We start from the raw sequence: 55,562 nt of genomic DNA, 5'->3' as shown, positions 1-55,562 counted from the left end.
TGGAACGAGCCGAACCGGGCGGCGATAGCGGTAATTCTGGTGGTGGTTCGGATGCCGGACGCAATGTCGAGGTTGAAACGCCGTTCTTGTACTTCTTGTCGTACTTGTGATGATTCCGGTTCGCCGATCCGGACGCGGCGCTGCCCGTACGGGCCGGCGCCGTTTGCGACGACGGCGCTTACTTGACCAGCTGGTCCAGCTTTTCCTTGACGTCCTTCCACTCATCCGCGTCCGGCAGCGGATCCTTGGTCTTGGTGATGGACGGCCACTGGCGGGCAAGTTCGACGTTGAGCTTGATGAACTGCTGCTGGTCCGCGGGCACGTCTTCTTCCGCGTAGATCGCGTTGACCGGGCATTCGGCGACGCACACCGCGCAGTCGATGCACTCGTCCGGATCGATGGCGAGGAAATTCGGGCCTTCGCGGAAGCAATCTACCGGGCATACATCGACGCAGTCCGTGTAGCGGCAGCGGATGCAGGATTCGGTGACAACGTGGGTCATGACAGTCCTATCTGTAAATTTTTTCAGTGAAATCTGTTTTGGGGACGGGCGTTCAGCGGGGGTGCCGGGGCGCCGCCACAGCTGCGGGCTGGAAGGGCAACGCGCTGAAAAGCCTAGTATTTTAAGACAATCAAGTACTTATAACAAACCCGGGTTAGACAGAATTCGCATAAGCAAATGCGGCGGTCGACGACGCGGCTCTGACGCCGGCGCTCGCCCAGGGGCGGGCCGGACGGATGAAAATAATTGCGGGCCCGCTCTGAAATCAAATCATGCGGCAGGCCCCTTCCACGACACCGGCTTCGGGTAGACTGCGCTGATTGTCATCCCGGGAACATCATGGACACATCGACCGCCCGCAAAGCCATCTTCGACCGCATACGCGCAGCCCACCGGCGCCCGACCGAGCCGCAGCAGGCCGAACGCGATGCCGCGCTTGCCTACCTCGTTCAGCATCCGGAAGGCCCCCGGCCGGATATCGGCGACGACGTGCAGGCGCGTTTCCGGCAGCAGGCGCTGCGGATGGCCGACACGGTGGACGACGCGCCCGACATGGCCTCAGTGCCGGCCGCGGTCGCGCGCTACCTCGACAGCAACGGCATTGCGCGCAAGGCGATCGCCTGGAATACGCTCGCCGGGCTGGACTGGAACGCGGCCGGCGTCGAGGTGGAATTCCGCCGGCCGCGCGATCCCGACCTGGTGGGCATCACGGGCGCCTTCTGTGCGGTCGCCGAAACCGGCACCCTGATGCTGCTTTCGGGCGCCGATACCTGGCCATCTGCAGCGCTGCTCCCCGAAACCCATATCGCCGTGGTGCCGTCATCCCGCATCGTCGCCGGCATGGAAGACGCCTTTGCGCTGGCGCGCGCCGAGCACGGGCAGCTGCCGCGCGCGGTCAACTTCATCTCCGGCCCGTCCCGCACCGGCGACATCGAGCAGACCATCGTGCTCGGGGCGCATGGTCCCTACCGGGTCCACGTCATCGTGGTGCAGGGAGCCTGAGCGCTGCGATCTACGTAGCAGTACGTAGGGCGCAAGCCCGAGGGCGACGCGATGCCCGGGATAAAATGGCGGCCAATTACAAAATGGAGACCGCCGTGCGCGCAAAATGCCTGATCGCCTTCCTCGCTCTCTTCGCCCTCGCGCCGGCCCTGGGTCACGCCGCGGAAATCGACGGCGCCGGCCTCGCCGCCACATGGGGCATTCCGTTTGCCGGCCTGCTGCTTTCGATCGCGCTGTGCCCGCTGCTGACGCCGGTGTTCTGGCACCATCACTACGGCAAGGTGACGCTGGCGTGGGCTCTCGCGTTCCTTGTGCCCTGCGCCCTGTTCCTCGGCGCCGGTACGGCCGCCGGCGGCCTGCTGCATGCGCTGGTCGGCGAATACATCCCGTTCATCATCCTGATCACATCGCTGTTCGTCGTCGCCGGCGGCATCTGCGTACGCGGCAACCTGCACGGCACCCCCGCGCTGAACACCGGCCTGCTGGCGCTGGGCACCGTGCTGGCCAGCTTCATGGGCACCACCGGCGCGTCGATGCTGCTGATCCGTCCGCTGATCCGCGCCAACGATCATCGCCGTCACGCGGCCCATATCGTCGTCTTCTTCATCTTCCTCGTGGCGAACGCCGGCGGTTCGCTGACGCCGCTCGGCGACCCGCCGCTGTTCCTCGGCTTCCTGAAGGGAGTCGACTTCTTCTGGACCGTGCAGAACATCTTCCCGGAGACCTTGTTCCTGTGCGTCGCGCTGCTGCTGATCTTCTTCGTGCTCGACAGCTACTACTGCCGCAGGAAGGAGGCGGGCCTGCCGCTTCCGGATCCGACGCCGGACAAGGCGATCAGCTTCGAAGGGAAGATCAACTTTGCGCTGCTGGGGGGGATCATCGGCCTGGTGCTGCTGAGTGGATTCTGGCGCTCGGGCGTGTCGTTCACGGTCGCCGGGGCCGAGGTGGAATTGCAGAACGTCGTGCGCGACGTGCTGCTGGTTGCGATCATCTTCATCTCGCTCGCGGTGACACCGAAATCTGCCCGCGACGGCAATGAATTCACCTGGGGGCCGATCCAGGAAGTCGCCAAGCTTTTTGCCGGCATCTTCATCACCATCATTCCGGTCATCGCCATGCTGCGGGCCGGCGAGGCCGGTGCCTTCGGCGCAGTGGTGCGCGCGGTTACCGACCCCTCGGGCCAGCCGATCAATGCCATGTACTTCTGGGCGACCGGCGTGCTCTCGTCCTTCCTCGATAACGCGCCGACGTATCTGGTATTCTTCAATACGGCCGGCGGCGATCCGTCCGTGCTGATGACCAGCCTGGCGGGCACGCTTGCAGCGATTTCCTGCGGCGCGGTGTTCATGGGCGCCAACAGCTACATCGGCAATGCGCCCAACCTGATGGTCAAGGCGATTGCGGAGGAGCGGGGCGTCAGGATGCCGTCCTTCTTCGGCTACATGGCCTGGTCCTGCGCGGTGCTGGTGCCACTGTTCGTGATCATGACCTTCATCTTCTTCTGAGGCAGCGATGAGCAAACCCAGGGTACTAGTGACGCGCGCGGTCTTTCCCGACGTGATCGAGCGGCTGTCGCAGCATTTCGCGGTCGAATCCAACCAGGAAGACCTGATCTTCACTCCCGACGAACTGGCCTCCCGCCTGCAGGGCAAGCAGGGCATCTTCCTGACGCCCAGCGAAAGGATCAGTGCCGACCTGATCGACAGATGCCCCGGACTGAAGGCGATCTGCAACATGGCGGTCGGCTACAACAACATCGATGTCGATGCCGCGACCCGTGCGGGCATCGTCGTCACGAACACGCCGGACGTGCTGAACGAGACCACGGCCGATTTCGCCTGGGCGCTGCTGATGGCGACCGCCCGCCGCGTCACCGAGTCCGAGCACTGGCTGCGTGCCGGCGAATGGAAGAAGTGGCGCTACGACAGCTTCCTCGGGGCGGATGTGCACGGTGCGACACTCGGCATCATCGGCATGGGGCGGATAGGGCAGGCTGTCGCGCGCCGCTCGACCGGCTTCGACATGCAGGTGATCTACCACAACCGCAGGCCGATCGCTCCCGAGCTGGAGGCGCGCGCGAACAATGCGCGCTACGTGGACAAGGAGGAATTGCTGCGGACCGCGGATCACGTGATGCTGGTGCTGCCGTATTCGGCGGAGACGCACCACACTGTCGGCGCTGCCGAACTCGCGCTGATGAAACCCGGCGCGACGCTCGTCAACGTGGCGCGCGGCGGCATCGTCGACGACAAGGCACTGATTGCGGCCTTGCGCGAGGGACGCATCGCCGCGGCCGGCCTCGACGTTTTCGAGAATGAGCCGGCATTCGATCCGGGTTTTCTCGCCTTGAAGAACGTCGTCCTGACGCCGCATATCGCGAGCGCGTCGGAACCGACCCGCCGCGCGATGGCGGAGTGCGCGGAGGCCAACCTGGTTGCCGCGCTGTCGGGCAAGACGCCGCCGAACATGCTCAATCCGGCGGCCTGGCCAGGCCGCAGCAACTGAGGGCAAGGCGGCACGATGGCGGATATCAGGATATCCCACGCGCACGCACTGCCGCAGGATGCGGCGCGGCGCGCGGCGGAGCAGGTCGCGGAGCAGATCGCCCGTGACTACGACATGGCACTGGAATGGAACGGCGATGTGCTGGTGTTCGCGCGCAGCGGGGTTTCCGGTGCGCTGGTGCTGGAACCCAACCTGGCTTACGTCGAGGTCCGCCTGGGCATCCTCTTCAAGGCGTTCGCGCCCGTCATCGAGCAGAAGTTGACGGAGAAGTTGCGCAGGGTCTTCGGCTAGCCGCGACCCTGTGCGGTGGATCAGCCCTTCAGTTCGCTGATCAGGTTGATGTACTGCTGCATTGCGGCTTCCTGCGGCGTACCCTTCAACGCGTCCCACGCATCGTACTTGGCGCGGCCGACCATGTCGGTGAAACCCGGCCGCTCACCATTGGCATCGCCGCTGCTGGCCTGCTTGAACAGCGCGTACATCCGCAACAGCGTCATGTTGTCCGGGCGCTCGGGCAGGTTCTTGGAATCGGCTACCGCCTGTTCGAACTGGGCCTGCAGGCTCATGTCTTTCTCCTTTTTGTCATCTGCGGATGCCGCCATGCAGTGGCGGCGGGAGCACAACATAGCATCAAAGAGGCAGCCAAAAAAGCAAAAGGTCTAGAGGTTCTGCTCGACGCGGGAGCGTGGGGCAGGCCTCATTCGTCGTCGTCGTCGGGAATCAGTGCGCCGCCGACCGTGGTTGCGGCGCCCACCGCCATCGAGCCGGCGGCGACGCCGACGCTGACCGCAGTCGAGGCGACAGTCACGGCTGCGCCGGCGACAGAGACGACGGCGCAGCCCGAAAGCTGAACCAGGAGGGCCGCACAGGCGGCGGCCCGCAGGAGATGATGCAGATGCATGAAGCCGGATCCGGTGTTCGCCGCACAGGGCGGCGGGTTGGAAAAAGACGCATACCGTCAGCTAGGCCGACAACATTTGCGTCATCACCACCGGCTTCGAGCTTGCTCTTAGGAAAGAGTGCTCAGACGCCCAAAAGTTCCACTTCGAAAATCAGGGTGGCGTTCGGCGGGATCACGCCGCCTGCACCGCGCGCACCATAACCGAGCGAGGAGGGAATGACCAGGCGTCGCACGCCGCCCACCTTCATGCCTTGCACGCCCTCGTCCCATCCCTTGATCACGTGGCCTGCGCCGAGCGGGAAATCGAAGGGATCGTTGCGGTCCTTGCTGGAATCGAACTTGCTGCCGGCACTGCCGTCCGGGTTTTGCAGCCAGCCGGTGTAGTGCACGGTCACGTGCTGGCCGGCCTGCGCTTCCGCGCCGGAGCCGACGGTGAGGTCTTCGTATTGCAGTCCGGAGGCGGTCATCGTGGAGGGCATGTCGGTTCCTTTGTCAGTTGGTTATCGAACGCGGGATTGTAGCAGTTGCGTGCCTTGCGCAGCGCCCGCTACAGCTGCACGATTTCATGTGCGCGGACGACGAGTTCGGCCTGCGCGTACCTTCGTTCCAGCGTTTGCCGGTATTCGCGCCACCAGGAGGCGTCGAGCGCGTCCGCCATCACCTCATAGATGACCAGTTCGTCATGCACGGTATGCCCGGCATCCTCCTGCCACAGGCCGCTTGCCGGCGCGCGCGTGTAGGCGGTGAGGCCGCCGAAGCGGCCGACGAGCTCGTCGCGCGTCATGCCGTGTACCGCGGCAGGCAGGCGCCGGCCCTGGTTGTCGTACAACGGAAGCAGGATCTGTATCAGGAACATGAATCGCGGATGCAGGTGATGTCCGGGTTCAGACGCGGCGCTGGCGCCGCCGGTTCAATCCTTGCATTGAAGGTTTTCAAGACCGGTGCTATTTTCATGGCCGGCATGAATGGGAAAGGCAGAACGGGAACATGCACGAAACAGGACGATTGACGGGAAGGATGCCGGATAGAAGAAGGGCGGACCGGTGCGCGCGCTGATGATTGCCTTCGGCCGCGCGGTGCTCAGCCAGTTGCACCTGCGCATGCTGTTGCTCACCGTGCTTCCCTTCGTGGTCTCTGTCCTGCTCTGGGGCGTGGTGCTGTGGCTCTGCCTGCAGCCGATGATCGACTGGCTGCACGGCTGGTTCATCGCCAACGACGGCTTCAGCACGGCCGGCGATGTGCTCGGCTGGTTCGGGCTCGGGATGGTCAAGACGGTGCTGGTGCCGTTGCTGGCGATGTGGGTGCTGCTGCCGCTGATGATCCTGACCGCCCTGGTGTTCGTCGGCGTGATGGCCATGCCCGCCATCGTGCGCCACGTCGGCGGACGATGGTATCCCGCGCTGGAAAAGCGGCGCGGCGGCAGCCTGCTCGGCGGGCTCTGGGTCGCATTCCATTCCTTCATCCTGTTCGCCGTGCTGTGGATCGTCACCTTGCCGCTGTCGCTGTTTCCGCCGCTGACTTTCGTGGTCCAGCCGCTGCTATGGGGATGGCTGACCTACCGGGTCATGGCGTACGACGCGCTGTCCGAGCATGCGAGCGCCGACGAGGCGCGCGATCTCCTGCGCCGCCACCGCTGGCCCCTGCTGCTGATGGGGACGATCACCGGTGCGATGGGCGCCGCCCCCACGCTGCTGTGGCTCGGCGGGGCGCTGTCGGTGATCCTGTTTCCGCTGCTCGCGGCAGGCGCGATCTGGCTCTACGTGCTGGTCTTCGTGTTCACCGGCCTCTGGTTCGAACACTACTGCCTGGCCGTGCTGGCAGACCAACGCGGACGGCCGCCAGTGCCCGGCGTGCTGAAAGACCTGAACTGAGGCCGCCGGCCGGGATTCGACGCATCCGGCATAATGCCCGTTTCGCAATTGAGAGCGCACGGATAACCGCATGGCCATTGGACTGATCATCATCGGCGACGAAATTCTTTCCGGCAAAAGGGCAGACAAGCATTTCCCCAAGGTCGTTGAACTGCTGGGCGCGCGCGGCCTGCAGCTATCGTGGGCGGAATACGTCGGCGACGACCGCGCCCGCATCACCGGGGTGCTGAAGCGCAGCATGGCGGGCGACGACATCGTCTTTTCCTGCGGCGGCATCGGCGCCACCCCGGACGACCACACGCGGCAATGCGCGGCGGCAGCGCTCGGGGTGCCGCTGGCCCTGCATCCCGAGGCCCGGCGCCTGATCGAGGAAAGGATTGCCGACGTGGCCCGCGAAGAGGGCAGGGAGCCGGATTTCAACGCGCCGGACAATGCGCACCGCCTGAGGATGGGGGAGTTCCCGCAAGGCTGCAGCATCATCCCCAATCCCTACAACAAGATCCCCGGGTTCAGCGTGCTGCACGGCAGCGGCGGCCATCATTTCGTGCCGGGCTTTCCGGTCATGGCCTGGCCGATGATCGAATGGGTGCTCGACACCCACTATTCGCACCTGTTCCGGCAGGTCGCGCGGATGGAGAAGGCGGTCCTGGTGTACGGGCAGGCCGAATCGACGCTGACCCCGCTGATGGAGCAGATCGAGGCTGCGTATCCGCTGGTGAAGGTGTTTAGCCTGCCGAGCGTGGGCGATGCCGCGACGCGGCGCCATATCGAACTCGGCGTCAAGGGCGACCCGGCGCAGGTCGAACAGGCATTTGCGCGATTGCTTGCGGGCCTGGACGGTTTTGCTGCCGAATACGTCCCGGCCTAGCGTGCCTTGAGGTCGTCCAGCAGGCCTTGCCTCCGAATGAAGTCGACCACCTTCTCCACGCCGTCGCCGCTGCGCAGGTTGGTGAAGATGAACGGCCGCTCGCCGCGCATCCGCTTTGCGTCGCTGGCCATGATGTCGAGGTTGGCGCCGACATGCGGCGCCAGATCGGTCTTGTTGATGATCAGCAGGTCCGAACGGGTGATGCCTGGCCCGCCCTTGCGCGGAATCTTCTCGCCGCCCGCCACGTCGATCACGTAGATGGTCAGATCGGACAGCTCCGGGCTGAAGGTCGCCGCCAGGTTGTCGCCGCCGGACTCCACCAGGATGAGATCCAGGTCGGGGAAGTCGGCACTCATGCGTGCGATCGCTTCCAGGTTGATCGAGGCGTCCTCGCGGATCGCGGTATGCGGGCAGCCGCCGGTCTCCACGCCCATCAGGCGTTCCGCCGGCAGCGCGTCGGCGCGCAGCAGGATCTCCATGTCTTCCTTGGTGTAGATGTCATTGGTGATCACGGCCATGTCATAGCGGTCGCGCATCGCCTTGCACAGCATTTCGCACAATGCGGTCTTGCCGGAGCCGACCGGGCCGCCGATACCGACGCGCAGGGGATTGGAAGTTGTCGTCATCTTTGTCTGAGAGTTTATGAACGATAGAGCCGGCTGTACTGCACTTCATGCTGCATCGACAGCAGCGACAGGCCGGGTGCCCAGTTGGACAGGGCGTCGTCGCCAAGCAGCATGGCGGCCGACGCGGCGGATTCGAGTTCGGGTTGCAGCGACAACAGCATGCGCTGGCCGGCGACCTGGCCGAGCGGTACCGACTTCACGCACGCCAGCACCTGGTTCTCGGCCCAGGAGAACAAGGCGCCCAGCATGGCGGCTTCGTGCGGCACCGCCAGCGCGACCGACGCGAATGCGAGCGCGGTCGGCAATCCGACCTCGGGCTGCTGCTGGAGCAGCACGCGCGTTTCCGCGTCACCGAGTTCGAGGTCGAGCGCAAGACGCGCCAGGGAATAGCCCATCTGTATCGTCTCCGCCCGGAACTCGGCGGTATCGCGCGAGGCGATGAAGCGCTCGTTCCAGGTAGCGATCGACGCGGCGTCGCGCGCCTCCCACGCCCGCAGCAGGCGCCACAGCACCGGCGCCTCAAAGCGCGCGACCACCTGGTGCAGCACATCGACGATCCAGGCACGTGCGCTCGCCGTTTCCCGCACCAGGCCACGCTCCAGCGCGGCTTCCAGCCCTTGCGAATAGCTGTAGGCGCCGATCGGCAGCGAAGGACTGGCCAGTTGCAGCAGGTGCAGCAGTGCGGAGGCGTGCATTTCAGGCTTTGTCGGACGGCCGGTGTATCTTCTGGCGCAAGGGGATCGGCGCGAGCGGATGATGATGGTCGTCGCCGTGATGATGATGGCCGCCCCCGTAGGCGCCGGACTCGGGCTCGAACGACGCCAGCTCTTCAGTCACGCTGGCGCCGAGGCCCTCCAGCATCTCCTTGAGGACGGTGTCCTTGCGGATGCGAAGGAAGCCTTCGCCGACCTGGGCCTGCGTATGGCGATTGCCGAGATGGAAGGCGCAGCGCAGCAGGCCGCGTTCGCCGGCGCAGGACACCCGGTAGGTCGCCTCCTGCGCGGCCACGATCCTGACGATTCGCCCGTCGTCTCCCTTCAGCAGGTCGCCGTCGCGCAAGATGGTGCCGCGCACGGTGAATACCGCGACTTCCTCGCCGGAAGCCAGTGCCGCGCGCAGGCGGCTTTTCTCGCGCAGTTCGTAGGGCAGCACCAGTTCGCCGTCGATCTGTTGGGCGTGCTCGATCTTGGTATGAAGTGTCAGCATGGTCGTGGTTCAGAACAGGAAATAGCGCTGGGCCATCGGCAGTACCGTCGCCGGTTCGCACACCAGCAATGCGCCGTCCGCGCGTACCTCGTAGGTCTCGGGGTCGACTTCCATCCTGGGCGTCGCGCCGTTATGGATCATGTCGGTCTTGCGGACATGGCGCGTGTTTCGTACGGCGATCAGCGGCTTGTTCAGCTTCAGCAGATCGCCGATGCCCGCGTCGAAGGCCGCCTGCGAGACGAAGGTGAAGGATGTCCTGAGGCCGCCGCCGTACGCGCCGAACATCATCCGGGAATACACCGGCTGCGGCGTCGGGATCGAGGCGTTGGGATCGCCCATCTGCGCCGCGGCGATCATGCCGCTCTTGAGAATCATCGACGGTTTCACCCCGAAGAATGCCGGCTTCCACAGCACGATGTCCGCAATCTTGCCGGTCTCGAGCGAGCCGACCACATGGGAGATGCCGTGCGTGATCGCCGGATTGATCGTGTACTTCGCGATGTAGCGCTTCGCCCGGAAGTTGTCGTTGCGAGCGCTGTCCTCGGGCAGCGCGCCGCGCTGCACCTTCATCTTGTGGGCGGTCTGCCAGGTGCGCATGATGACCTCGCCCACGCGCCCCATCGCCTGCGAGTCGGACGACATCATCGACACCGCGCCAATGTCGTGCAGGATGTCTTCCGCGGCGATGGTCTCGCGGCGGATGCGCGACTCGGCGAAAGCGACGTCTTCCGCGATGGCGGGGTCGAGATGGTGGCAGACCATCAGCATGTCGAGGTGCTCATCCAGTGTATTGACGGTATACGGGCGGGTCGGATTGGTCGACGACGGCAGGACGTTGGACTCGCCGACGGCGGCGATGATGTCCGGCGCATGGCCGCCGCCCGCGCCTTCGGTATGGAAGGTATGGATGGTGCGGTCCTTGAACGCGGCCAGCGTGTTCTCGAGGAAGCCGCCTTCGTTGAGCGTGTCGGTATGAATCGCGACCTGGATATCCATGCGGTCGGCCACCGACAGGCAATTGTCGATCGCCGCCGGTGTGCTGCCCCAGTCCTCGTGCAGCTTGAGGCCGATGGCGCCGGCCTGGATCTGCTCCTCCAGCGGCAACGGCAGGCTGACGTTGCCCTTGCCGAGGAAGCCGAGGTTCATCGGGAAGGCGTCCGCGGCCGACAGCATCGAATGAATGTGCCAGGGACCGGGCGTGCAGGTGGTGGCGGCAGTGCCGACCGCCGGACCGGTGCCGCCCCCAAGCATCGTCGTCACCCCGGACATCAGCGCTTCCTCGATCTGCTGCGGGCAGATGAAGTGGATGTGCGAGTCGATGCCGCCGGCGGTGACGATCATGCCTTCACCGGCGATGATCTCGGTGGCGCCGCCGATCGCGAGCGTGACGCCCGGCTGGATGTCGGGGTTGCCGGCCTTGCCGATGCCGGCGATGCGGCCTCCCTTGATGCCGATATCGGCCTTGACGATGCCCCAGTGGTCGAGGATCAGCGCATTGGTGATCACGGTGTCCATCACGTCCGCGTGCGGGCGCTGCGACTGGCCCATGCCGTCGCGGATCACCTTGCCGCCGCCGAACTTGACCTCCTCGCCGTAGATGGTGAAATCCTTCTCCACCTCGATGAAGAGTTCGGTGTCGGCGAGGCGGACACGGTCGCCGACGGTCGGTCCGAACATTTCGGCATACGCCTGCCGCGAGATTCGTGTCATTTGAGCGCTCCCATCACCCTGCCGTTGAAGCCGTAGACCTTGCGGTCACCGGCGAGATCCACCAGTTCGACCGTCCGCTCCTGTCCCGGCTCGAAGCGCACCGCGGTGCCGGCGGCGATGTTGAGGCGCATGCCGTACGCGCTGTCGCGGTCGAAGCGCAGCGCGTCGTTCACTTCATGGAAGTGGAAGTGGGAGCCGACCTGGATTGGACGGTCTCCGCTGTTGGCGACGGTGACGGTGACGGTGCGACGGCCGGCGTTGAGCGCAATCTCGCCGTCCTCGACCAGCATTTCTCCTGGAATCATGAACTCTCCTACGGAATGGGGTGATGCACGGTGACCAGCTTGGTCCCGTCGGGGAATGTCGCTTCGACCTGGATTTCGGGGATCATCTCGGGGACGCCGTCCATGACGTCGGCGCGGCCGAGGATCTGCGTCCCTTCGGACATCAGTTCCGCGACGGTGCGGCCATCCCGCGCGCCTTCCATGATCGCGGCCGTCAGCAGCGCCACCGCCTCCGGATAGTTCAGCTTCAGGCCGCGCGCCTTGCGGCGTTCGGCGAGCAGCGCCGCGGTGAAGATCAGCAGCTTGTCCTTCTCTCTGGGCGTCAGCTCCATCGGGTTTCTCCGTTCATTATTTTCATTGCGGGTCTCATGTGTTCCAGATGCGCGGGATCACCGCCTCGCGCCCCGTCAGCGCCGGGCGCAGCACCTGCCATGCGCGTGCCATCCATTGCCTTGCCTCCTCGCTGGAATCCCCCAGCAGGCGGGCGACCACCAGCGACTTGATTTGCGTGGCCCCGGTCCTGGTGCCGGGACGCATGCCGTCGCCGCAACCGCGCAGCGCCGCCATCGCTGCGGCCGGCAAGGGATTGCCGACGGCAAGCAGCATCGCGCACACGGTGCTGCCCTGCAGCCCCAGCGGTCCCGTCGTCGCCGCCTCCCCGGCCGCCAGCGTCCCCTGCTCGAACCACAGCAGGCGGCCGTCGCGCCGAACGCTGGTGCGTTGCTCGACGCAGCCGCTGCGGAACGACTCGCCGGACGCGGTGCGGCCGAAGCACAGGATTTCGCCACCGAGGTAGCTGGCGCCGGCGTCCAGCGTGATGTGATTGTCCAGGCAGACGCGGGCATCATCGAAAAAGATGGTTTCCTGCGGCAGCCACTCCAGCGATGCGCCCGGCCCCGCGTGCAGATCCACGTCCTGGCGCGACACCCGGCCGTTCGACTTGTACCACTTGGCGGCGCCGGGGGTGGTCAGGAAGGCGGATGCACCGGCATCGACCCGGGCGGCGATATGCAGTTCATCCCCGCCCACCACGCCGCCGGGCGGATGCACGACGATGGCATGGCATACCTTGCCGCCTTCCGGGTACAGGGGTTTCTGCACCCGCAGCGGGCCCTCGTGGCGCCGCTCGACCAGGCGGGTCGTGCCCCGGTCGTCAGCGAACGCAAGGGAAAGGCGCGCCCGCCAGCGGGCATCCGCCTGCATCGGTTGCGGCAGTTCTGTGGCCGTCACTCTCATCCGGCGACTATACCGCCAAGTGCCGTTTCACGTTCTCGCCGCCCATCTCCGCCTGCGTGCCGGAGGCGACCACTTCGCCGCGGGACAGCACCACGAAGCGGTCGGCCAGCGCATGCGCGAAATCGAAGTACTGTTCGCACAGCAGGATCGCGATGTCGCCGCGCTGGCGCAGCAGGCGGATCACGTTGCCGATGTCCTTGATGATCGAGGGCTGGATGCCCTCGGTCGGCTCGTCGAGGATGATCAGCTTCGGATCGGCCAGCAGGGCGCGCGCGATCGCGAGCTGCTGCTGCTGTCCGCCGGACAGATCGCCGCCACGGCGGTGCAGCATGTCCTTCAGTACCGGGAACAGTTCATACACTTCTCCACGGATGCGCGCTGCCTGGCGCCCCGGCTTCACCGCCATGCCCATCATCAGGTTTTCCTCCACCGTCAGCCGGGCAAAGATCTCCCGGCCCTGCGGCACATAGGCGATGCCGAGTGCCGCACGCTCGTGCGGCTTGAGCCGGGTGATGTTCCGGCCCTGGAGGTCGACCTTGCCCCGGGCCACCGGGAGCACGCCCATCAGGCATTTGAGCAGGGTCGTCTTGCCGACGCCGTTGCGGCCCAGCAGGGCCAGGCATTCGCCCTTTTCCACCGAGAGCGATACGCCGCGCAGCGTGTGCGCCGCACCGTAGTACTGGTTCAGATGTTCGACGTTCAGCATGGTCAGCGCCCCAGATACACTTCAATGACACGGTCGTCGCTTTGCACCTGCTGCATCGTGCCCTCGGCGAGCACCGATCCTTCATGCAGCACCGTCACCTTGCCCTGCTGCGCAATCTCGGTGACGAAGGCCATGTCGTGCTCCACCACCATGATCGAATGCTTGCCGCGCAGTTCGTTGAGCAGCTCGGCGGTGCGTGCGGTTTCGGCATCGGACATGCCGGCGACCGGCTCGTCGAGGAGCAGCAGCTGCGGTTCCTGCATCAGCAGCATGCCGATCTCCAGCCACTGTTTCTGGCCATGCGACAGCAGGCCGGCCAGGCGCTTCTCCTGGCCGTCGAGGCGGATCAGCTTCAGGATCTCGGCGATCTTGTCGCGCTGCGCCGATGTGAGACGGGAGAACAGCGTCGGCCGGACGCGCTTGTCCATCTTCATGGCCAGTTCCAGGTTCTCGAACACCGTGTGCTGCTCGAACACCGTCGGTCGCTGGAACTTGCGCCCGATGCCGGCGTGGGCGATCTGGTGTTCGGTCATCCGCGTCAGGTCAATGGTCTGGCCGAACCAGGCGGTGCCCGAGGTCGGCCTGGTCTTGCCCGTGATGACGTCCATCATCGTGGTCTTGCCGGCGCCATTCGGCCCGATGATGCAGCGCAGCTCGCCCACCGAGATGTCCAGGGTCAGCTTGTTGATCGCCTTGAACCCGTCGAAGGACACGGTGATGTCCTCCAGGTAGAGGATCGCGCCGTGGGTGGTGTCGACGCCCTCCGGCTTGACCCGGCCATAGGACGTGCCGTAGTCGGCATGCTCCGGGTTCTCGTGGAGATGCCGGTGCTTGACGGTATCGTTCATGCCGCCTCCTTGCTGCGCAGTTTCGCCACCAGGCCGAGCACGCCCTGCGGCATGAACAGCGTGACCAGGATGAACAGCAGGCCCAGCGCGTACAGCCACAGATCGGGGAATGCCGCGGTGAACCAGCTCTTCAGGCCGTTGACGGAGAAGGCGCCGATGATCGGCCCGATCAGCGAGCCGCGACCGCCGACGGCTGCCCAGATCACCATCTCGATCGAATTCCCCGGCGACATCTCCGAAGGATTGATGATGCCGACCTGCGGGACGTACAGTGCGCCGGCGATGCCGCACAGGACCGCCGACAGCGTCCACACGAACAGCTTGAACCACAGCGGGTTGTAGCCGATGAACATCAGCCGCGACTCGGCATCGCGCACTGCCTGCAGCACCCTGCCGAGCTTGGAGGTGACGATCCATCGGCATAGCAGCAGGGCGCCCAGCAGCGCCGCCAGCGTGACCAGATAGAGCGCCGCCTTGGTGCCGGGCGCGGTGATGGTGAAGCCGGCGATGCGCTTGAAGTCGGTAAAGCCGTTGTTGCCGCCGAAGCCGGTGTTGTTGCGGAAGAACAGCAGCATGAAGGCAAAGGTCATGGCCTGGGTGATGATCGAGAAGTACACGCCCTTGATGCGCGAGCGGAAGGCGAAATAGCCGAACACGAAGGCCAGTGCGCCCGGCACCAGCACCACCAGGGCCAGCGCGTACCAGTAGTGGTCGGTGAACGACCAGTACCACGGGTATTCCTTCCAGTCGAGGAAGACCATGAAGTCCGGCAATGCGCTCTGGTAGACGCCGTCCTTGCCGATCGCCCGCATCAGGTACATGCCGTGCGCGTAGCCGCCGAGCGCGAAGAAGACGCCGTGGCCGAGGGACAGGATGCCGGTATAGCCCCATACCAGGTCGAGTGCGAGGGCCGCCATCGCATAGCACATGAACTTTCCCACCAGTGCCACGGTATAGCTGGAGACATGCAGCACATGGTCGGGCGCGAAGGCCAGGTTCAGGATCGGCAGCGTCGCCAGCACGGCCGCGCAGCCGAGGATGCCGGCCCACGCCGGACGGGAAAAGAGTGAGGACGTCATTCTGCGCTCCTCCCTTTCATTGCAAACAGGCCCTGCGGGCGTTTCTGGATGAAGACGATGATGAACACCAGGATCGCGATTTTCGCGAGCACCGCGCCCGCCACCGGCTCCAGGAACTTGTTGACCTCACCCAGTCCGATCGCGGCAATCACCGTGCCGGCAAGCTGGCCGACGCCGCCCAGGACCACCACCATGAAGGAATCGACGATGTAGCCCTGGCCGAGGTCGGGGCCGACATTGCCGAGCTGGGAAAGCGCGACGCCGCCGAGCCCAGCGATGCCGGAACCGAGGCCGAAGGTCATCATGTCGATGCGGCCGGTGGAGACGCCGACGCAGTCCGCCATGCGGCGGTTCTGCGTGACGGCGCGTACGAACAGGCCGAGCCGGGTCTTGTTCAGGATCAGCCATACCGCAGCCACCACCGCCAGCGCGAAGAAGATGATCACGATGCGGTTGTAGGACAGCACCAGCGAACCCATCACGGTGACGCCGCCGGACATCCAGGAGGGATTGGCGACTTCCACGTTCTGCGCGCCGAACAGGCTGCGCACCAGCTGCATCAGGATCAGGCTGATGCCCCAGGTGCAGAGCAGGGTTTCCAGCGGGCGGCCGTACAGCCAGCGGATCACCGTGCGTTCCAGCGCGATGCCGACGGCCCCGGCCACCAGGAAGGCGGCGGGCAGGGCTGCCAGCAGGTAGTAGTCGGTGGCGCCGGGCAGGTACTGGCGGAACATCAGCTGGCACACGTAGGTGGTGTAGGCGCCGATCATCAGCAGTTCGCCGTGGGCCATGTTGATGATGCCCATCAGGCCGAAGGTGATGGCCAGCCCGAGCGCCGCCAGCAGCAGCACGCTGCCGAGCGAGACGCCGTAGAACAGGTTGCCGGCGAATTCGGTGCGGGCGAGCCGGGAATTGATTGCGCTGAGGGTGCCGACCGCGGCGATGCGCACCGCCTCGTCGGGCTCGTTGTAGCTGCCGTCGGGATTCTTCTCGACCATCTGCATCAGCAGCGGCCTGACGGCGGCGTTGGCGCTGTCCGCAAGAGCGGCGACCGCGGCCTTGCGCACGGCCGGATCCGGCGACTGCAGGTTCGCGGTTGCGGCCGCCAGGGTCAGCACCGACCGGATTTCCGCATCCTGTTCCTTCGCCAGCGCCTTCTCGATCATCGGCAGCTGCCCGGGGTCGGCATGCTTCTGCATCGCAAGCGCCGCGCCGAGGCGCGCGTTGCGGTCGTCCGACAGCAGCGCAAAGCCGGACAGGGCGGCATCGAGTGCGCCGCGCAGCCGGTTGTTGACCACGATGCCGTCGACGCCGTCCGGCACCGGGCCGGTCTTGCCCGTCGCCGGATCCGTCGCCTGGTCGTCGGCGACGATCAGCACCTGCCCGTCGGGTAGGGTATGCACGTTGTCATTCCGGAGGGCGTCCAGCAGCCTGAATGCGTCTTCGTTCGCGAGCGTCGCGATCTTGTTCACCGCTTCGATGCGGGCGTCGGGATCGTCGCCGGCGAGCGGCGCGAGCAGCCCGGGATCGATCGCCGCCTGGGCCGTGAGCGCCGTTGCGCACAGCCATGCGGTGACAAGCAGTCTGTTGATCAGTTTCATTGGCAAAATCCTGGGGGAGCAACGTCTGGTGCGGGCGCAAAAAAGCCGGAGTGTGGAACGAGGAGCCACGCTCCGGCCCGGTTGCTGCCGCTCCGCTCCGGCAAGGGAGCGGGCACGGTCATTACATCTTCTGCTTGGCTTCGTTGCCGCCGATGAACGGGCTCCACGGCTGTGCCCGGATCGGACCCTTGCTCTTCCAGACCACGCTGAACTGGCCGTCCGGCTTGATCTCGCCGATCATCACCGGCTTGTGCAGGTGGTGGTTGGTCTTGTCCATGGTCAGTTCATAGCCGGACGGCGACTTGAAGGTCTGGCCGCCCATCGCCGCGATGACCTTGTCGGTGTCGGTCGATTTCGCCTTCTCCACCGCCTGCTTCCACATGTGGATGCCCACGTAGGTCGCTTCCATCGGGTCGTTGGTGACCACGGTGTTCGCATTCGGCAGCTTCTTTTCTGTGGCGTAGGCCTTCCACTTCTTGATGAAGGCATCGTTTACCGGATTCTTCACGGACTGGAAGTAGTTCCAGGCAGCCAGGTGGCCGACCAGCGGCTTGGTGTCGACACCGCGCAGCTCTTCCTCGCCGACAGAGAACGCCACCACCGGGACGTCGGTCGCCTTCAGGCCCGCGTTGCCGAGTTCCTTGTAGAACGGGACGTTGGAGTCGCCGTTGATCGTGGAAATCACGGCAGTCTTGCCGCCCGCCGAGAACTTCTTGATGTTGGCGACGATGGTCTGGTAGTCAGCGTGGCCGAACGGGGTGTAGACCTCGTCGATGTCGGATTCCTTTACGCCCTTGGACTTGAGGAAGGCGCGCAGGATCTTGTTGGTGGTGCGCGGGTAGACGTAGTCGGTGCCGAGCAGGACGAAGCGCTTGGCACCGCCACCGTCCTTCGACATCAGGTATTCGACCGCCGGAATCGCCTGCTGGTTGGGCGCCGCGCCCGTGTAGAACACGTTTTTCTCGAGCTCTTCGCCTTCATACTGCACCGGGTAGAACAGCAGGCTGTTCAGTTCCTTGAATACCGGCAGGACCGACTTGCGCGAGACCGAGGTCCAGCAGCCGAAGACGACGTCGACCTTGTCCTGGGTGATCAGCTGGCGGGCCTTCTCGGCGAACAGCGGCCAATTGGATGCGGGATCGACCACGACCGCCTCGAGCTTCTTGCCCATGACGCCGCCCTTGGCATTGATCTCGTCGATCGTCATCAGGGCGACATCCTTGAGCGAGGTTTCGGAGATCGCCATCGTGCCGGACAGCGAGTGAAGGATGCCGACCTTGATGGTGTCGGCGGCGAGGGCTTGGGGCATCCAGGCGGAAGCCGTAAGCATCAAAGCGCCGGCGGCGGTCGCTTTCAAAAGGGTGCGACGAGACATTTTTGCTCCTGAGTGGTTGTTGGGTCGACGGACTCGCGATAGCTCGCAGGCAAGCTTTAGCAGTTTGCGTGCCACCGGAATGCGCGGCGGCGGGCCGTTCTTTCGTCGTCCGGCCGACCTGTTTCGGTGCGCCGGCTGCCTCGAAATGGTGCTGGCGCTACGATTTCAGGAGTGTCGTGCGGGGAATTGGTGCGGATGGCGCGCTTGTCTGCGCAGGAGGAGGGCAGGGCTTGCGCAGGCACAAGCGCGTCGGCCCGTCGGCGGTGCGTCCCGGACTGCCGAAGGGCCGGGCGGTACCGCTTCAGGCGCGATGGTCAGGCAGGGGGGAAGGTGACCACATGGTCGGCGCCGAGGCGAATGCCGATCTTCTCGCCGATCGCGTGATCGTGATGAGACGGTACGAGGGCCAGCAGCTTCTGCCCGCTCGGCAGCTTCAGCGTGTACAAGAACTCCGCACCGCGGAACGCCTTGCGCACTACCTCGGCCTGCAGGTGGCTGGCGTCGTCATGGATCACATCGTCGGCACGCAGCAGCACGTCGACGCGCCCGCCGGCGCGCTCGTCCGTGGAACAGACGTCGATGCCTTGCCACAGAGGCAGGCTGCCAAGCTCGATGCGGACGCTCTGCGCAGGCAAGTCGATCGCTCCCGGCATGAACACGCCCTGCCCGATGAAGTCCGCGACGAAGCGATTGGCCGGCCGGTGATAGAGATTGTAGGCGTTGTCCCACTGGACGATCGCACCGTCCTGCATCACCCCGATCCGGTCGGCAATGGCGAAGGCTTCATGCTGGTCGTGCGTCACCAGCACGGCAGTGGTCCCGAGTTCGTTCAGTATGTCGCGCACCTCCTGCGCCAGGCGCTCGCGCAGGTCGACATCGAGGTTGGAAAATGGCTCGTCCAGCAGCAGCAGGTCGGGCTGGGGCGCGAGGGCGCGGGCGAGCGCCACCCGCTGCTGCTGGCCACCGGAGAGTTCATGCGGATACTGGTGCGCATGGCCGGCCAGGCCGACCAGCTTGAGCAGCCGCTCCACCCGTGCATTGCGCTCCTTCGCCGGCAGCTTGCGCAGCCCGAAGGCGATGTTGTCCCGTACCTGCAGGTGGGGGAACAGCGCGTAGTCCTGGAACACGACGCCGACATGGCGGGTTTCGGGCGCCGCCGTGTAGCCGGTGCGGCTCAGTTCCCGGCCGCCCAGGGCGATTGCACCGGCGAGCACCGGTTCGAACCCCGCGATCGCCCGCAGCACCGTGGTCTTTCCGCATCCCGACGGCCCCAACAGGCAGCCGATCTCGCCGCGAGCGAGGCTGAACGTCAGGCCGTGGACAATCTCCACCGTCTGGCGCCCCTGGGAATAGCCCACGCGGATGGAGTCGACGTTCAGGTGGTGCGGAGCGGAGGACGAGGCGTGCATGGAGATGAATAATTGCGGGAGCGAAATTCGATATTGATTATAATTCTCATTTAGCCCACCGTACACCTTCTCCCGGAATTCATGCGTAATCCCGTCCCCCGCCTGCCTGCCGCAAACCGGGGCGGCGTCCATCCCTTGCTGGTTGTATCGCTGGCCGTGGCCGTCCTGGTCGGCGCCCCGATCCTCGGCGTCCTTTCCAACCTGCTGACAGTGACCCCGGAAAGCGGCGCGACCTTCGCCCATCTCTGGTCGACCGTGCTTCCCGAATATATCGGCAACAGTCTGGCGATCGCCCTGATCGTGGCGGTGCTTGCCGGCGCCGGCGGTATCGGCTGCGCATGGCTGGTCGCCGTCTTCGACTTTCCCGGCAAGCGCTTCTTCGAATGGGCGCTGGTGCTGCCCTTGGCAATGCCGGCCTATGTCGTCGCATATGCCTACACCGACTTCCTTCAATTCTCGGGGCCGGTGCAAAGCAGCCTGCGCGACCTGTTCGGCTGGCAGGCCGGCGGGTACTGGTTTCCGCAGGTGCGGTCGGTCGGCGGGGCCGGCGTGCTGTTCGCGCTGGTCCTCTATCCCTATGTGTACCTGCTGGCCCGCACTGCCTTCCTTGAGCGCAGCCCGCGCATGTGGGACGCCGCCCGCACCCTCGGGGTCGGACCGTGGCGCGCCTTCTTCGCCATCAGCCTGCCGCTGGCGCGTCCGGCGGCGGCGGCGGGTATCGCGCTTGCGCTGATGGAGACGCTCGCCGACTACGGCGCCGTCGCCTACTTCGGCGTACCGACACTGACGACCGGCATCTACAAATCCTGGTACACGTTCTCCGACCGCATCGGCGCGGCGCAGATCGCCGCCGTGCTCCTGATCGCAGTGACCCTGCTGATGGTGCTGGAGCAGAAGAGCCGGGGCCGCGCCCGCTACTATGCCGTGGGCGCGCGCGCGAGAAGCGAGGCGTCCGCCAGGCTCGGCCGGCTCCACGGCATCGGGGCCGCCCTGTTCTGCGCAATGCCCATCCTGCTTGGCTTCCTGGTCCCGGTGGGCATCCTGGTCCGCCTGATGCGGCGGGAAGAAGCGGTAGGCTTCAGTGCGCGCTACCTCGGATGGCTCTCCAACAGCGTGATCCTGGCAGGGGTGACGGCGGTGGCGGCGGTCCTCATCTGCGTGCTGCTCGCTTACGCTGCGCGGCTGGGCAGGAATCCCTGGCAGGCAATCAGCAACCGGGTGGTCAGCATGGGATATGCGGTGCCGGGCGCCGTCATCGCGGTAGGCGTCCTGATCCCGCTTGCCCGCATCGATGCCTGGGGCGCCGAGCGCGGCATGCAGTTCGTCCTGACCGGCAGCGTCGTTGCGCTGGTCTATGCCTACCTGGTACGGTTTCTCGCCGTCTCGCTGCAGACGGTGCAGGCCGGACTGGTGAAGATCACGCCGAGCATGGATGCCAGCGCGCGCATCCTCGGGCAAGGTCCGGTCGGCGTGCTGTGCCGGGTCCATGCGCCCCTGCTCTGGCGCAGCCTGCTGACCGCGGGACTCCTGGTGTTCGTCGACGTCGTGAAGGAACTGCCGGCCACGCTGACGGTACGCCCCTTCAATTTCGACACGCTGGCGGTGATCACCCACCAGCTTGCCGCCGATGAACGGCTGGGCGAAGCCGCACTGCCGGCGTTCACGATCGTCATGATCGCCTTCGTGCCGGTGATCGTGCTCGCGCGCGCGATTGCCAAGGGCAGCCGCTAGGGCGGAAGGAGCGCTGCAAGCGCAGAAAGGCAAAACAAAACCCCGCGTCCGGCGGGGTTTTTTTTTGCAGGGTGCTGCTTGACGGCTGCTTACTTCTTCGCGGCGCGGGCGGGCTTTGCCGCCGGCTGGGAGAACTGGCTCACTGCGTTCGTCAGGTTGGTTTCCATGACTTCGACGGCCTGCTTGGTGCTCTTGTTGAACTGCTCGTAACCGGCGCTCGCGTTGCCGATCGCCGACTTCAGCATGGCGACGGCATTCTCCGAACCGGCAGGCGCGTTCTTGCTGATTTCGTCGACCAGGTCCAGCACCTTGCGGCTGGTTTCTGCAACCTGTGCTTCTGCCGCCTTGCTGAACTCTGCCTGCACGCCGGAAGCAATGGTGGCCAGGTGGCGGCCGTAGGCAATCGCCTTTTCCATGTTCGGCTGCGCCTGGGCGGCGGCCAGGGTCAGGAACTCCTGAGGATCCTTGGCGCCGAGCAGCTGCCTGGCGGCGCTGCTGCCGTCTTCCAGCGAGGACTTGGCGGCGGTCAGGTTGAGGTCGACGACCTTCTCGAATCCTTCGAATGCCTTGTTGTACAGCGAGGTGAAAATCGCCAGGTTGGCTTCGACGGCGGCTTTGGACGCGGCGGAAAACTGTTCGGTATTGGTAAACATGCGGGCTCCTGAAGATGGTCTGCGGTTTGTCGGAAAACGGCGAGCACAGGGCTACCAGGAATTTTGTGCGTCGCAACAACGCGTATTCTAAGTGAAAACTTTCCCCTGTCAACTGCTATTTGCTGCAAAGCACAAATGCAGGGGAGCGGTATAAGCGCCTGTTTTCATACGACTTTTTCAACTCCCCCGGGCCTGGGCGGGTCACCTCCCCGTGCTAGACTCGGGAACCCTTACGCTATCGTCAACCATTGCGCGCCTACTACAGCGACCATTTCGTCCTTCCGCTGCCCCCCGGCCACCGCTTCCAGATGCAGAAGTACCGGATGCTGCGCGATCGCGCGCGCGACACGGTGCCGGGGCTGGTTTTCGACGAGGCTCCGGCAGCCACCGACGGCGTGCTCGCGCTCGCCCATCATCCTTCCTATATCGACCGCGTCAGTCGCGGGGTGTTGAGCCCGGCGGAACAAAAGGCCATCGGCTTCCCATGGTCGCCGCAGATGGTGGAACGTTCCCGGCGCTCCACCGGCGCGACCATCGCCGCATGCCGCGCCGCCTTCGAAGAGGGTGTCGCCGTCAACCTGGCTGGCGGCACGCATCACGCATGCGCGGACCGTGGCGAAGGCTTCTGCGTGTTCAATGATGCGGCTGTCGCGGCCCGCCTGATGCAGGCGGAACGGCGGGCGCAGCGCGTCGCCGTCGTCGACCTCGATGTGCATCAGGGGAACGGCACGGCCGCCATCCTTGCCGGCGACGATTCCGTATTCACGCTCTCGCTGCACGGCGAACGCAACTACCCGTTCACGAAGGAGCGCAGCGATCTCGATGTCGCGCTTCCCGACGGGACGGGCGACGACGACTACCTGGCGGCGCTGGAGGCCGCATTGCACCCGCTGCTCGACGGCTTCCGGCCACAGCTGATCATCTATCTTGCGGGCGCCGACCCGCACGCGGGCGACCGCCTCGGCAGGCTCGGCCTCAGCATGGAGGGTCTGGCCGCGCGCGACCGGATGGTATTCGGGCGCGCCGGCGCGCTTGGCATCCCGGTCGCCGTGGCGATGGCGGGCGGCTACGGCAAGAACATCCAAGACACGGTCGACGTGCACCTGCAAACTGTCATGATCGCCTCCGGCTACGTTCGTCCACCGTCTTCGCACTGACCATGAATTTCGCATCCCGGCCACAAACACACTCCGCCAACACAAGTCCCTGGGTCGCCGCAATGCCCTGGGTATTCGTCCTCATCTGGAGCACCGGTTTTGTCGTAGCCCGCTACGGCCTGCCCTATGCCGAACCGCTCACCTTCCTGCTGCTGCGTTTCGCCGGCGTGCTGCTGGTGCTGGGGCCGCTCGTGCTCCTGATGCGCGCCCCCTGGCCAAAAGGGAAGACGCGGCATATCGCGCTGGCCGGCATCCTGGTGCAGGCCGGTTACCTTGGGGGCGTCTGGTGTGCAATCAAGCTTGGCATGCCGGCGGGCCTGTCGGCCCTGATCGTCGGCTTGCAGCCGGTGCTGACCGCGTTCGCTGCACCCCTGATCGGCGAGTCGGTCAAGCCGCGCCAGTGGCTCGGCCTGCTGCTGGGCCTGGCGGGCGTCGGCCTGGTGGTGGCCGACAAGATCTCCCTGGCTGGCTTATCATGGCAAAGCATTGCGCTCTGCGTCTTTGCGCTGCTCAGCATCACCAGCGGCACGCTGTACCAGAAGCGCTATTGCCCGAGTTTCGACCTCCGTACCGGGACGCTCATCCAGTTCGTCGCTTCGATCGCCGTGGTGCTGCCGCTGGCGCTGCTGTTCGAAGACCTCGACCTGTCGCTGTCTTCCGTGCGCTGGACGCCGCAGTTCATCGCGGCCCTGCTGTGGTCGGTGCTGGCCCTGTCGATCGGCGCGATCTTCCTGCTGTTTGCGCTGATCCGCAAGAGCGCGGCGACGCAGGTGACGAGCTTGTTGTACCTGACCCCGCCGACGACGGCGGTAATGGCCTGGCAGATGTTCAGGGAGGCGTTCAGCACCACCGGCATGCTCGGCATGGCGGTTGCCGTCGCCGGTGTCGCCCTTGTCGTAAGAAAGTGAGAGATGCGAGCAGAACCAAAAACACGAAGCGACTTCAGGCACTTCCATCCGATCACCACCCGCTGGATGGACAACGATGCCTATGGCCACGTCAACAACGTGGTGTACTACAGCTGGTTCGACACGGCGGTGAACCAGTTCCTCATCACCCACGGCGTGCTTGAGATCGAGCGCAGCCCGGTCATCGGCCTGGTGATCGAGACCCAGTGCAATTACTTCGCCTCGGTCGCGTTCCCGGAACGGGTGACGGCCGGGATCCGGGTGAGCAAGCTGGGCAATTCCAGCGTGCGCTACGAAGTCGGCATCTTCCGCGAGGACGAGGATGCGGCTGCGGCGCAAGGCCATTTCGTCCACGTCTACGTGGACCGCGAAAGCCGGCGGCCGGCGTCGATCCCGGCGCCCATGCGGGCGCTGCTGCAAACCATCGAGGTAAATCAGGCATGATCACATCCCCGGAACAGAAAATCGTCGATGCCGCCATCACGTCCCGCCGTTCGATCCGCGCCTTCTTGCCCGACCCGGTGTCGCGCGAGGATATCGAGGCGATCCTGGGCGTCGCCGCGCGCGCGCCGTCCGGCACCAATACCCAGCCCTGGCGCGTGCACGTACTGACCGGCGCGACGCGGGAAAGACTGTCTTCCGAGATCCTGAAGGCACACAACGACCCGGACCTCGCGCGCCGGCATGCGGAGGAATACGCGTACTATCCGCGCGAGTGGAAGTCGCCCTTCATCGAGCGCAGGCGCAAGGTGGGATGGGACCTCTATGGGCTGCTCGGGCTGTCCCGCGACAACAAGGCCGGCATGCATGCCCAGCACGGACGCAACTATGTGTTCTTCGACGCGCCGGTCGGAATGATCTTCACGATCGACCGCATCATGGAGCAGGGCTCCTGGCTCGACTATGGCATGTTCCTGCAAAACATCATGGTGGCCGCCAGGGGCAGGGGACTGGATACCTGTCCACAGGCCGCGTTCACGCCATTCCACGGAATCATCAGGGAGGTGCTGCAACTGCCGGAAAACGAGATGGTGGTCTGCGGAATGGCGCTCGGCTACGCCGATCCGGCCAGGATCGAGAACACGCTTGTCACAGAGCGCGAGCCGGTCACCTCCTTTGCCCGCTTCCTTGACTAGCGCATAAGATGTTTTAATTTGTTGCAATTTTTCTCATTACACCGGGAAACATCAGTTGCGCACTCTCAATGACCACTAAGAAGATTGTTTAAATTTCGACGCTAACTACTTGTTGAACCACACTATTTTGCTAGACTGCAAGTTATAATTACGACTTGCAAGTTAAGGGGAGGGTGTGATGTTCAAGTCTGCGCTGGGCATAGTTGTAACTTTGTTAGCGTTTGCCATCACTTCACCTGCCCTTCATGCCGCGCCTGCAAAGGCCAAGAAGGCATCGTCCCGGACCGCCGCGAAGGCGGTTGCCAAAAAGCCGGTGGCCCGCAAGCGGGCCGTGGCCAAGGCGCCCGCCGGCAAGGTGAAAGCCGCTGCCAAGCGCACTGTAACGAAGCAGGCGGCAGCGAAACCGGCGAGCCGCGACGCTTCCCGCCGCAGTTCGGCCCGCGCGCAAGAGGGCGCGGGCGTGCGCCGTGTCACGTTCGCCCCGTCCCCCTCTCCCGTGCCTGCCGCCGCACCGGTGCTGACGGCGGGAGACATGGCCGGGTTGCATCACACCCGCGATCCACTCGCCCTCAAGTCCAATGCCGCATTCGTTATCGACCAGACCACGTCACAGGTGCTGTTCGAGAAGAACTCAGGCGTGGCGCTTCCGATCGCATCGCTCACCAAGCTCATGACCGCGCTGGTCGTGGTCGAGGCACACCAGAGCATGGATGAAATGCTGGAGGTGACTTCCGACGACATCGACCGCGAGAAGCACACCGGTTCGCGGCTGCGGGTTGGCGCGCACCTGTCGCGCGCGGACATGCTGCACATTGCCTTGATGAGTTCGGAAAACCGGGCGGCCTCAGCGCTCGGGCGCAACTATCCGGGCGGACTGACTGCATTCATTCACGCAATGAACGCCAAGGCCAAGGCGCTGGGCATGACGCAAACCCACTATGCCGACCCGACTGGCCTGTCGAGCAGCAACGTTGCGTCGGCGCGCGATCTGGCCAAGCTGGTAATGGCCGCCTACCGGCATCCGGTGATCCGGCATTACTCCACCTACCCGCGGCACGCGGTCGACACCGGCCTCAACCAGCTGCAGTACATCAATTCGAACCGCCTGGTGCTCAATCCCGATTGGGAGATCGGTCTGCAGAAGACCGGCTACATCTCCGAGGCCGGACGCTGCCTGGTGATGCAGGCGCGTGTCGAAGGGCGCCCGGTGGTGATGGTGTTCCTCGATTCCAAGGGCAAGGACTCGCGACTCGCCGACGCGGTGCGTGTCCGCAAGTTCCTGGAAACTGCCAAGCCGACGCCGATCCTGACCCAGGCCTCTGCCGCCCAGAGCTGAGACCGGGGTGCGCTGCCGCTTCGGCGCATGTGTGCTAAATTGCTGTTTCTATGCCCGCCGGTATCTTTCGCGAGTGCATTGGAGGCAAGCAAATGCAAGGCCGGCGCAGCTCGCATTACGCCGGGTCAGTGTCCGGCCATTTCTACCGATCGCGGTTGATCGACATTCATACGCAGCGTATCCGTGTTTACACCTAAAGTCCTCCTCGTCAACGACGATGCCGCCAGCCTGATGGCGTTGGCCACTCTGCTCGGGGAGCGGGACGGCTACGAAGTCATCACTGCGCGGTCCGGCGAAGAAGCGCTCCGCCATGTGCTCAAGCACGATTTCGCCGTGATTCTGCTGGATGTCAGCATGCCCAACATGGACGGTTTCGAGGCGGCGGAAGCGATCCACTCGCATCCCCGCTCCGCATCGATTCCCATCATTTTCGTGACCGCGCATTACGCGGACGAGATGCACCGTCTCAAGGGCTATCAGCGCGGCGCGGTCGATTATCTGTTCACGCCCATCATTCCGCAGATCCTGCGCACCAAGGTTGCCGTCTTCGTCGAGCTGGCGAAGAAGAACCTGCAGTTGCAGCACCAGAAGCAGGATCTCGAACTCCTGAACCGCGAGCTGCAGGAACAGCGCAAGCAGGATCTCGAACACATCAATGAGCGCCGCCTGGCGGAAGAGGCCTTGCGCCAGTCGCAGGAAGAATTGCGCCAGCTCGCGAGCTACCAGGAACGCATCAAGGAAGACGAGCGCAAGCGCATTGCCCGCGAAATCCACGACGAGCTCGGCCAGAACCTGCTGGCGTTGCGCATCGATATCGCGATGCTGCATGCGCGGACCGGCGCGACCCATCCCAAGCTCAACAAGAAGGTGCACGCGGTACTCGACCACATCGACAGCACGATGAAGGCGATGCGCGCGATCATCAACAACCTTCGTCCGACGGTGCTCGACCTCGGCCTGAATGCGGCCATCGAATGGCAGGTGAAGGAATTCCAGCGACGGACCGGCATCGCCTGCGAACTGCAGATGCCGGAGCAGGAACTGGAGATGGACGACGGGCGCGCCACGGCGCTGTTCCGCGTCCTGCAGGAATCGCTCAATAACGTATTCCGGCATGCGCGGGCGACCCGCGCCCGCATCGAGGTGTACAGCAAGGATGGACGCCTGGTCATGAAGGTGGCCGACAACGGCGTGGGCATCTTCCCCGGCTGTCGCCGCAAGGCCAATTCCTTCGGCCTGGTCGGTATCAAGGAGCGCATCAGCACGCTCGGCGGCGACCTCTTCATCGAGACCGCGCAGGACGCCGGCACCACGCTCACCGTATCCATCCCCGAAGAATCCGCTGTCTCCGGACCGGGTGCAGGCAATGCCGCAACGCCGCTTATCGAACGGCGCGCGTCCGATATTCCCCGGCCACTGCCGGTGGCGAAGCGCGCGGGCACTGGCCGCCGCCGCAAGGGCGAGGCCTTGCCCGACAACCTCAATGAACTGACCTGACAATCCGTCCACGACGGATCTCGCGCTGCCGGTTTTCTCCGCTTGATAATTGTCAAAAGTCCGTGCACTAGTCATGGTGCGGCGGGCGTCGCTGCTTGCCCGTATTACGGATAAGGCACACAATACGACAAGCTTTCTCAAAAGAAAGAAAACGAAGCCGGGAGCCATGCCTCCCGGCTTCGTCATGCCTGTAAGATTCGGAAGGGCGCCGAGCGCCGCCGAGCGACGAACACTGACTACTGAACACTGAAGAAAATCGGAGACTTTCGATGCATGCCCGGACCGACGTAAGAGACGAACTGGACGAGAAGCTGCTGCTGGCGGTAGTGACGGCGTTGAAGAAAGGGGACTTCTCGACGCGCATGCCATCCGACCTGACCGGCATGGCGGGAAAGATCGCCGACACGCTGAACGAGATCATGGAGGCCAACGAGCAGCTGACCCGCGAGATCACGGACGTCAGCCGGGTCGTCGGCCGCGAGGGACGCCTCACCCAGCGCGCGGCCGTGCCGACGGTTGCCGGAGGCTGGAGCACGATCGTCAAGTCGGTCAATACCCTGATCGACGACCTCGTACGTCCGACCACGGAGATGGCACGGGTCATCGGCGCGGTGGCCAAGGGCGACCTGTCGCAGACGATGTCGCTCGACGTCGACGGGCGGCCGCTGAAGGGCCAGTTCCTGCGCGCCGCGGCGACCGCGAACACAATGGTCGACCAGCTCTCGTCATTTGCGTCGGAAGTGACGCGGGTGGCGCGCGAGGTGGGCACCGAGGGCAAGCTCGGCGGCCAGGCCAACGTGCCGGGCGTGGCCGGCACCTGGAAGGACCTGACCGACTCGGTGAACTCGATGGCGGGCAACCTGACTTCGCAGGTGCGCAATATCGCGGACGTGACGACGGCGGTGGCCAACGGCGACTTGTCCAAGAAGATCACGGTGGACGTGCGCGGCGAGATCCTGCAGCTCAAGGACACCATCAACACCATGGTCGACCAGTTGCGCTCCTTCGCCTCCGAGGTGACGCGGGTGGCGCGCGAGGTGGGCACCGAGGGCAAGCTCGGCGGCCAGGCCTATGTGCCCGGCGTGGGCGGCACCTGGAAGGATTTGACCGACAACGTCAACTTCATGGCGTCCAACCTGACCGGCCAGGTCCGCAACATCGCGGAAGTGACGACGGCGGTGGCGAACGGCGACCTGTCGAAGAAAATCACCGCCGACGCAAAGGGCGAGATCCTGCAGTTGAAGGACACCATCAACGTGATGGTGGACCAGCTTTCTTCGTTCGCCTCGGAAGTGACGCGGGTGGCGCGCGAGGTGGGCACCGAGGGCAAGCTCGGCGGCCAGGCGCAGGTGAAGAACGTGGCCGGCACCTGGAAGGATTTGACCGACTCGGTGAACTCGATGGCGGGCAATCTGACCTCCCAGGTCCGCAACATTGCCGAGGTGACCACCGCGGTGGCGAACGGCGACCTGTCGAAGAAGATCACCGTGGATGTGAAGGGCGAGATCCTGGAGCTGAAGAACACCATCAACACCATGGTGGACCAGCTTTCTTCGTTCGCATCGGAAGTGACGCGGGTGGCGCGCGAGGTGGGCACCGAAGGCAAGCTCGGCGGCCAGGCGCAGGTGAAGGGCGTGGGCGGCACCTGGAAGGACTTGACCGACAACGTGAACTTCATGGCGTCCAACCTGACCGGCCAGGTCCGCAACATTGCGGAGGTGACGACGGCGGTGGCGCGCGGCGACCTGTCCAAGAAGATCACGGTCGACGTGAAGGGCGAGATTCTGGAGCTGAAGGACACCATCAACGTGATGGTGGACCAGTTGTCGTCTTTCGCTTCGGAAGTGACGCGGGTGGCGCGCGAGGTGGGTACCGAAGGCAAGCTCGGCGGCCAGGCGCACGTACCGGGCGTCGCCGGCACCTGGAAGGATTTGACCGACTCGGTGAACTCGATGGCAGGCAACCTGACCTCGCAGGTGCGTAACATTGCGGACGTGACGACGGCGGTGGCCAACGGCGACTTGTCGAAGAAGATCACCGCGGATGCGAAGGGCGAGATCCTGGAACTGAAGAACACCATCAACGTGATGGTGGACCAGCTGAACTCGTTTGCGTCGGAAGTGACGCGGGTGGCGCGCGAGGTGGGTACCGAAGGCAAGCTTGGCGGCCAGGCCAATGTGCCCGGCGTGGCCGGCACCTGGAAGGATTTGACCGACTCGGTGAACTCGATGGCGGGCAACCTGACTTCGCAGGTCCGCAACATCGCAGAAGTAACTACGGCGGTGGCCAACGGCGACCTGTCGAAGAAGATCACGGTGGACGTGCGCGGCGAAATCTTCGAACTGAAGAACACCATCAACGTGATGGTGGACCAGCTGAACTCGTTTGCGTCGGAAGTGACGCGGGTGGCGCGCGAGGTGGGCACCGAAGGCAAGCTCGGCGGCCAGGCGCATGTGAAGGGTGTCGGCGGTACCTGGAAGGATTTGACCGACAACGTGAACTTCATGGCATCGAACCTCACCGGCCAGGTCCGCAACATTGCGGAAGTGACGACGGCGGTGGCGCGCGGCGATCTCTCCAAGAAGATCACCGTGGACGTAAAGGGCGAGATCCTGGAGCTGAAGAACACGATCAACACCATGGTGGACCAGCTGTCGTCGTTCGCATCGGAAGTGACGCGGGTGGCGCGTGAAGTGGGCACCGAGGGCAAGCTCGGCGGCCAGGCGCACGTCCCCGGCGTGGCCGGCACCTGGAAGGATTTGACCGACTCGGTGAACTCGATGGCGGGCAACCTGACCTCGCAGGTGCGCAACATCGCCGAGGTGACCACCGCGGTGGCGAATGGCGACTTGTCGAAGAAGATCACCGTGGACGTGCGCGGGGAGATCCTGCAGCTCAAGGACACCATTAATACCATGGTGGACCAGCTGCGTTCGTTCGCGTCGGAGGTGACGCGGGTGGCACGGGAGGTCGGTACCGAAGGCCGCCTTGGCGGCCAGGCGAACGTGCCCGGGGCTTCCGGCACCTGGAAGGACCTGACCGACAACGTGAACTTCATGGCGTCCAACCTGACCGCGCAGGTCCGCAACATCGCGGAAGTGACGACGGCGGTGGCGCGCGGCGACCTCTCCAAGAAGATCACCGTGGACGTGAAGGGCGAGATTCTTGAACTGAAAAACACCATCAACGTGATGGTGGACCAGTTGTCGTCTTTCGCTTCGGAAGTGACACGGGTGGCGCGGGAAGTGGGTACGGAAGGCAAGCTCGGCGGCCAGGCCCAGGTCGAAGGCGCGGCAGGCACCTGGAAGGACCTGACCGATAACGTGAACTTCATGGCGGCGAACCTGACTGCACAGGTGCGCGGCATCGCGGGCGTGGTGACCGCGGTGGCGAACGGCGACCTGAAGAAGAAGCTGACGGTGGCGGCGCGCGGCGAAATTGCGGCGCTCGCCAACACCATCAACGAGATGACCGACACCCTGGCGGTGTTTGCCGACCAGGCGACCACCGTGGCGCGCGAGGTGGGTGTGGAAGGCAAGCTCGGCGGCCAGGCCTCGGTGCCGGGCGCGGCCGGCACCTGGAAGGACCTGACCGAAAACGTCAACCAGCTCGCGGCAAACCTGACCACACAGGTGCGGGCGATTGCGGAGGTGGCGACGGCGGTGACGCGCGGCGACTTGTCGCGCTCGATCCAGGTGGAGGCGCGCGGCGAGGTGGCGGACCTCAAGGACAACATCAACGAGATGATCCGCAACTTGAAGGAGACCACGCAGAAAAACGCGCAGCAGGACTGGCTGAAAACCAACCTCGCGCGCTTCACCCGGCTGCTGCAGGGCCAGCGCGACCTGACCGCGGTGACCACCCTGATCCTGTCGGAGCTGGCGCCGTTGGTCTCGGCACACCACGGCGTGTTCTACATGATGGATTCGCAGGAACCGGATGCGCGCTTGCGCATGATCGCCAGCTACGGCTACCGGTCCAGCCGCAAGCTGGCAACCTCCTTCCTGCCGGGTGAAGGCCTGGTCGGGCAATGCGCGCTCGAGAAGCAGCGCATCTGGCTGACCAATGTGCCGCGCGACTACATCCAGGTCTCTTCCGGGCTGGGCGCCGCGCCGCCGACCAATATCGTCGTGCTGCCGATCCTGTTCGAGCAGCAGGTGAAGGCGGTGATCGAGATCGCCTCGCTCGACCGCTTCACCGAAACCCACCTCTGGTTCCTCGATCAGCTGATGGAATCGATCGGCGTGGTGCTCAACACCATCGAAGCCAACAGCCGTACCGAATCGCTGCTGACCCAGTCGCAGTCCCTCGCCCAGGAGCTGCAGCAGACCAACCTGGAGCTGGCGGAGAAGGCGCGCCTGCTGTCCGAGCAGAACATCGAGGTGGAGCGCAAGAACCGCGAGGTGGAGCAGGCGAAGCTGGCGCTGGAGGAGAAGGCGACCCAGCTTGCGCTGTCGTCCAAGTACAAGTCGGAATTCCTGGCCAACATGTCGCACGAGCTGCGCACGCCGCTCAACAGCCTGCTGATCCTGGCGCAACAGCTGTCCGACAACCCGGAGGGCAACCTGAGCGAGCGCCAGGTCGAATTTGCGAAGACCATCTACGGTTCCGGCAGCGACCTGCTCACCCTCATCAACGACATCCTCGACCTGTCGAAGATCGAGTCGGGCACGGTGACGCTGGAACTCAGCGAATACCGCTTCCGCACGCTGTCCGGCTATGTCGAACGCACCTTCCGCCACATGGCGGAGGCCAAGCAGCTGGGATTCTCGGTGGACCTCACCGAGGACCTGCCGGCGGCGATGATGACCGACACCACCCGACTGCAGCAGATCCTGAAGAACCTGCTGTCGAATGCCTTCAAGTTCACCAGCCAGGGCAGCGTCTCCCTGCGCATCGGCATGGCGCGGTCGGGCTGGACGCCCGAGCACCCGAACCTCGCCCAGGCGGACGGCGTGCTGGCCTTCTCCGTGAGCGACACCGGCGTCGGCATCGCGTCGGACAAGCTGCAGCTGATCTTCGAAGCCTTCCAGCAGGCCGACGGCAGTACCGCCCGCCGGTATGGCGGCACCGGTCTCGGCCTGTCGATCAGCCGGGAACTTGCCCGCCTGCTGGGTGGCGAGATCCGGGTGGAGAGCGTTGTCGGTGCGGGCAGCACCTTCACGCTGTACCTGCCGTACAACCGTTCGGGCTTCGTCAGCTATGATGGCGCCCTCGTCACCCAGCGCGTGCTGGCACTGCACAGTGCCAGCGACGGCGACCGGTACGGCGACAGCGACGGCGACGTGGTCGAAATGGCGGAAAGCGATGCCGAACTGGATCCAGCGCAGATCAGCGTGTCCGTGCCGGCCCTGCCGGGGGCAAGCTCCGACGACCGCGCTCTGGTGGCGCCGGGCGACCCGTCGGTCCTGATCGTCGAGGACGACACCCGGTTCGCCAACGTGCTGCTCGACCATGCCAGGGAAAAGAACTTCAAGGGTATCGTCACGCACAGCGGGGACTCGGCGCTCACGCTGGCGCGCGATTACCTGCCAGCGGCGATCCTGCTGGATATCGACCTGCCCGACATCGATGGCTTTACCGTCCTCGACCGCCTGAAGCGCGACCCGGGCACCCGGCATATTCCGGTGCACGTGATGACAAACCTGAAAGAACGCGAACGGGTGCTGCGCCAGGGGGCGATCTCCTACCTGCACAAGCCGGTCAACAGGGATCGCCTGCAAGAGGAATTCAGTCGCATACAGCAGTTCCTGATCCGCGGCAAGCGCAGCCTGCTGGTGGTCGAGGACGATCCGGCGCAGCGCGAGTCCATCATCGAACTGATCGGCGCCGGCGATGTCCACATCGTCGCGGTGGGCACCGGAAAGGAAGCGCTCGATGCGCTGCAGGCTGCGCACTTCGACTGCATGGTGCTCGACCTGACGCTGCCGGATATCAGCGGCTTCGACCTGCTCGGCAGGATCGGGGACGACGCGGCCCTGCGCGACTTGCCGATCGTGGTCTACACTGCGAAGGACCTGAACCGGAAGGAAGTGGCCCAGCTCAAGCGCATTGCCAAGACGATCGTGGTCAAGGATGCACGCTCGCCCGAGCGCCTGCTGGACGAAACCGCACTGTTCCTGCACCGCTCGCCGACCAGCCTGCCCGAAATGCAGCGCCGCATGCTGGAAGACATACAGCTCGCCGATGGCGGGCTGGCAGGACGCAAGGTGCTGATCGTCGACGATGACCTGCGCAACATCTTCGCGCTCAGTTCGGTACTGGAACGCCAGCAGATGCAGGTGCTGTTCGCCGAGAACGGCAAGGACGGGATCGAGGTGCTGGAGAAGGACCCCGGCATCGAGATCGTGCTGATGGATATCATGATGCCGGAGATGGACGGCTACGACACGATGCGCGCAATCCGCGCGATTCCGAAGTTCCGTTCGCTGCCGATCATCACCCTCACCGCCAAGGCGATGAAGGGCGACCGCGACAAGTGCCTCGCGGCCGGCGCGTCGGACTACATCACCAAGCCGGTGGATGTCGCGCAGCTGCTGTCGCTGATGAGGATATGGCTGCATCAATAGGAGAACGCGTGGGCGAAAAGCCGCAGACCGTGGAAGACCTGGAGATCGACCTCCTCTTGGAGGGGATCTTCCGTTGCTACGGGCATGACTTCCGCGGCTACCGGCGCGACGCGTTGAAGCGGCGCTTGCAGCCGCTGATGCGCGAGGCCGGGCTCTCCAGCGTGTCGGCGCTGCAGGAGCGGGTGCTGCACGACCCCGGCTGCAGCGCGCGGGTGATGCGGGCGCTGACGGAACGTCCGGCGTCCCTGTTCGACGACGCCGCGTATTTCCGACAGTTGCGCGAGGCGATGGGGCCGTGGCTGCGCTCCTGCCCGTCGCCCCGGATCTGGCTGGCGGAATGCGTATCGGCGGAAGATGCCTTTGCGCTTGCCATTCTCCTGGCCGAAGAGGGCCTGCATGAGAAGACGCAGATCTTCGCGACGGCGGAGAATGAAACCCTGCTGCAGGAAGCCAGCGCCGGTCGGTTTGCGGCGGGACGCCTGGCTGAATACGGGTACAACTACCGGGCCAGCGGCGGCAAGCGTGAATTGTCGGACTACGTTGTACGGGACGGAGGAGGGGTGGTGTTCGGCGCTACGCTGCGGCACAACATCACCTGGGCGCAGTACAGCCTGGCGACCGACGCGTCATTCAATGAGTTCCAGATGATCGTCTGCCGCCGGGCGCTGCCCGAGTTCGGCAGCCACCTCCGCCGCCGCACCTTGCAGCTGTTCTACGACAGCATGCCCTTGTTCGGCATCCTTGGCGTCGACCAGCGAGAGGAGATGTCCACTGCCCCCTTCGTCCAGCGCTACAAGCCGATCGCGGAAGGGTGCGGGCTGTACCGTCGTATTGCCTGAAGCCGCAGTCGGGACTGTTTCAGGCGTCCTGGGTCGGCGGAACGTAGCCGAGGACGCCGGAGATCCTGCCTGCAGTGCTCACCAGGTCGTCCACCCATTCGTCCTGCAGGCGGTCGGCCGGGGCGGAGATGGACAGGCCGGCAACCAGCTTGCCGGAATCGTCGTGGATTCCGGCAGCGATGCAGCGCACCCCGAGTTCCAGCTCTTCGTTGTCGCGGGCATAGCCGCGTGCGCGCACCAGGCTGAGTTCCCTTTCCAGCTTCACCAGGTCGGTGATCGAATTCTTGTTGTGGCCGGCAAGGCCGGTGCGGGTGGCGTAGGAGCGCACCAGCTTCGGGTCGTCCACCGAGAGGAACAGCTTGCCGGTGGAGGTGAGGTGCAGAGGCGCCCGCCCGCCGATCGCACGCACCACCTGCATGCCGGAGCGCTCCGAGAACGAACGGTCGATGTAGACGATTTCGTCGCCCTGGCGCACGGAAAGATTGACCGTCTGGTGGGTCTTGCGATGCAGTTCACGCATGAACTCCAGCGCCGCCTCGCGCACGTCCAGTCGGCTCTTCACGATATTGCCGAGTTCCAGCAGGCGCATGCCGAGGCGGTAGGAGCCCGCTTCCGCCCGGTCCACGAAACGCTTGACCACGAGGTCGTTCAGGATGCGGTGCGCCGTGGACGGATGCAGCCCTGTGGTGGCTGACAATTCCTTCAGGCTGACCGGATCCGGATACTGAGCCAGCGCATCCAGCAGCGAGATCATGCGCTCGATGACCTGGATCGAAATCTGGCTTTCGTTTTGTGACGATTCCGTTTTCATGATGTGGTTGGTGCGTTGCAATAAGCATCGTTATACCACATCGTGAAACACGCGGCAAAACGGGCGGGCCGCTTCCGACCCGGTCCGACGCAATTTTTTTCATCCTCGCAGCCGACGTCTTTTTCCCGCCACGCGGTCATAATGCTTCCATGCGAAAAACGGGGAAACAGATGCGCGTTGGATTGTTTGTCACCTGCCTGGTCGATGCGATGCGGCCGGAGATCGGGTTTTCCGTCCTGAAACTGCTGGAGGCGGCCGGATGCGAGGTCGTGGTGCCGGACACGCAGACCTGTTGCGGCCAGCCAGGCTACAGTTCGGGCGACCGCAAGGCGGCCCGGGCGCTGGCGGAGAAGTTTGTCAGGGAATTCGAGGGATTCGACTACGTGGTGATTCCGTCCGGCTCCTGCGGCGGCAACGTCAAGACCCATTACGCCGACCTGTTCGCGGACGACGCTGCCTGGGCTGAACGGATGGCGCGTCTGGCGCCCCGCGTCTACGAACTGACCGACTTCCTGCACACCGTGATCAATCTTCAGGCGCTGCCCGGGGCCGGCAAGTGCGACGGGCCGGTCACGTATCACGACTCCTGCTGCGGGTTGCGCGAGCTCGGCGTGCAGCGCCAGCCGCGCGCCTTGCTGGCCCGGGCCGGCGTCGAGGTGAAGGAGATGACGGACAGCCGGCAGTGCTGCGGGTTCGGCGGCACGTTCGCGGTGAAGTACGGCGACATTTCCACCGCCATCGTCGACGAGAAATGCGCGAACATCCGGGCTTCCGGCGCCAGCGCGGTGGTGCTCGGGGATCTTGGCTGCATGCTCAATATCGAGGGCCGGCTGCGCCGCAACGGCGATGACAAGACACGGGTGCTGCACGTGGCCCAGGTGCTGGCGGGAGACATCTGATGCAGGTCCAGTCGATGCATTTCAAGCAGCGCGCCGGCCAGAAGCTGGCCGACCAGCGGCTGCAGCAGAACCTCAAGAAGCTGTCCACCAAGTTTGTCAGCGGCCGCGCTTCCGCGATCACCGAGCTCGACGATTTCGAAGGCACGCGCGACGCCGCGAAGGAACGCCGGATGCGGGCCATCGAGAACCTCGACGTCTGGCTGGCGCTGTTCGAGGAGAACGCCACGCGGGCCGGCGCGACCGTGCTGTTCGCGGAGAGCGCCGAGGAGGCCTCCCGGCTGGTCGTGGAGATCGCGCAGAAGCACGGCGTGAAGAAGGTGACGAAGTCGAAGTCCATGGTCTCGGAAGAGATGGCGCTCAACAAGGCGCTGGAAGCCGCCGGCATCCAGCCGGTCGAGACCGACCTCGGCGAGTACATCCTGCAGATCAACGACAACGAGGCGCCCTCGCACATCATCGCCCCGGTGGTCCACAAGGACAAGGAGGAGATATCCGACCTGTTCGCCAGGGTGCACCAGCGGCCCCGCCTGACCGACATTCCGCAGATGACCCGCGAGGCGCGCGAGATCCTGCGCCCGCATTTCCTGTCCTCGGACATGGGCGTCACCGGCGGCAACTTCATCATTGCCGAGACAGGCTCGGTGGCGGTGGTGACCAACGAGGGCAACGAAGGCATGTGCACGATACTGCCGCCAAAGGTGCACGTGGTCGTCACCGGGATCGAGAAAGTGCTGCCGACGCTCGAGGATTTCGCGACGGTGATGCGGCTGCTGCCGCGTTCCGCCACCGGCCAGTCGATATCCAACTACGTGTCGTTGCTGACCGGCCCGCGGCGCGACGGCGACCAGGACGGCCCCGAACACATGTATTTCGTCCTGGTGGACGGGGGGCGCACGGGGCTGGTCGGCAGCGAGTTCCAGGACATGTTGCGTTGCATCCGCTGCGGTGCATGCATGAATCACTGCCCGGTCTACCAGAAGATCGGCGGGCACAGCTATGGCTGGGTCTACCCGGGGCCGATGGGCAGCGTGCTGACGCCTTCGTACGCCGGCGTCGACAAGGCGGTCGACCTGCCGCAGGCCTCGACCCTGTGCGGGGAATGCCACGTCGTCTGCCCGGTGAAGATCCCGCTTCCCGACCTGCTGCGCAAACTGCGCGAGAAGCAGGTGGCGCAGCACCTGAGGCCGGGATTCGAGCGCATCGGGCTGACGGTTTGGGCCTGGTTCGCCCAGCGGCCCGCGCTGTACCGCGTTGCCAGCAGCATCGCCGTGCGCGCCCTGCGCGTGCTGGCACGGGGACGCAAGACCATCTCCCGCCTGCCGTTCGCCCGCGGTTGGACCGATTACCGCGAGATGCCGGCGCCGAGCGGCAAGACTTTCCGCGAGTTGTACCGGGAGCGGAAATGATGGATACGCGGCCGCAGGCCAGCGAATTCAAGAGCAGGAGTGGCCTGAAACGGATCGCGGCCGCGTGCGGCTACTCCTTGCAGGGGCTGCGCAGCGCTTTCCGCAACGAGCATGCCTTCCGGCAGGAGCTCATGCTGGCGATCCCCGCCGCGGTCCTGGCGCTGCTGCTGCCTTTGCCCGCGCTGCACAAGCTGGCGCTGGTCGCCGTGCTGGTGCTGGTCCTGATTGTCGAACTGATCAATTCGGCGATCGAGGCCGTGGTCGACCGTGTCTCGCTCGAACGGCATCCGCTCTCCAAGAACGCCAAGGATTTTGGCAGCGCAGCCGTCTTTCTTGCCCTCACGCTCGCCGGCGCGACCTGGGCCGTCATCCTCTGGCCCCTGTTGATGACCTGACATTGGCACGGCGGACGTCGTGTACGCCACATGCCTGCGACTGTCGCCTCCATGCATCGAAACCCCGCATAAGCTTTGTCAAAACTTTTCGTTTCGCCGCGCATACTCGTGGGCTAGTCTACAATCTGCGAAGATTTTCCTTGCGGCACGGTCATCCGCCGCAACAGACCAAGGGCACGAGGTACGCGGGAATGCAGAGCGAGAAGATCGAGAAGATCGGGATACGGACGGCGAAGGCGGACGATGCGCATGCAGTATGCAGCCTGCTGTGCCGCAGCATTGCCGAGTGCTGCACCGAGGACCATCGAAACGACCCCGCCATCCTGGCCGCCTGGCTCGGCAACAAGACGCCGGAGAATGTGGCCGCCTGGTTCGCGTGCGGTGCCAACCTGTCCCTGGTTGCCGAGATCGACCGCGCGCCTGCCGGCGTCGCCATCTTCACCCGCGCCGGCAAGATCGTCCTGTTCTACGTCTGCCCCGACCGGCGCTTCCAGGGAGTAGGCAAGCGCCTGCTCCAGGAAGTCGAGCGCCAGGCCGCCACGATCGGCCTGCAGTCCCTGCAGATCCCCAGCACCCTGACCGCACGGCGCTTCTATGAACGCAGCGGCTACGTGACGCGCTGCACCACGGTTTCCGCCTACGGCGCCGAGGCCATCTCCATGTCCAAGCAGCTTCCCCCGGGGGCCTACCCCGGCGCGAAACCCTGCCGCTGCGGCGCGGCCTGAACCGGGGTTTCCCAGGTCCGGCACGGTCGGTTTTCAGCCGGCCTGGTTGGCGTCGATCCAACGGGCGAACGCAGCAAGGTAGTTCTGCAGGAAGTCGCGGGTAGCGTCGGCGGCAATCGCGCCGGCGTCGTCGAACAGCTTGCCCGCGTTGCCGATGTAGGCTTCCGGCTGCTGCATCGCGGGCACGTTCAGGAACACCAGCGACTGGCGCAGGTGGTGGTTGGCGCCGAAGCCGCCGATGGCGCCGATCGAGACGCTGATCACCGCGCCCGGCTTGCCGTTCCAGGCGCTCTGTCCATATGGGCGCGACGCGATGTCGATCGCGTTCTTCAGCACGCCGGGCACGGACCGGTTGTACTCGGGCGTGATGAACAGGACCGCATCGGCACGCCGTATGGCGTCGCGCAGTTCCTCGTAGGCCGGCGGCGAACTTGCGTCGTCATCCTGGTTGTAGAGGGGAAGGCCGCCGATGTCGACGAGGTCGAACTGCATGTCGGGCGCCGCCATTTCTCCGAGTGCGAGCGCCAGCTTGCGGCTGTAGGACTCCTTGCGCAGGCTGCCGACGAAGACGGCGACGCTTCTTGGTGCAGGCATTGTCATCCCTTTCATTGAATCCGGTGCCGCCCGCGGCGGCCGGCCGGTCACCGTAGACCGCGTTCGGCATGCCGGCGTTCTGGCATTTGATCAAAGCACCATTGGCGAACTATCATCACGCTCGTGGCTGCAACGGCCATGCGGATGTTCCTACTCAAACAACACGAAGAATGCGAAAGGAGTTGCCATGAATAATTACCAGGCGGGCGGCGTATCGGAGGACATGGGGAAGCTGCTTCTGCGGGCGGCGCTGGCGATCCTGATCCTTTTCCACGGCGTCGCGAAAATCTTCAACGGCGTCGGTTTCATTACCGGCATGATGGGCAAGATGGGATTGCCGGCCGAGTTTGGCTACCTGGTCTATGTCGGTGAAGTCCTTGCCCCCATCCTGGTGCTGATCGGCCTGTGGACCCGTCCGGCGGCGCTGGTCATCGCGATCAACATGGTGTTCGCGGTGGTGCTGGTGCACATGGGCGAGGTGTTCTCCGTGACCAAGACCGGCGGCTGGGCGCTGGAGCTGCAAGGCCTTTTCCTTGCGGCGGCACTGGCGGTGGCGCTGCTCGGCGCCGGGCGCTACAGCGTAGGCGGCAGCCGGTGGAACTGAATCGCTGCAACCGGAAAAACCCGTCTTCGGACGGGTTTTTTTTCGCCTGCATAGCGCAATGCGCCGGGTCTTCCGGCACAAGGCCGCACCGCCGCGCGCGTGCGACCACCGGTCGCAGGACGGCGGGCGATCCTGCCGCGGCTACTGCCGCAGCGCGCGCTTCAGGTCCTGGGCGGCCGCGCCGAGCAGCGGCAAGACCTCGAGCACGCCGCCGCCGGCGATCCCCCCGCCGGGCGGACGACGCGCGAAGCGTTCGCAAAATGAGAATCCATCGGTCGAAAAACGGTGGCGTCGCCGGATGAGCGCATTGCTACAATCTTCACACTCACAGCACTTGTACAGCCTGAAAGGGAAGTTCTCATGACATCCAGCGCTACGCTTTTCGAACCGGGAAACTACCGGTTCGTCCCCGCGGTATTTCAGTATTCCGGTGGCGTCGCAGCCGAACCGGGTTACCGGATCGAACGCGTCCGCTTCGCGTCGACGGTTCCGCTCGATGAAGGCTTCGCGCGAATAGAGGAAATCCTGCGCGCGGCGGGGCGCCCGCTGACGGCGTTCTGCGCCTGCGAGCTCCGTTCGCCGGCACCGTTCGACGAGGCCGGGTTCGAAGCCTTCAACAAGGTTTATGCCGGCACGCTTGCACGCTGGGGCATCGTCGATGGCAACGTCAACCCGGTGGCACGCAGCAACGTCTGCCCCGCGATCGACCCGCCACCGGCGCCGGGCTTCCATGCTTTCTCCTATACCGTGCCGGACCGCGATGCACGGCCCTCGTTCGTGGTCGCCGGCGCTGCCGAGGCCCCGGAGGGCAAGGGCAACTACAGGGACCACATCATCCGCCGCGGCGACCTGTCGGCGGAAGGCCTGCGCGCCAAGGCGGCATGGGTGCTGAATGAATGGAGCGGGGCATGGCAGCGCTGGGATTCGCCTGGATCGACACGACGGCGGCGCAGCTGTACACCGTGCATGCCGTCCATCCATTCGTCGCCGCCGAGATCGCGGGCCGTGGCGCCGTGCGCGGCGGTCTGAACTGGCATTTCGCGCGGCCGCCCGTCGCCGAGACGGAGTACGAGATGGACTGCCGCGGGGTGCATGTCGAAACGGTCTTGCCGGCCTGAGCAGCAGGCTGTACGCTTGCCGGGTGCTGCGCCCTGCCCGGGCGGCGTATCCCGGCTGTCGTGTTCGCGGCTAGGCGGGGCGACGGGCCGCGGGACACCGGCGGCGTCGCACGCTGCGGGGAGACAATTGCCGCGGGTCGCGCCGGCCGACGCATATGATGAATCCGCATAAAGAACCACAAAACTATTCGTTCTGAATACCTGGCCATTTCTTTAACCTGACGGCTTCCGTAACAGAGATCCTCAGGGAGAAGAACATGCTGCTCAAGAAACTGGTCCAGGTCGCCCTTGGCGTCATCCTCGCCGCGCCGCTGGCAAACGCCGCCGACGTCAACCTTCTCAACGTCTCCTACGATCCCACCCGGGAGCTGTACCAGGATTTCAACAAGGCCTTTGCCCAGCAGTGGAAGGCGAAGAGCGGCGACAACGTGACGGTGCGGCAGTCGCATGGCGGTTCCGGCAAGCAGGCGCGTTCGGTGATCGACGGACTCGACGCGGACGTCGTCACGCTGGCGCTGGCGTACGACATCGACGAGATCGCAGGCAAGGGCTTGCTGGCGAAAGACTGGCAGAAGCGCCTGCCGCACAACAGCGCCCCCTATACCTCCACCATCGTATTCCTGGTCCGCAAGGGCAATCCAAAGGGGATCAAGGACTGGGGCGACCTGGTCAAGCCGGGCGTGTCGGTGGTGACCCCGAATCCGAAGACGTCCGGCGGCGCCCGCTGGAACTACCTGGCGGCGTGGGGCTATGCGCTGAAGCAGCCGGGCGGCAGCGAGGCGAGCGCAAAGGACTTCGTGACGCAGCTGTTCAGGAACGTGCCGGTGCTCGACTCGGGTGCCCGCGGCTCCACCACCACCTTCGTCGAGCGCGGGATCGGCGACGTGCTGCTGGCGTGGGAGAACGAAGCGATCCTCGCGATCAAGGAGCTCGGCCCGGACAAGTTCGAGATCGTGGCGCCGTCCCTGAGCATCCTCGCCGAGCCGCCGGTGGCGGTCGTCGACAAGGTCGTCGACCGCCGCGGCACCCGCAAGACGGCGGAAGCCTACCTGCAGTTCCTGTATACCGATGAAGGGCAGGAAATCGCGGCGCAGAACTACTACCGCCCGATCTCCGACAAGGTCGCGAAGAAGTATGCGGCGCAGTTCCCGAAGCTCAAGCTGTTCACGATCGACGAGTCGTTCGGCGGATGGGCCAGGGCGCAGAAGACGCATTTTGCCGACGGCGGCTCCTTCGACCAGGTCTACCAGCCGGGCCGCAAGTAATTGCCTCAGCGACCAGCGCGGAGCCAACCCATGTCCATTCTCCTGCTCGCGGGCAGTCCGTCGAATCCCTCGCGTTCCACCCGCCTGCTGCATTTCGCCGGCGATCGGCTGGCGCTGCGCGGACAGCCTTCGACCCGGCTGCATGTGCTCGACCTCCCGCCGCAAGCCCTGCTGCACGCCGACTTCACGAACGAGACCATCCGGCTGGCGCAGGCGGCGGTGGCGCACGCCGACGCGGTGATCGTGGCGACCCCCGTCTACAAGGCCGCCTACAGCGGGATATTGAAGGCATTCCTCGACCTGTTGCCGCAGGACGGGCTGGCAGGCAAGCTTGTCCTGCCGCTGGCGACCGGCGGCAGCCAGTCCCACATGCTGGCGCTCGATTATGCGCTGCGGCCGGTGCTGTCGGCGCTCGGCGCCCGGCATGTCCTGCCGAGCATCTACGCCACCGATGCGCAGGTCGAATGGCACCGGGAACAGGGGCTGGCGATTGCCGACCCTATCGTCAGGCGCATCGACGAAGGCATCGACAACCTTTGCGCCAACCTGGCCTCGCTGCGCGCGGCACGCGAAGGGGCGCGTGAGCCGGTGCCCTTCTCGCAGGTCCGATGTAGCGTCTGAGTTTTTTCCAACCCACCGTCGTTCCAGCGCCGTGCATGGCTGCATCCATGCACGCACGGGGGGACCTTTTGCCTGCAATCCGATAACGACCAGAACAGCAAGGACATCAAATGAACATCTCCAATGAAAAGCGCGACGCCAGGCGCCGCACCCTGGGCATGCTTTCCGCCGCCGCCATCGGCACCATCGCACCGGGCCTGTCCGGCCTCGCGATCGCCCAGCAGAAGGGCAGCCTGCGCATCGGCTACCAGAAGTACGGCACGCTGACGATCCTGAAGGCGCGCGGCAACCTGGAGAAGCGCTTTGCGGCGCAGGGCGTCGACGTCAGGTGGACCGAGTTCCCGTCCGGCCCGGCGCTGCTGGAGGCCCTCAATGTCGGCAGCGTCGACTATGGCACCGTCGGCGAGGCGCCCCCGATCTTCGCGCAGGCGGCGGGCGCCGACCTGGTCTATGTCGCCAACGAGCCGCCCGCGCCTTCCTCGGAAGCGATCATCGTACCGCCCAACTCGACGCTGAAAAGCGTGGCCGAACTCAAGGGCAGGAAGGTCGTGCTGAACAAGGGATCGAACGTGCATTACCTGCTGGTGCGGGCGCTCGAGCGCGCTGGACTCGCCTACAAGGACATCGACGTCGTGTACCTGCCGCCGTCCGACGCCCGTGCCGCATTCGAGCGCGGCAGCGTTGATGCCTGGGTGATCTGGGATCCCTTCCTGGCCGCCGCGGAGAAGCAGCTCGGGGCACGCATCCTTGCCGACGGCAAGGGCCTGGTCGCCAATCACCAGTTCTTCCTCGCGTCGCGTCCGTATGCCGAGAAGAACCCGGCAATCGTCAAGGGCATCCTGGAAGAGCTGGTCCGGGTCGATGAATGGAGCAGGCAGAACCAGAAGGAGGTGGCCGCGATCCTGTCGCAGCAGATCGGCCTGCCGGCCGATATCGTCGAGCTTGCCGCCGCGCGCTACAGCTACGGCGCGCAGCCGGTGACCGACGCGGTCCTGGCCGAGCAGCAGCGGATTGCGGATGTGTTCGCCGCCCTGAAGCTGATTCCCAGGAAGATCGATGTGCGCCAGGCGACGCTGCAGGCACGCGCCTGAGGCGCCAATACCGAAAGGACCGACAGATGAGCCTCAATGTTTTCTGGTTTCTCCCTACCCACGGCGACAGCCGCTACCTCGGCACCAGCCGCGGCGCGCGCGCCGTCACCTTCGACTACCTGCGGCAGGTGGCGGTGGCCGCCGATACCAATGGCTACGACGGGGTGCTGATCCCGACCGGGCGTTCCTGCGAGGATCCGTGGGTGGTCGCTTCCAGCCTGATTGGCGCGACCCGCAACCTCAAGTTCCTGGTCGCGATCAGGCCGGGTCTCAGCACGCCCGGCCTCGCCGTGCGCACGGCGGCGACCTTCGACCGCCTGTCGAACGGCCGCCTGCTGGTCAACGTCGTGACCGGCGGCGACCAGGGTGAGCTGGAGGCGGACGGCCTGTTTGCGGACCATGCCGAGCGTTATGAGATTTCCTCGGAGTTCCTGCGGGTCTGGCGCGCGGCGCTGGCCGGCGAGGGCGGCAGCGCAGGCTTCGACCTGGAAGGCCGGCACGTGCGGGTGAAGGGCGCCAGGACGCTGTTCCCGCCGGTGCAGCGTCCGTATCCGCCGCTGTATTTCGGCGGTTCGTCGGAAGCCGCGCACGATCTGGCCGCGGAGCAGGTCGATGTCTACCTGACCTGGGGCGAGCCGCCCGCAGCGGTGGCGGAAAAGATCGCCGACATCCGGGCGCGGGCCGCAAAGCACGGCCGCACCCTGCGCTTCGGCATCCGGCTGCACGTCATCGTGCGCGAAACCAGCGAGCAGGCATGGAAGGCAGCCGACGAACTGATCGCCCATCTCGACGACGAGGTGATCGCGAAGGCGCAGGCAGCGTTCGCCAAGATGGATTCGGTCGGTCAACGGCGCATGGCCGCGCTGCACGGCGGCCGCCGCGACAAGCTCGAAGTGTCGCCCAACCTGTGGGCCGGCGTCGGCCTGGTGCGCGGCGGCGCCGGCACCGCGCTGGTCGGCGATCCGGAAACGGTGGCGGCCCGCATGAAGGAGTATGCGGAACTCGGCATCGACACCTTCATCTTGTCTGGCTATCCGCACCTGGAGGAATCCTACCGCTTCGCGGAACTGGTGTTTCCGCTGCTCGGCAAGAAGAACGTCAATACGCCGGAAGGCTCGCTGACCGGACCGTTCGGGGAAGTGGTCGCGAACGGGATCCTGCCGAAGGTTTCGCAAAGTTGAGGAGCGCGCGATGCATGTGACGACGACGGATTTCGAGGCGCTCCTGCCGCCGGCGCCCGCGGCCGCCGCGAGTGCGTGGCAGCGGGCCGCGCTGACGCGGATTGTGCCCTGGATCGCACCGTTGGGGCTGGTCGCGCTGTGGCAGCTGGCGGCGCAGGCGGGATGGCTGTCGAGCCGCATCCTGCCGGAGCCGCTCGCGGTGCTGCGGGCCGCCTGGGATCTCGGGGCGTCCGGCGAGCTGTGGGAGCACCTGCGGACAAGCGCCTGGCGCGCGCTGTCCGCCTTCGCGGTCGGCGGCGGGCTCGGCCTGCTGCTCGGCCTGCTCACCGGAACCTTCCGGCAGGCCGAGCTGCTGCTCGACACCACCTTGCAGATGGTCCGCAATATCCCGGCGCTCGCCCTGATTCCGCTGGTCATCCTGTGGTTCGGCATCGACGAGACCGCCAAGCTGTTCCTGGTCTCGGTCGGCGTCTTCTTTCCGGTCTACCTGAACGCCTTCCACGGCATCCGCTCGGTCGACAAGGGCCTGATCGAGATGGCGCGCAGCTATGGCCTGTCCGGCTGGGCGCTTTACCGGGACGTGATCCTGCCAGGCGCGCTGCCGTCGATCCTGGTCGGCGTGCGCTTCTCGCTGGGCCTGGTCTGGGTGCTGCTGATCGTCGCAGAAACGATCTCGGCCCAGTCGGGCATCGGCTACATGACGATGAACGCGCGTGAATTCCTGCAGACCGACGTGGTGCTGGTGGGGATCCTGCTGTACGCGTTGCTGGGCAAGTTCGCGGATGTGCTTGCGCGCGGCGTCGAGCGCATCGCGCTGCGCTGGCACCCGGGTTACCGATGAGGAGGAGCGCAATGAAGATATTCAGCCAGGAGCAGCACGCGCTGCATTCGTCCATCCCCGGCGGCGTCGGCCTGCGCCTGCAGGGGCTGTGGAAGGCGTTCGGCGGGCGCAGCGTGCTGAAGGCGGTGGACCTGCAGGTCGAACCCGGCGAGTTCGTCGCCATCGTCGGCCGCAGCGGCTGCGGCAAGAGCACGCTGCTGCGCCTCGTCGCGGGGCTTGAGCAGGCGGACGCGGGACAGGTGGCGTTCACCGGCGGCAGCGCCCGGGATGGTGCCGGCATTCCTCAAGGCGACCGCCCGGACATCCGCATCATGTTCCAGGACTCGCGCCTGCTGCCATGGAAGCGGGTGCGCGACAATGTGTCCCTCGGCCTCGACAGGGCGCGCGAACTTGCCCTGCAGGCGCTGGAGAAAGTCGGCCTGCACGACCGCGCGCACGACTGGCCCGCGGTGCTGTCCGGCGGCCAGCGGCAGCGGGTGGCGCTGGCGCGCGCCCTGGTGCACGAGCCGCGCCTGCTGCTGCTCGACGAACCGCTCGGTGCGCTCGATGCCCTGACCCGTATCGAGATGCAGCAGCTGATCGAGGACCTGTGGCAGCAGCGTCGCTTCACCGCGCTTCTCGTCACCCATGACGTGCAGGAAGCCGTGGCCCTGGCCGACCGGGTGCTGCTGGTCGAAGAGGGCCGCATCACGCTGGACCAGCGGATTGACCTGCCCCGGCCGCGGTCACGCGGCAACCCCGGTTTCGCGCTGATCGAGGAGGCCATCCTGGCCCGCGTCCTGCAGCATCCCCCGTTGGCGCCCGACGGCCCCTTGGGCGACGTGTCGCTGCACCGGACGGTCGGCCAGGTAGGCTGGGCGGTATGAATTTCCGATACGAATCCCCGCAATCCATCTTCACCCACAAGGAGCAAGCATGAGCATCACCGCAATCAATGTACGCAACCAGTTTCGCGGCAAGGTCAAGGCCATCATCGACGGGCCGGTCGTGTCCGAGGTCGATGTCGAGACGCCGGCTGGCATCGTCACGTCCGTGATCACGACCCGCTCGGTGCGGGACCTCGGACTTGAGCCTGGCGTCGAAGTCGTGGCGCTGGTCAAGGCCACGGAAGTATCGATCGCCAAGCTCTGACGTCGACGGCATCCTCCGCCGTCGCGCGGCTGCGCGCCTCCGGCACGCCGCCGGCCGTGTCGGAGGCGCGCACTACCGGCACCGCCCGTGACAACAATGTTGCAACGACGAATGGAGCCGGGTGGCGTTAAGACGAAAAGCTGATAAACACATGCAAAAAGATTCGTTCTCGTTATAACGAGGCAATGCAATCATGGAGTCTCTTTAGCTAAATTTGTAATAAGAGGATTTCATGGCTTTGCAAACGGCAATGCCGGCCGCCATCACGCCGGCAACCGCAAACCGCAGGGGGGGCGCACGGCCGGCGCGGGTCATTCCCGGGTTTCACCTGTCGCTCGGCTTCACGCTGTTCTACCTGGCGCTGATCGTGCTGATCCCCCTGTCCGCGGTCTTCCTGAAGACCTTTACCCTGACATGGGACGCGTTCTGGAGCGCAGTCAGCAACGACCGCGTGGTCGCCTCCTACAAGCTCACCTTCGGCGCGTCGCTCGTCGCGGCGGCGCTGAACGTCGTGTTCGGCGGGATCGTCGCCTGGGTGCTCGTGCGCTATCGCTTCCCCGGCAAGAAGATCGTCGATGCGCTGGTCGACCTGCCGTTCGCCCTGCCGACAGCGGTGGCCGGCATCGCCCTTACCGCCCTCTATGCGCCGAACGGCTGGATCGGACGCACGCTGGAGCCGCTGGGCATCAAGGTGGCGTTCACCCCGCTTGGCGTGCTGGTGGCCCTGACCTTCATCGGCTTGCCCTTTGTCGTGCGTACGGTGCAGCCGGTGCTGGAGGAAGCCGAGCGCGAGCTGGAGGAGGCTGCCGCCAGCCTCGGCGCCAGCCGGCTGCAGACCTTCTCGCGGGTGATTCTGCCCACGGTGCTGCCGGCGCTGCTCACCGGCTTTGCGCTGGCGTTCGCCCGGGCCACCGGCGAATACGGTTCGGTGATCTTCATTGCCGGCAACATGCCGATGGTTTCCGAGATCACGCCGCTGTTCATCATCACCAAGCTGGAGCAGTACGACTATGCCGGCGCCACCGCGATTGCCGCGGTGATGCTGCTGGTGTCCTTCGTTCTGCTGCTGACCATCAACATGCTGCAGGCGTGGACCCGCAGGCGCGGGCTCGGCGGGAGGGAATGAGATGAGTGGATCCGTTGTTTCGAGCCTGCCAGCCGGCGCCGCCCGGCCGCGCGCGGCCTTCGCGCCCGCGGCGACGGTCGAGCCGGGGTGGGTACGCGGCCTGCTGATCGCCGTCGCGCTCGCCTTCCTGACCCTGTTCCTGTTCGTGCCCCTGGTGGCGGTCTTCACCGAGGCATTGAAGAAGGGATGGGATGCCTATGCCGCAGCCATCGTCGAAGCCGATGCCTTGGCCGCGATCCGGCTGACGCTGCTCACCGCCGCGATCGCGGTGCCGCTGAACCTGGTGTTCGGCGTCGCCGCCGCCTGGTGCATCGCCAAGTTCGAATTCCGGGGCAAGAACATCCTCCTGACCCTGATCGACCTGCCGTTCTCGGTGTCGCCGGTGATCTCCGGCCTGGTGTACGTGCTGCTGTTCGGTGCGCAGGGCTGGTTCGGCCCCTGGCTGCGCGAGCACGACATAAAGATCCTGTTCGCCGTGCCCGGCATCGTGCTGGCGACCATCTTCGTCACTTTCCCCTTCGTGGCACGCGAGCTGATTCCCCTGATGCAGTCGCAGGGGACGGAAGAGGAAGAGGCGGCGCTGGTGCTCGGCGCGTCGGGCTGGCGCACCTTCTGGCATGTCACGCTGCCCAACATCAAGTGGGGTCTCCTCTACGGCGTCATCCTCTGCAATGCCCGGGCGATGGGCGAGTTCGGCGCCGTATCGGTGGTTTCCGGCCACATCCGGGGCGAAACCAACACCATGCCGCTGCATGTCGAGATCCTCTACAACGAATACAACTTCGCAGCGGCGTTCGCGGTGGCTTCGCTGCTGGCACTGCTGGCACTGGTCACCCTGGCGCTCAAGACGCTGGTCGAATGGCGCGCGGGCGGCGCCGCCCTCAAACCCCTGCATGAAAACGGGAGCAGCAATGAGCATTGAAGTCAGGCACATCAACAAACGTTTCGGCAGTTTCGTCGCGCTCGACGATGTGTCGCTCAGTTTCCCGCAGGGCGAGCTGACCGCGCTGCTCGGGCCATCGGGCTGCGGCAAGACCACCCTGCTGCGCATCATCGCCGGGCTCGAGCAGTCCGACAGCGGGCAGGTTCTCCTGGACGGCGCCGACGCCTCCGGACATCACGTGCGCGAGCGCCAGGTGGGTTTCGTGTTCCAGCACTATGCGCTGTTCAAGCACATGACGGTGTTCGAAAACATCGCATTCGGCCTGCGCGTCAAGCCCCGCAGCCAGCGGCCCTCCGAAGCCACGATCCGCAAGAAGGTGATGTCGCTGCTGGAACTGGTGCAGCTCGACTGGCTGGCCGACCGCTATCCGCCGCAGCTGTCGGGCGGCCAGCGCCAGCGCATCGCGCTCGCCCGGGCGCTGGCGGTGGAGCCGCGCGTGCTGCTGCTGGACGAGCCATTCGGCGCACTCGATGCGAAAGTGCGCAAGGAACTGCGGCGCTGGCTGCGTCGCCTGCACGACGAACTGCATGTGACCAGCATCTTCGTCACGCATGACCAGGAGGAGGCACTGGAGGTGGCGGACCAGGTGGTGCTGATGAACAAGGGCAGGGTGGAACAGATCGGCGCGCCGGACGCGGTGTACAACCATCCGGCCACTCCGTTCGTCTACGGCTTCCTCGGCAACGTCAACCTGTTCCATGGTCGCGTGCACGAGGGCGTGCTGCAGGACGGCGGCCTTGCGCTCCACGCCCCCGACCATGCCGCGACGCAGGACGCCAGGGGCACCGGGTATGTGCGCCCGCATGAACTGGAGATCGACCGCTATCGCGCCGACGCCGAAGGCATCGTCGCCCGCCTGCGGCGAGCACATGCGCTCGGACCGCTGGCGCAACTGGAACTGGAGCGGGCGGACAATGCGCAGGTGATCGAAGCGGTGATCTCGAGCGAGCGCTACGACGCGCTGGCGCTGCAGGAAGGGGAAACCCTGCTGGTGCGGCCGAAGCGCCTGCGGGTCTTCGTCGACGGCGGGCAGGGGGGCCGGGCATGAACTTCCAGCAATTGCGATCGGTGCGCGAAGCGGCCCGCCGCGGCTACAACCTGACCGAGGTGGCGAACGTGCTGTTCACCTCGCAGCCCGGCGTGAGCCGGCAGATACGCGAGCTGGAGGAAGAACTCGGCGTCGAGATTTTCGAACGCAACGGCAAGCGGCTGACCGGTCTGACCCAGCCGGGCAAGGGGATCCTGCACATCATCGAGCGCCTGCTGCTCGAGGCGGAGAACCTGCGCCAGGCCAGCCAGGAGTATTCGGGCGAGCGCAGCGGCACCCTGACGATTGCCACCACCCATACGCAGGCGCGTTATGTCCTGCCGCAGGTGGTGCAGGCGTTCCGCAGCGCCTTCCCGGATGTGCGCATCGCGCTGCAGCAAAGCTCGCCGGAGCATATCGCCGAGTGGGTGATCTCGGGCAAGGCCGACATCGGTATCGCGACCGAGGGCCTGAGCCAGTTCGAGGAGCTGGTGTCCTTTCCCTGCTATCACTGGAGCCACGTCATCGTGGTGCCCGAATCGCATCCGCTGGCCGCGCTGCAATCGGTCTCCCTGCAGGATCTGGCGCGTCACCCGCTGATCACCTACGACGTCGGCTTCACCGGCCGCGGCCACATTGACGAAGCATTCGCGCAAGCCGGGCTGGAGACCGACATCGTGTTGACGGCGATGGATTCGGACGTCATCCAGCAATACGTGTCCCTCGGTCTCGGCGTCGGCCTGGTCGCATCGATGGCGGTCGAGCATAACCGCGCGGCGGGCCTGGTCGCGCTCGAGGCGTCGCACCTGTTCGCGCCGAACGTCACGCGTCTGGCCGTGCGCCGCGGCGCCTACCTGCGGTCCTATACCTGCGAGTTCATCTTGCGTTTTGCGCCGGGCCTGAAGCGCTCCGACGTGGTGACCGCACTCAACCTGAGCGGGCAATGAGGAAGGCGTCCCGCCGTTGCCGGCGGGACGCGAAGCGCCGTGTCAGGGCAGCAGGGGGCGTTTCGCCGCCTGCTTGGCGCGGATATCCTTGAGGGTCCGCTCCATTGCCGCCACCCGGTATGCGGTGGCGGGATGCCCCGCGGTGTAAGCGTTGAGCATCGTCGGCGGATATTGCGCCGCCATCCTCTGCCAGAAGGGAATCACCTGGTCCAGGTTGTGGTTGGCGCGCGCCAGGATGTAGAGTGCCAGCCGGTCGGCGGTTGCATCCATGTCCTGCGGCACCGGCTTGACGCCGGCGAGGCCGGTCATGGTGCTCATGTCGGGCCGGACCCGGGTCAGGTTGTCGATGATGCCGCCGAGCGTCGCGCTGAGCTTGCGGCGCGAAGGATGGGCAAGGATGTTGTGGGCCAGTTCCCGCGCCATCACGTAGGCCAGTTCATCGTCGCTGCGCGTGAAGTTCAGCATGCCGCGGGTGATCAGGACACGATACCCGTCGGAATAGGCATTGACGTTGTCCGTGTTGCCCAGTTCGATGCCGAAGCCGCAGGCGAAAGTCAGCGGTACGTCGAGGGTGACCGGCGCGTTGTTGCGCAGCACCCGCATCTGGACCGCCGAGCGCCGGGTCACCAGCGGGGCGAGGATGGTCGCGGCCTGGCGTTCGGCGTTCTCGCCTTCCGGCAGTGCCTGGTTCTCCACCGACAGCAGCACGTCGCCGCGCTGCACGCCGGCGCGTTGCGCGCCGCTGCCGGCCAGCACGCCCATCACCTGCAGCCGGTCGCCAAGACCGGTGACCTTCTGTGCCGCCGCCGCGTATTCCGGGGAGTACGAGTGGCGCGTCTTGGCGGTGAAGCCGAGCAGGTTGCGCGCATAGGACTTGCACAGCTCGGCATTGTTGGTCAGCAGAGGACCGGCGACACGGTACAGCCTGTCCTGCGCGGCGATCAGGTCGCGAACCACGTTTTCCTCCGGCGTCGGCGCCGCGGCGACCGGCCGGTCCTCGGGGACTCGCGGTTGCGGCTGCGGTGTCGGCGGCGCAACGCCGGTGGTGGCGCAGGCGGTAAACAGGAGCGCCGCCGGCAGCAGGAACAGCCGTTGTCGCAGGCGCTGCGGGTAACGCGATGGCTTCGCGTGCATTGGAGGCATCTTATCTCCCTTGGTTTAATGTTTTCCGGTGCTGCCGAAGCCGCCGGCGCCGCGCTCGCTGGTGCCGAACTCCTCGACCACCCTGAACCCGACCTGGAGCACGGGAACGATCACCAGTTGCGCAAGGCGCTCCATGGGATTGAGTGTGAATTCACCCTGTCCCCGGTTCCATGTCGATACCATCAGCTGTCCCTGGTAGTCGGAATCAATCAGGCCGACCAGATTGCCGAGCACAATGCCATGCTTGTGGCCGAGGCCGCTGCGGGGCAGGATCATGGCCGCGTAGCCGGGATCCCCGATGTGGATGGCAAGACCGGTCGGCACGAGCTGCGTCTCGCCCGGCCGCAGCACCAGCGGGGCGTCGATGCAGGCACGCAGGTCAAGGCCGGCGCTGCCCGGGGTGGCGTATGCCGGCAGCTGCTCCTTCATGCGCGGGTCGATGATCTTGACGTCTACAGTGTTCATGTTTGTTCAGGATATTGTCAATCTTCCGGCGCGAGGCCGGCGCTTACGAAACGATACAGTGGTGGCCCGGCTCACGCCAGGCGGGCGGCGATCTCCGCGACCAGCAGTCGCGCAAGGGCCTGCTTCGCAGCGCGGGGCAGATGCCTGTGGCCATCCTGGTCGAAGAGCACCAGTTCATTCTCGTCGCTGCCGAAGGTTGCATGGCCGATGTTCCCGACCAGCAGCGGCACCTTCTTCCTGCGGCGTTTCTCCTCGCCGTACTGCAGCAGGTTTTCCGATTCCGCCGCAAAGCCGACGCAATAGGGCGCAGCGGGCAGCGCCGCGACGCTGGCGAGGATGTCGGGGTTCTGCTCGAACTGCAGCGACGGCACGTCGCCTGCCGCCGTCTTCTTGAGTTTCTGGGCGCTGGCATTGGCCACCCGCCAGTCGGCGACAGCCGCGACCGCGATGAACACGTCCTTGCCGTCCACCTGCGAGAGCACCGCTTCATGCATCTCGCGGGCGCTGCGCACGTCGATCCGGCGCACGCCAGAAGGCGTGGCGAGGGCGGTGGGGCCGGCGACCAGGGTCACCTCTGCGCCGGCTTCCCTTGCCGCCCGGGCGACCGCGAAGCCCATCTTGCCCGAAGAGAGATTGGTGATGCCGCGTACCGGATCGATCGGCTCGAAGGTGGGACCGGCGGTCAGCAGCACCCGCTTTCCCGCCAGGACCTTGGGCTGAAAGGCGGCAATGATCTCGGCCAGCAGTTGCTCCGGCTCGAGCATCCGGCCCATGCCGGTTTCGCCGCAGGCCTGTTCCCCGGCGCCCGGGCCGAGCACCCGGATGCCGTCCTCGCGGATGCGGGCGACATTGCGCTGGGTGGCGGGGTTGAGCCACATCTCGACGTTCATTGCCGGCGCGACCAGCAGCGGCACCGAAGCCGGACGGGCGACGCACAGCGTGGACAGCAGGTCGTCGCAGGCGCCGTGCGCCAGCTTGAAGATGAAATCGGCCGAGCAGGGAGCGATCACCAGCGCGTCAGCATCGCGCGTGAGGTCGATGTGCGCCATGTTGTTGTCGATGCGCGCATCCCACTGGCTGCGGTAGACCGGTTGGCCGGACAGGGCCTGCATCGTCACCGGCGTGATGAAATGTTCGGCGGCGTCTGTCATCACCACCTGCACCCGCGCGCCGGATCTGATGAGCGCGCGCGTCAGTTCGGCTGCCTTGTAGCAGGCGACGCCTCCGCTGAGGCCAAGTACGATGCGTTTGCCGGCGAGATCCATGCCTAGTCCTGAAGTGAGGTCGAGGTCCGCTGTCGGACATCCGGGACCTGCGTCCCGGCGTAGTGTAGCAGTTGTCGCAATCCGCTATTTGCCGACACGCCGCAGCTCGTCGATGATGAACAGCGCAGCGCCGCCGACGATCGCCATGTCGGCGACATTGAACGCCGGCCAGTGCGGCAGCTGCGAGTTCGGGACGTAGAAGTCCAGGAAGTCGATCACATGTCCGTACAGCACGCGATCGATCAGGTTGCCGATCGCGCCACCGAGGATCATCGCCAGGGCCCAGCAGAACAGGCGCTGCCCGGCGTGGCGCTTGAGCAGATAAAGGATGAACACGACGGCGGCAACCGCGATCGCCGTGAAGAACCAGCGCTGCCAGCCGCCCTGCCCGGCGAGGAAGCTGAACGCG

The 55,562-nt window shown here is 65.4% G+C and carries 57 protein-coding genes (1 of these 57 only partly in view); 32 read left to right on the top strand and 25 right to left on the bottom strand.

The window, feature by feature from the left end:
• Positions 1-178: 178 nt before the first annotated feature.
• The gene (fdxA, locus tag VIM12_RS10980; RefSeq protein WP_331941670.1) at positions 179-502 is read right to left on the bottom strand and encodes a ferredoxin FdxA; all 324 of its coding nucleotides are present in this window, start codon (positions 500-502) and stop codon (positions 179-181) included.
• 339 nt (positions 503-841) lie between these two features.
• Between fdxA and VIM12_RS10975 the strand changes: the two genes are divergently transcribed.
• The 4 genes from VIM12_RS10975 (at position 842) to VIM12_RS10960 (ending at position 4,300) form a co-directional block, all read left to right on the top strand.
• Positions 842-1,504: a lactate utilization protein C gene (locus VIM12_RS10975; RefSeq protein WP_331941669.1), complete on the top strand. Its 663-nt coding sequence runs from the start codon at positions 842-844 to the stop codon at positions 1,502-1,504.
• Between the two features lie 83 nt (positions 1,505-1,587).
• Positions 1,588-3,009 (top strand): sodium:proton antiporter, encoded by a 1,422-nt coding sequence (locus tag VIM12_RS10970; protein WP_414691784.1) that lies wholly within the window; start codon positions 1,588-1,590, stop codon positions 3,007-3,009.
• Between the two features lie 7 nt (positions 3,010-3,016).
• Positions 3,017-4,009, top strand: coding sequence for a D-glycerate dehydrogenase (locus tag VIM12_RS10965; RefSeq protein ID WP_331941667.1), 993 nt, complete (start codon positions 3,017-3,019; stop codon positions 4,007-4,009).
• A 15-nt stretch (positions 4,010-4,024) separates the two neighbouring features.
• Positions 4,025-4,300 (top strand): polyhydroxyalkanoic acid system family protein, encoded by a 276-nt coding sequence (locus VIM12_RS10960; protein ID WP_331941666.1) that lies wholly within the window; start codon positions 4,025-4,027, stop codon positions 4,298-4,300.
• A gap of 20 nt (positions 4,301-4,320) precedes the next feature.
• Here the strand turns inward: VIM12_RS10960 and VIM12_RS10955 are convergent, their stop codons facing one another.
• From VIM12_RS10955 to VIM12_RS10940, 4 genes are all read right to left on the bottom strand, one after another.
• Positions 4,321-4,575, bottom strand: coding sequence for an acyl-CoA-binding protein (locus VIM12_RS10955; RefSeq protein ID WP_331941665.1), 255 nt, complete (start codon positions 4,573-4,575; stop codon positions 4,321-4,323).
• Positions 4,576-4,706: 131 nt separating this feature from the next.
• A complete protein-coding gene (locus VIM12_RS10950) occupies positions 4,707-4,910 on the bottom strand; it encodes a hypothetical protein (protein ID WP_331941664.1) in 204 nt (67 codons plus the stop codon).
• Between the two features lie 122 nt (positions 4,911-5,032).
• Complete coding sequence (locus tag VIM12_RS10945; RefSeq protein WP_331941663.1) at positions 5,033-5,389, bottom strand: FKBP-type peptidyl-prolyl cis-trans isomerase; 357 nt, start codon at positions 5,387-5,389, stop codon at positions 5,033-5,035.
• Between the two features lie 68 nt (positions 5,390-5,457).
• Positions 5,458-5,766: a hypothetical protein gene (locus tag VIM12_RS10940; protein ID WP_331941662.1), complete on the bottom strand. Its 309-nt coding sequence runs from the start codon at positions 5,764-5,766 to the stop codon at positions 5,458-5,460.
• Between the two features lie 187 nt (positions 5,767-5,953).
• Here VIM12_RS10940 and VIM12_RS10935 point away from each other — a divergent pair, with 187 nt between their 5' ends.
• On the top strand, positions 5,954-6,781 hold the full coding sequence (locus tag VIM12_RS10935) for an EI24 domain-containing protein (protein ID WP_331941661.1): 828 nt from the start codon (positions 5,954-5,956) through the stop codon (positions 6,779-6,781).
• A gap of 70 nt (positions 6,782-6,851) precedes the next feature.
• The gene (locus VIM12_RS10930; RefSeq protein WP_331941660.1) at positions 6,852-7,649 is read left to right on the top strand and encodes a competence/damage-inducible protein A; all 798 of its coding nucleotides are present in this window, start codon (positions 6,852-6,854) and stop codon (positions 7,647-7,649) included.
• On the opposite strand, the gene ureG is transcribed toward VIM12_RS10930, so the two are convergent.
• From ureG to VIM12_RS10865, 13 genes are all read right to left on the bottom strand, one after another.
• Positions 7,646-8,275: an urease accessory protein UreG gene (gene ureG, locus VIM12_RS10925; RefSeq protein ID WP_331941659.1), complete on the bottom strand. Its 630-nt coding sequence runs from the start codon at positions 8,273-8,275 to the stop codon at positions 7,646-7,648. The two genes, VIM12_RS10930 and ureG, sit on opposite strands and share 4 nt — an antisense overlap.
• A 14-nt stretch (positions 8,276-8,289) precedes the next feature.
• Positions 8,290-8,970, bottom strand: coding sequence for an urease accessory protein UreF (locus tag VIM12_RS10920; protein ID WP_331941658.1), 681 nt, complete (start codon positions 8,968-8,970; stop codon positions 8,290-8,292).
• Between the two features lies 1 nt (position 8,971).
• Positions 8,972-9,481 (bottom strand): urease accessory protein UreE, encoded by a 510-nt coding sequence (gene ureE / locus VIM12_RS10915; protein ID WP_331941657.1) that lies wholly within the window; start codon positions 9,479-9,481, stop codon positions 8,972-8,974.
• Positions 9,482-9,490: 9 nt separating this feature from the next.
• Complete coding sequence (gene ureC / locus VIM12_RS10910; RefSeq protein ID WP_331941656.1) at positions 9,491-11,191, bottom strand: urease subunit alpha; 1,701 nt, start codon at positions 11,189-11,191, stop codon at positions 9,491-9,493.
• Positions 11,188-11,496 carry an urease subunit beta gene (locus VIM12_RS10905; protein WP_331941655.1) on the bottom strand — a complete coding sequence of 103 codons (309 nt, stop codon included), beginning with the start codon at positions 11,494-11,496 and terminating at the stop codon, positions 11,188-11,190. Before VIM12_RS10905 ends, ureC begins: the two co-directional genes overlap by 4 nt.
• Positions 11,497-11,504: 8 nt before the next feature.
• Positions 11,505-11,807: an urease subunit gamma gene (locus VIM12_RS10900; protein WP_331941654.1), complete on the bottom strand. Its 303-nt coding sequence runs from the start codon at positions 11,805-11,807 to the stop codon at positions 11,505-11,507.
• 34 nt (positions 11,808-11,841) lie between these two features.
• Positions 11,842-12,678 (bottom strand): urease accessory protein UreD, encoded by an 837-nt coding sequence (locus VIM12_RS10895; protein WP_331942034.1) that lies wholly within the window; start codon positions 12,676-12,678, stop codon positions 11,842-11,844.
• Positions 12,679-12,718: 40 nt separating this feature from the next.
• Positions 12,719-13,417, bottom strand: a complete 699-nt coding sequence (gene urtE, locus VIM12_RS10890; protein WP_331941653.1) for an urea ABC transporter ATP-binding subunit UrtE — start codon at positions 13,415-13,417, stop codon at positions 12,719-12,721.
• A gap of 2 nt (positions 13,418-13,419) precedes the next feature.
• Positions 13,420-14,265 carry an urea ABC transporter ATP-binding protein UrtD gene (gene urtD / locus VIM12_RS10885; protein ID WP_331941652.1) on the bottom strand — a complete coding sequence of 282 codons (846 nt, stop codon included), beginning with the start codon at positions 14,263-14,265 and terminating at the stop codon, positions 13,420-13,422.
• Entirely contained in the window at positions 14,262-15,344 is a 1,083-nt protein-coding gene (gene urtC / locus VIM12_RS10880; RefSeq protein ID WP_331941651.1) for an urea ABC transporter permease subunit UrtC, read from the bottom strand. The genes urtD and urtC overlap by 4 nt, the downstream gene beginning before the upstream one ends.
• Positions 15,341-16,945, bottom strand: coding sequence for an urea ABC transporter permease subunit UrtB (gene urtB / locus VIM12_RS10875; protein WP_331941650.1), 1,605 nt, complete (start codon positions 16,943-16,945; stop codon positions 15,341-15,343). Before urtB ends, urtC begins: the two co-directional genes overlap by 4 nt.
• A gap of 121 nt (positions 16,946-17,066) precedes the next feature.
• Complete coding sequence (gene urtA / locus VIM12_RS10870; RefSeq protein ID WP_331941649.1) at positions 17,067-18,320, bottom strand: urea ABC transporter substrate-binding protein; 1,254 nt, start codon at positions 18,318-18,320, stop codon at positions 17,067-17,069.
• Positions 18,321-18,634: 314 nt separating this feature from the next.
• A complete protein-coding gene (locus tag VIM12_RS10865) occupies positions 18,635-19,729 on the bottom strand; it encodes an ABC transporter ATP-binding protein (protein WP_331941648.1) in 1,095 nt (364 codons plus the stop codon).
• An 81-nt stretch (positions 19,730-19,810) separates the two neighbouring features.
• Here VIM12_RS10865 and VIM12_RS10860 point away from each other — a divergent pair, with 81 nt between their 5' ends.
• The gene (locus tag VIM12_RS10860; RefSeq protein ID WP_331941647.1) at positions 19,811-21,460 is read left to right on the top strand and encodes an iron ABC transporter permease; all 1,650 of its coding nucleotides are present in this window, start codon (positions 19,811-19,813) and stop codon (positions 21,458-21,460) included.
• Between the two features lie 89 nt (positions 21,461-21,549).
• On the opposite strand, the gene VIM12_RS10855 is transcribed toward VIM12_RS10860, so the two are convergent.
• On the bottom strand, positions 21,550-22,113 hold the full coding sequence (locus VIM12_RS10855; RefSeq protein WP_331941646.1) for a phasin family protein: 564 nt from the start codon (positions 22,111-22,113) through the stop codon (positions 21,550-21,552).
• A 248-nt stretch (positions 22,114-22,361) separates the two neighbouring features.
• Here VIM12_RS10855 and VIM12_RS10850 point away from each other — a divergent pair, with 248 nt between their 5' ends.
• From VIM12_RS10850 to VIM12_RS10815, 8 genes are all read left to right on the top strand, one after another.
• Positions 22,362-23,270, top strand: a complete 909-nt coding sequence (locus tag VIM12_RS10850; protein ID WP_331941645.1) for a histone deacetylase — start codon at positions 22,362-22,364, stop codon at positions 23,268-23,270.
• A 62-nt stretch (positions 23,271-23,332) separates the two neighbouring features.
• Positions 23,333-24,178 carry a DMT family transporter gene (locus VIM12_RS10845; protein ID WP_414691778.1) on the top strand — a complete coding sequence of 282 codons (846 nt, stop codon included), beginning with the start codon at positions 23,333-23,335 and terminating at the stop codon, positions 24,176-24,178.
• 3 nt (positions 24,179-24,181) lie between these two features.
• Positions 24,182-24,622 (top strand): thioesterase family protein, encoded by a 441-nt coding sequence (locus tag VIM12_RS10840; RefSeq protein ID WP_331941643.1) that lies wholly within the window; start codon positions 24,182-24,184, stop codon positions 24,620-24,622.
• The gene (locus VIM12_RS10835; protein ID WP_331941642.1) at positions 24,619-25,314 is read left to right on the top strand and encodes a nitroreductase; all 696 of its coding nucleotides are present in this window, start codon (positions 24,619-24,621) and stop codon (positions 25,312-25,314) included. Before VIM12_RS10840 ends, VIM12_RS10835 begins: the two co-directional genes overlap by 4 nt.
• 178 nt (positions 25,315-25,492) lie before the next feature.
• Positions 25,493-26,650, top strand: coding sequence for a D-alanyl-D-alanine endopeptidase (gene pbpG / locus VIM12_RS10830; RefSeq protein WP_331941641.1), 1,158 nt, complete (start codon positions 25,493-25,495; stop codon positions 26,648-26,650).
• 183 nt (positions 26,651-26,833) lie between these two features.
• A complete protein-coding gene (locus VIM12_RS10825; protein WP_331941640.1) occupies positions 26,834-28,147 on the top strand; it encodes a response regulator in 1,314 nt (437 codons plus the stop codon).
• Positions 28,148-28,416: 269 nt separating this feature from the next.
• Positions 28,417-34,716 carry a HAMP domain-containing protein gene (locus VIM12_RS10820; protein ID WP_331941639.1) on the top strand — a complete coding sequence of 2,100 codons (6,300 nt, stop codon included), beginning with the start codon at positions 28,417-28,419 and terminating at the stop codon, positions 34,714-34,716.
• Between the two features lie 8 nt (positions 34,717-34,724).
• Positions 34,725-35,555 (top strand): CheR family methyltransferase, encoded by an 831-nt coding sequence (locus VIM12_RS10815; RefSeq protein WP_331941638.1) that lies wholly within the window; start codon positions 34,725-34,727, stop codon positions 35,553-35,555.
• A gap of 19 nt (positions 35,556-35,574) precedes the next feature.
• On the opposite strand, the gene VIM12_RS10810 is transcribed toward VIM12_RS10815, so the two are convergent.
• Positions 35,575-36,366 (bottom strand): IclR family transcriptional regulator, encoded by a 792-nt coding sequence (locus VIM12_RS10810; RefSeq protein ID WP_331941637.1) that lies wholly within the window; start codon positions 36,364-36,366, stop codon positions 35,575-35,577.
• A 170-nt stretch (positions 36,367-36,536) separates the two neighbouring features.
• Between VIM12_RS10810 and VIM12_RS10805 the strand changes: the two genes are divergently transcribed.
• From VIM12_RS10805 to VIM12_RS10790, 4 genes are all read left to right on the top strand, one after another.
• Positions 36,537-37,265 carry a (Fe-S)-binding protein gene (locus VIM12_RS10805; RefSeq protein WP_331941636.1) on the top strand — a complete coding sequence of 243 codons (729 nt, stop codon included), beginning with the start codon at positions 36,537-36,539 and terminating at the stop codon, positions 37,263-37,265.
• Positions 37,265-38,671, top strand: coding sequence for a LutB/LldF family L-lactate oxidation iron-sulfur protein (locus VIM12_RS10800; protein ID WP_331941635.1), 1,407 nt, complete (start codon positions 37,265-37,267; stop codon positions 38,669-38,671). Before VIM12_RS10805 ends, VIM12_RS10800 begins: the two co-directional genes overlap by 1 nt.
• Positions 38,668-39,066, top strand: a complete 399-nt coding sequence (locus VIM12_RS10795; RefSeq protein WP_331941634.1) for a diacylglycerol kinase — start codon at positions 38,668-38,670, stop codon at positions 39,064-39,066. The genes VIM12_RS10800 and VIM12_RS10795 overlap by 4 nt, the downstream gene beginning before the upstream one ends.
• 191 nt (positions 39,067-39,257) lie before the next feature.
• Positions 39,258-39,791, top strand: coding sequence for a GNAT family N-acetyltransferase (locus VIM12_RS10790; RefSeq protein WP_331941633.1), 534 nt, complete (start codon positions 39,258-39,260; stop codon positions 39,789-39,791).
• Between the two features lie 33 nt (positions 39,792-39,824).
• On the opposite strand, the gene VIM12_RS10785 is transcribed toward VIM12_RS10790, so the two are convergent.
• Positions 39,825-40,385 carry an NAD(P)H-dependent oxidoreductase gene (locus VIM12_RS10785; protein ID WP_331941632.1) on the bottom strand — a complete coding sequence of 187 codons (561 nt, stop codon included), beginning with the start codon at positions 40,383-40,385 and terminating at the stop codon, positions 39,825-39,827.
• A 187-nt stretch (positions 40,386-40,572) separates the two neighbouring features.
• On the opposite strand from VIM12_RS10785, the gene VIM12_RS10780 reads away from it, so the two are divergent.
• The 13 genes from VIM12_RS10780 to VIM12_RS10720 all read left to right on the top strand — a co-directional run bounded on the left by VIM12_RS10780 (position 40,573) and on the right by VIM12_RS10720 (position 52,280).
• Positions 40,573-40,989, top strand: coding sequence for a DoxX family protein (locus tag VIM12_RS10780; protein WP_331941631.1), 417 nt, complete (start codon positions 40,573-40,575; stop codon positions 40,987-40,989).
• A gap of 360 nt (positions 40,990-41,349) precedes the next feature.
• Entirely contained in the window at positions 41,350-42,018 is a 669-nt protein-coding gene (cnbZ, locus tag VIM12_RS10775; protein WP_331941630.1) for a 2-amino-5-chloromuconate deaminase CnbZ, read from the top strand.
• A 346-nt stretch (positions 42,019-42,364) separates the two neighbouring features.
• Positions 42,365-43,372, top strand: coding sequence for a sulfate ABC transporter substrate-binding protein (locus VIM12_RS10770; RefSeq protein ID WP_331941629.1), 1,008 nt, complete (start codon positions 42,365-42,367; stop codon positions 43,370-43,372).
• A 30-nt stretch (positions 43,373-43,402) separates the two neighbouring features.
• Entirely contained in the window at positions 43,403-43,993 is a 591-nt protein-coding gene (ssuE, locus tag VIM12_RS10765) for an NADPH-dependent FMN reductase (RefSeq protein WP_331941628.1), read from the top strand.
• A gap of 110 nt (positions 43,994-44,103) precedes the next feature.
• Entirely contained in the window at positions 44,104-45,084 is a 981-nt protein-coding gene (locus tag VIM12_RS10760; RefSeq protein WP_331941627.1) for a sulfonate ABC transporter substrate-binding protein, read from the top strand.
• A 26-nt stretch (positions 45,085-45,110) separates the two neighbouring features.
• Positions 45,111-46,265 (top strand): FMNH2-dependent alkanesulfonate monooxygenase, encoded by a 1,155-nt coding sequence (ssuD, locus tag VIM12_RS10755; protein ID WP_331941626.1) that lies wholly within the window; start codon positions 45,111-45,113, stop codon positions 46,263-46,265.
• 10 nt (positions 46,266-46,275) lie between these two features.
• Positions 46,276-47,106, top strand: coding sequence for an aliphatic sulfonate ABC transporter permease SsuC (gene ssuC / locus VIM12_RS10750; protein WP_331941625.1), 831 nt, complete (start codon positions 46,276-46,278; stop codon positions 47,104-47,106).
• 11 nt (positions 47,107-47,117) lie between these two features.
• A complete protein-coding gene (locus tag VIM12_RS10745; protein ID WP_331941624.1) occupies positions 47,118-47,972 on the top strand; it encodes an ATP-binding cassette domain-containing protein in 855 nt (284 codons plus the stop codon).
• Between the two features lie 49 nt (positions 47,973-48,021).
• Positions 48,022-48,237, top strand: a complete 216-nt coding sequence (locus VIM12_RS10740; protein ID WP_163963738.1) for a TOBE domain-containing protein — start codon at positions 48,022-48,024, stop codon at positions 48,235-48,237.
• A 250-nt stretch (positions 48,238-48,487) separates the two neighbouring features.
• Positions 48,488-49,363 carry a sulfate ABC transporter permease subunit CysT gene (gene cysT / locus VIM12_RS10735; protein WP_331942033.1) on the top strand — a complete coding sequence of 292 codons (876 nt, stop codon included), beginning with the start codon at positions 48,488-48,490 and terminating at the stop codon, positions 49,361-49,363.
• 1 nt (position 49,364) lies between these two features.
• The gene (cysW, locus tag VIM12_RS10730) at positions 49,365-50,285 is read left to right on the top strand and encodes a sulfate ABC transporter permease subunit CysW (RefSeq protein ID WP_331941623.1); all 921 of its coding nucleotides are present in this window, start codon (positions 49,365-49,367) and stop codon (positions 50,283-50,285) included.
• A complete protein-coding gene (locus VIM12_RS10725) occupies positions 50,275-51,354 on the top strand; it encodes a sulfate ABC transporter ATP-binding protein (RefSeq protein ID WP_331941622.1) in 1,080 nt (359 codons plus the stop codon). The genes cysW and VIM12_RS10725 overlap by 11 nt, the downstream gene beginning before the upstream one ends.
• On the top strand, positions 51,351-52,280 hold the full coding sequence (locus tag VIM12_RS10720) for a CysB family HTH-type transcriptional regulator (protein WP_331941621.1): 930 nt from the start codon (positions 51,351-51,353) through the stop codon (positions 52,278-52,280). The genes VIM12_RS10725 and VIM12_RS10720 overlap by 4 nt, the downstream gene beginning before the upstream one ends.
• Before the next feature lie 42 nt (positions 52,281-52,322).
• On the opposite strand, the gene VIM12_RS10715 is transcribed toward VIM12_RS10720, so the two are convergent.
• From VIM12_RS10715 to lspA, 4 genes are all read right to left on the bottom strand, one after another.
• A complete protein-coding gene (locus VIM12_RS10715) occupies positions 52,323-53,423 on the bottom strand; it encodes a M48 family metallopeptidase (protein ID WP_331941620.1) in 1,101 nt (366 codons plus the stop codon).
• Positions 53,424-53,438: 15 nt separating this feature from the next.
• Positions 53,439-53,888: a dUTP diphosphatase gene (gene dut, locus VIM12_RS10710; protein ID WP_331941619.1), complete on the bottom strand. Its 450-nt coding sequence runs from the start codon at positions 53,886-53,888 to the stop codon at positions 53,439-53,441.
• A gap of 71 nt (positions 53,889-53,959) precedes the next feature.
• Entirely contained in the window at positions 53,960-55,153 is a 1,194-nt protein-coding gene (gene coaBC / locus VIM12_RS10705; RefSeq protein WP_331941618.1) for a bifunctional phosphopantothenoylcysteine decarboxylase/phosphopantothenate--cysteine ligase CoaBC, read from the bottom strand.
• Positions 55,154-55,237: 84 nt separating this feature from the next.
• On the bottom strand, positions 55,238-55,562 hold the 3' portion of the coding sequence (gene lspA, locus VIM12_RS10700; RefSeq protein ID WP_331941617.1) for a signal peptidase II. Its footprint extends 194 nt past the window's final position; 325 of the gene's 519 nt are visible here — the last part of the coding sequence; the start codon falls outside the window, past its right edge; its stop codon occupies positions 55,238-55,240.

It is taken from the genome of Noviherbaspirillum sp. (assembly GCF_036563305.1).
Lineage (GTDB): Bacteria > Pseudomonadota > Gammaproteobacteria > Burkholderiales > Burkholderiaceae_D > Noviherbaspirillum.
The sequence above is the reverse complement of the archived record's forward strand: the minus strand, read 5'-3'. Positions and strand labels throughout refer to the sequence as shown.

Coding starts and splice junctions, on each gene's coding strand:
- VIM12_RS10845 (WP_414691778.1), top strand. CDS start 23,333: ATGCCCTGGGTATTCGTCCTCATCTGGAGCACCGGTTTTGTCGTAGCC.
- VIM12_RS10780 (WP_331941631.1), top strand. CDS start 40,573: ATGAATAATTACCAGGCGGGCGGCGTATCGGAGGACATGGGGAAGCTG.
- VIM12_RS10805 (WP_331941636.1), top strand. CDS start 36,537: ATGCGCGTTGGATTGTTTGTCACCTGCCTGGTCGATGCGATGCGGCCG.
- VIM12_RS10905 (WP_331941655.1), bottom strand. CDS start 11,496: ATGATTCCAGGAGAAATGCTGGTCGAGGACGGCGAGATTGCGCTCAAC.
- VIM12_RS10795 (WP_331941634.1), top strand. CDS start 38,668: ATGATGGATACGCGGCCGCAGGCCAGCGAATTCAAGAGCAGGAGTGGC.
- urtC (WP_331941651.1), bottom strand. CDS start 15,344: ATGACGTCCTCACTCTTTTCCCGTCCGGCGTGGGCCGGCATCCTCGGC.
- ureG (WP_331941659.1), bottom strand. CDS start 8,275: ATGACGACAACTTCCAATCCCCTGCGCGTCGGTATCGGCGGCCCGGTC.
- VIM12_RS10720 (WP_331941621.1), top strand. CDS start 51,351: ATGAACTTCCAGCAATTGCGATCGGTGCGCGAAGCGGCCCGCCGCGGC.
- VIM12_RS10820 (WP_331941639.1), top strand. CDS start 28,417: ATGCATGCCCGGACCGACGTAAGAGACGAACTGGACGAGAAGCTGCTG.
- VIM12_RS10760 (WP_331941627.1), top strand. CDS start 44,104: ATGAACATCTCCAATGAAAAGCGCGACGCCAGGCGCCGCACCCTGGGC.
- fdxA (WP_331941670.1), bottom strand. CDS start 502: ATGACCCACGTTGTCACCGAATCCTGCATCCGCTGCCGCTACACGGAC.
- VIM12_RS10960 (WP_331941666.1), top strand. CDS start 4,025: ATGGCGGATATCAGGATATCCCACGCGCACGCACTGCCGCAGGATGCG.
- VIM12_RS10955 (WP_331941665.1), bottom strand. CDS start 4,575: ATGAGCCTGCAGGCCCAGTTCGAACAGGCGGTAGCCGATTCCAAGAAC.
- VIM12_RS10920 (WP_331941658.1), bottom strand. CDS start 8,970: ATGCACGCCTCCGCACTGCTGCACCTGCTGCAACTGGCCAGTCCTTCG.
- VIM12_RS10860 (WP_331941647.1), top strand. CDS start 19,811: ATGCGTAATCCCGTCCCCCGCCTGCCTGCCGCAAACCGGGGCGGCGTC.
- cysW (WP_331941623.1), top strand. CDS start 49,365: ATGAGTGGATCCGTTGTTTCGAGCCTGCCAGCCGGCGCCGCCCGGCCG.
- VIM12_RS10900 (WP_331941654.1), bottom strand. CDS start 11,807: ATGGAGCTGACGCCCAGAGAGAAGGACAAGCTGCTGATCTTCACCGCG.
- cysT (WP_331942033.1), top strand. CDS start 48,488: ATGCCGGCCGCCATCACGCCGGCAACCGCAAACCGCAGGGGGGGCGCA.
- VIM12_RS10855 (WP_331941646.1), bottom strand. CDS start 22,113: ATGTTTACCAATACCGAACAGTTTTCCGCCGCGTCCAAAGCCGCCGTC.
- urtA (WP_331941649.1), bottom strand. CDS start 18,320: ATGTCTCGTCGCACCCTTTTGAAAGCGACCGCCGCCGGCGCTTTGATG.
- cnbZ (WP_331941630.1), top strand. CDS start 41,350: ATGACATCCAGCGCTACGCTTTTCGAACCGGGAAACTACCGGTTCGTC.
- dut (WP_331941619.1), bottom strand. CDS start 53,888: ATGAACACTGTAGACGTCAAGATCATCGACCCGCGCATGAAGGAGCAG.
- urtD (WP_331941652.1), bottom strand. CDS start 14,265: ATGAACGATACCGTCAAGCACCGGCATCTCCACGAGAACCCGGAGCAT.
- VIM12_RS10950 (WP_331941664.1), bottom strand. CDS start 4,910: ATGCATCTGCATCATCTCCTGCGGGCCGCCGCCTGTGCGGCCCTCCTG.
- VIM12_RS10800 (WP_331941635.1), top strand. CDS start 37,265: ATGCAGGTCCAGTCGATGCATTTCAAGCAGCGCGCCGGCCAGAAGCTG.
- ssuD (WP_331941626.1), top strand. CDS start 45,111: ATGAGCCTCAATGTTTTCTGGTTTCTCCCTACCCACGGCGACAGCCGC.
- VIM12_RS10970 (WP_414691784.1), top strand. CDS start 1,588: ATGGAGACCGCCGTGCGCGCAAAATGCCTGATCGCCTTCCTCGCTCTC.
- VIM12_RS10740 (WP_163963738.1), top strand. CDS start 48,022: ATGAGCATCACCGCAATCAATGTACGCAACCAGTTTCGCGGCAAGGTC.
- coaBC (WP_331941618.1), bottom strand. CDS start 55,153: ATGGATCTCGCCGGCAAACGCATCGTACTTGGCCTCAGCGGAGGCGTC.
- VIM12_RS10745 (WP_331941624.1), top strand. CDS start 47,118: ATGAAGATATTCAGCCAGGAGCAGCACGCGCTGCATTCGTCCATCCCC.
- ssuE (WP_331941628.1), top strand. CDS start 43,403: ATGTCCATTCTCCTGCTCGCGGGCAGTCCGTCGAATCCCTCGCGTTCC.
- VIM12_RS10865 (WP_331941648.1), bottom strand. CDS start 19,729: ATGCACGCCTCGTCCTCCGCTCCGCACCACCTGAACGTCGACTCCATC.
- VIM12_RS10725 (WP_331941622.1), top strand. CDS start 50,275: ATGAGCATTGAAGTCAGGCACATCAACAAACGTTTCGGCAGTTTCGTC.
- VIM12_RS10940 (WP_331941662.1), bottom strand. CDS start 5,766: ATGTTCCTGATACAGATCCTGCTTCCGTTGTACGACAACCAGGGCCGG.
- VIM12_RS10790 (WP_331941633.1), top strand. CDS start 39,258: ATGCAGAGCGAGAAGATCGAGAAGATCGGGATACGGACGGCGAAGGCG.
- VIM12_RS10810 (WP_331941637.1), bottom strand. CDS start 36,366: ATGAAAACGGAATCGTCACAAAACGAAAGCCAGATTTCGATCCAGGTC.
- urtE (WP_331941653.1), bottom strand. CDS start 13,417: ATGCTGAACGTCGAACATCTGAACCAGTACTACGGTGCGGCGCACACG.
- urtB (WP_331941650.1), bottom strand. CDS start 16,945: ATGAAACTGATCAACAGACTGCTTGTCACCGCATGGCTGTGCGCAACG.
- ureC (WP_331941656.1), bottom strand. CDS start 11,191: ATGACACGAATCTCGCGGCAGGCGTATGCCGAAATGTTCGGACCGACC.
- VIM12_RS10785 (WP_331941632.1), bottom strand. CDS start 40,385: ATGCCTGCACCAAGAAGCGTCGCCGTCTTCGTCGGCAGCCTGCGCAAG.
- ureE (WP_331941657.1), bottom strand. CDS start 9,481: ATGCTGACACTTCATACCAAGATCGAGCACGCCCAACAGATCGACGGC.
- VIM12_RS10965 (WP_331941667.1), top strand. CDS start 3,017: ATGAGCAAACCCAGGGTACTAGTGACGCGCGCGGTCTTTCCCGACGTG.
- ssuC (WP_331941625.1), top strand. CDS start 46,276: ATGCATGTGACGACGACGGATTTCGAGGCGCTCCTGCCGCCGGCGCCC.
- VIM12_RS10945 (WP_331941663.1), bottom strand. CDS start 5,389: ATGCCCTCCACGATGACCGCCTCCGGACTGCAATACGAAGACCTCACC.
- pbpG (WP_331941641.1), top strand. CDS start 25,493: ATGTTCAAGTCTGCGCTGGGCATAGTTGTAACTTTGTTAGCGTTTGCC.
- VIM12_RS10895 (WP_331942034.1), bottom strand. CDS start 12,678: ATGCAGGCGGATGCCCGCTGGCGGGCGCGCCTTTCCCTTGCGTTCGCT.
- VIM12_RS10930 (WP_331941660.1), top strand. CDS start 6,852: ATGGCCATTGGACTGATCATCATCGGCGACGAAATTCTTTCCGGCAAA.
- VIM12_RS10835 (WP_331941642.1), top strand. CDS start 24,619: ATGATCACATCCCCGGAACAGAAAATCGTCGATGCCGCCATCACGTCC.
- VIM12_RS10715 (WP_331941620.1), bottom strand. CDS start 53,423: ATGCCTCCAATGCACGCGAAGCCATCGCGTTACCCGCAGCGCCTGCGA.
- VIM12_RS10840 (WP_331941643.1), top strand. CDS start 24,182: ATGCGAGCAGAACCAAAAACACGAAGCGACTTCAGGCACTTCCATCCG.
- VIM12_RS10975 (WP_331941669.1), top strand. CDS start 842: ATGGACACATCGACCGCCCGCAAAGCCATCTTCGACCGCATACGCGCA.
- VIM12_RS10770 (WP_331941629.1), top strand. CDS start 42,365: ATGCTGCTCAAGAAACTGGTCCAGGTCGCCCTTGGCGTCATCCTCGCC.